Source organism: Variovorax raffinosi, from assembly GCF_051216615.1.
GTDB lineage: Bacteria > Pseudomonadota > Gammaproteobacteria > Burkholderiales > Burkholderiaceae_C > Variovorax.
This window is the reverse complement of sequence record NZ_JBPJZR010000006.1, coordinates 1-55905: the sequence shown is the minus strand read 5'-3', so window position 1 is coordinate 55905 and position 55905 is coordinate 1. Positions and strand designations below refer to the sequence as shown.

Annotated in this window: 50 protein-coding genes and 1 pseudogene (1 of these 51 only partly in view); 21 read left to right on the top strand and 30 right to left on the bottom strand. The window is 66.8% G+C overall.

The window, feature by feature from the left end:
* The 3 genes from ACSFB7_RS18895 to ACSFB7_RS18885 form a co-directional block, all read left to right on the top strand.
* Positions 1-185: the 3' portion of a DUF2946 family protein gene (locus ACSFB7_RS18895; RefSeq protein ID WP_435472805.1), read on the top strand. It extends 172 nt beyond the left edge of the window; 185 of the gene's 357 nt are visible here — the last part of the coding sequence; the start codon falls outside the window, past its left edge; the stop codon is at positions 183-185.
* Between the two features lie 115 nt (positions 186-300).
* Positions 301-2469 carry a TonB-dependent receptor gene (locus ACSFB7_RS18890; RefSeq protein ID WP_435472803.1) on the top strand — a complete coding sequence of 723 codons (2169 nt, stop codon included), beginning with the start codon at positions 301-303 and terminating at the stop codon, positions 2467-2469.
* 16 nt (positions 2470-2485) lie between these two features.
* Positions 2486-4060, top strand: a complete 1575-nt coding sequence (locus tag ACSFB7_RS18885) for a PepSY domain-containing protein (RefSeq protein ID WP_435472801.1) — start codon at positions 2486-2488, stop codon at positions 4058-4060.
* On the opposite strand, the gene ACSFB7_RS18880 is transcribed toward ACSFB7_RS18885, so the two are convergent.
* Complete coding sequence (locus ACSFB7_RS18880; protein ID WP_435472799.1) at positions 3993-5219, bottom strand: D-amino acid dehydrogenase; 1227 nt, start codon at positions 5217-5219, stop codon at positions 3993-3995. The genes ACSFB7_RS18885 and ACSFB7_RS18880 overlap by 68 nt on opposite strands.
* A 229-nt stretch (positions 5220-5448) precedes the next feature.
* Here ACSFB7_RS18880 and ACSFB7_RS18875 point away from each other — a divergent pair, with 229 nt between their 5' ends.
* From ACSFB7_RS18875 to ACSFB7_RS18855, 5 genes are all read left to right on the top strand, one after another.
* A complete protein-coding gene (locus tag ACSFB7_RS18875) occupies positions 5449-6339 on the top strand; it encodes a transporter substrate-binding domain-containing protein (protein ID WP_435472797.1) in 891 nt (296 codons plus the stop codon).
* A 26-nt stretch (positions 6340-6365) separates the two neighbouring features.
* Positions 6366-7121 carry an aspartate/glutamate racemase family protein gene (locus ACSFB7_RS18870; RefSeq protein ID WP_435472795.1) on the top strand — a complete coding sequence of 252 codons (756 nt, stop codon included), beginning with the start codon at positions 6366-6368 and terminating at the stop codon, positions 7119-7121.
* 100 nt (positions 7122-7221) lie between these two features.
* Entirely contained in the window at positions 7222-8121 is a 900-nt protein-coding gene (locus ACSFB7_RS18865; RefSeq protein WP_435472793.1) for a dienelactone hydrolase family protein, read from the top strand.
* 119 nt (positions 8122-8240) lie between these two features.
* Positions 8241-9143 (top strand): ZIP family metal transporter, encoded by a 903-nt coding sequence (locus ACSFB7_RS18860; protein ID WP_435472791.1) that lies wholly within the window; start codon positions 8241-8243, stop codon positions 9141-9143.
* A gap of 125 nt (positions 9144-9268) precedes the next feature.
* Positions 9269-9481, top strand: a complete 213-nt coding sequence (locus tag ACSFB7_RS18855) for a hypothetical protein (protein WP_435472789.1) — start codon at positions 9269-9271, stop codon at positions 9479-9481.
* A gap of 45 nt (positions 9482-9526) precedes the next feature.
* Here the strand turns inward: ACSFB7_RS18855 and ACSFB7_RS18850 are convergent, their stop codons facing one another.
* The 9 genes from ACSFB7_RS18850 to ACSFB7_RS18810 form a co-directional block, all read right to left on the bottom strand.
* The gene (locus ACSFB7_RS18850) at positions 9527-10828 is read right to left on the bottom strand and encodes an ArgE/DapE family deacylase (protein ID WP_435472787.1); all 1302 of its coding nucleotides are present in this window, start codon (positions 10826-10828) and stop codon (positions 9527-9529) included.
* Positions 10829-10894: 66 nt separating this feature from the next.
* On the bottom strand, positions 10895-12346 hold the full coding sequence (locus ACSFB7_RS18845) for an N-acyl-D-amino-acid deacylase family protein (RefSeq protein WP_435472785.1): 1452 nt from the start codon (positions 12344-12346) through the stop codon (positions 10895-10897).
* Between the two features lie 356 nt (positions 12347-12702).
* Positions 12703-13692 carry an ABC transporter ATP-binding protein gene (locus tag ACSFB7_RS18840; protein WP_435472783.1) on the bottom strand — a complete coding sequence of 330 codons (990 nt, stop codon included), beginning with the start codon at positions 13690-13692 and terminating at the stop codon, positions 12703-12705.
* Positions 13689-14720: an ABC transporter ATP-binding protein gene (locus ACSFB7_RS18835; RefSeq protein ID WP_435473397.1), complete on the bottom strand. Its 1032-nt coding sequence runs from the start codon at positions 14718-14720 to the stop codon at positions 13689-13691. Before ACSFB7_RS18835 ends, ACSFB7_RS18840 begins: the two co-directional genes overlap by 4 nt.
* 13 nt (positions 14721-14733) lie before the next feature.
* The gene (locus tag ACSFB7_RS18830) at positions 14734-15636 is read right to left on the bottom strand and encodes an ABC transporter permease (protein ID WP_435473395.1); all 903 of its coding nucleotides are present in this window, start codon (positions 15634-15636) and stop codon (positions 14734-14736) included.
* A gap of 30 nt (positions 15637-15666) precedes the next feature.
* Entirely contained in the window at positions 15667-16602 is a 936-nt protein-coding gene (locus tag ACSFB7_RS18825; protein ID WP_435472781.1) for an ABC transporter permease, read from the bottom strand.
* A gap of 72 nt (positions 16603-16674) precedes the next feature.
* Entirely contained in the window at positions 16675-18261 is a 1587-nt protein-coding gene (locus ACSFB7_RS18820; RefSeq protein ID WP_435472779.1) for an ABC transporter substrate-binding protein, read from the bottom strand.
* A 44-nt stretch (positions 18262-18305) separates the two neighbouring features.
* Positions 18306-19757 carry a M81 family metallopeptidase gene (locus ACSFB7_RS18815; protein ID WP_435472777.1) on the bottom strand — a complete coding sequence of 484 codons (1452 nt, stop codon included), beginning with the start codon at positions 19755-19757 and terminating at the stop codon, positions 18306-18308.
* 33 nt (positions 19758-19790) lie between these two features.
* Positions 19791-20963 (bottom strand): NAD(P)/FAD-dependent oxidoreductase, encoded by a 1173-nt coding sequence (locus ACSFB7_RS18810; RefSeq protein WP_435472775.1) that lies wholly within the window; start codon positions 20961-20963, stop codon positions 19791-19793.
* 204 nt (positions 20964-21167) lie between these two features.
* Here ACSFB7_RS18810 and ACSFB7_RS18805 point away from each other — a divergent pair, with 204 nt between their 5' ends.
* A complete protein-coding gene (locus ACSFB7_RS18805; RefSeq protein ID WP_435472773.1) occupies positions 21168-21905 on the top strand; it encodes a helix-turn-helix domain-containing protein in 738 nt (245 codons plus the stop codon).
* A gap of 4 nt (positions 21906-21909) precedes the next feature.
* Here the strand turns inward: ACSFB7_RS18805 and gstA are convergent, their stop codons facing one another.
* Positions 21910-22539 (bottom strand): glutathione transferase GstA, encoded by a 630-nt coding sequence (gene gstA, locus ACSFB7_RS18800; protein ID WP_435472771.1) that lies wholly within the window; start codon positions 22537-22539, stop codon positions 21910-21912.
* 144 nt (positions 22540-22683) lie between these two features.
* Here gstA and ACSFB7_RS18795 point away from each other — a divergent pair, with 144 nt between their 5' ends.
* The 3 genes from ACSFB7_RS18795 to ACSFB7_RS18785 all read left to right on the top strand — a co-directional run bounded on the left by ACSFB7_RS18795 (position 22684) and on the right by ACSFB7_RS18785 (position 25612).
* On the top strand, positions 22684-23007 hold the full coding sequence (locus ACSFB7_RS18795) for a winged helix-turn-helix transcriptional regulator (RefSeq protein WP_435472769.1): 324 nt from the start codon (positions 22684-22686) through the stop codon (positions 23005-23007).
* Between the two features lie 113 nt (positions 23008-23120).
* Positions 23121-24389: a M20/M25/M40 family metallo-hydrolase gene (locus ACSFB7_RS18790; protein WP_435472767.1), complete on the top strand. Its 1269-nt coding sequence runs from the start codon at positions 23121-23123 to the stop codon at positions 24387-24389.
* A gap of 278 nt (positions 24390-24667) precedes the next feature.
* A complete protein-coding gene (locus ACSFB7_RS18785) occupies positions 24668-25612 on the top strand; it encodes an NAD(P)H-binding protein (protein WP_435472765.1) in 945 nt (314 codons plus the stop codon).
* Between the two features lie 30 nt (positions 25613-25642).
* Here the strand turns inward: ACSFB7_RS18785 and ACSFB7_RS18780 are convergent, their stop codons facing one another.
* From ACSFB7_RS18780 to ACSFB7_RS18745, 8 genes are all read right to left on the bottom strand, one after another.
* Positions 25643-27595 (bottom strand): DUF3300 domain-containing protein, encoded by a 1953-nt coding sequence (locus ACSFB7_RS18780; RefSeq protein ID WP_435472763.1) that lies wholly within the window; start codon positions 27593-27595, stop codon positions 25643-25645.
* A gap of 154 nt (positions 27596-27749) precedes the next feature.
* On the bottom strand, positions 27750-28388 hold the full coding sequence (locus ACSFB7_RS18775) for a DUF3299 domain-containing protein (RefSeq protein ID WP_435472761.1): 639 nt from the start codon (positions 28386-28388) through the stop codon (positions 27750-27752).
* A 3-nt stretch (positions 28389-28391) separates the two neighbouring features.
* Complete coding sequence (locus ACSFB7_RS18770; protein WP_435472759.1) at positions 28392-29654, bottom strand: ABC transporter permease; 1263 nt, start codon at positions 29652-29654, stop codon at positions 28392-28394.
* Positions 29651-30397 (bottom strand): ABC transporter ATP-binding protein, encoded by a 747-nt coding sequence (locus tag ACSFB7_RS18765; protein WP_435472756.1) that lies wholly within the window; start codon positions 30395-30397, stop codon positions 29651-29653. The genes ACSFB7_RS18770 and ACSFB7_RS18765 overlap by 4 nt, the downstream gene beginning before the upstream one ends.
* Before the next feature lie 4 nt (positions 30398-30401).
* On the bottom strand, positions 30402-30989 hold the full coding sequence (locus ACSFB7_RS18760; RefSeq protein ID WP_435472754.1) for a DUF2796 domain-containing protein: 588 nt from the start codon (positions 30987-30989) through the stop codon (positions 30402-30404).
* Positions 30986-31894, bottom strand: a complete 909-nt coding sequence (locus ACSFB7_RS18755; RefSeq protein WP_435472752.1) for a sulfurtransferase — start codon at positions 31892-31894, stop codon at positions 30986-30988. Before ACSFB7_RS18755 ends, ACSFB7_RS18760 begins: the two co-directional genes overlap by 4 nt.
* A 49-nt stretch (positions 31895-31943) precedes the next feature.
* Complete coding sequence (locus ACSFB7_RS18750) at positions 31944-32876, bottom strand: DMT family transporter (protein ID WP_435472750.1); 933 nt, start codon at positions 32874-32876, stop codon at positions 31944-31946.
* A 132-nt stretch (positions 32877-33008) separates the two neighbouring features.
* The gene (locus ACSFB7_RS18745; protein ID WP_435472748.1) at positions 33009-34142 is read right to left on the bottom strand and encodes an aromatic ring-hydroxylating oxygenase subunit alpha; all 1134 of its coding nucleotides are present in this window, start codon (positions 34140-34142) and stop codon (positions 33009-33011) included.
* 181 nt (positions 34143-34323) lie between these two features.
* Here ACSFB7_RS18745 and xseB point away from each other — a divergent pair, with 181 nt between their 5' ends.
* Genes xseB through dxs form a run of 3 tightly spaced genes read left to right on the top strand, consistent with a single transcriptional unit; the run spans position 34324 to position 37389 of the window.
* Positions 34324-34590: an exodeoxyribonuclease VII small subunit gene (gene xseB, locus ACSFB7_RS18740; RefSeq protein WP_435472746.1), complete on the top strand. Its 267-nt coding sequence runs from the start codon at positions 34324-34326 to the stop codon at positions 34588-34590.
* Entirely contained in the window at positions 34587-35516 is a 930-nt protein-coding gene (locus tag ACSFB7_RS18735; RefSeq protein WP_435472744.1) for a polyprenyl synthetase family protein, read from the top strand. Before xseB ends, ACSFB7_RS18735 begins: the two co-directional genes overlap by 4 nt.
* A 22-nt stretch (positions 35517-35538) precedes the next feature.
* A complete protein-coding gene (gene dxs / locus ACSFB7_RS18730) occupies positions 35539-37389 on the top strand; it encodes a 1-deoxy-D-xylulose-5-phosphate synthase (protein WP_435472742.1) in 1851 nt (616 codons plus the stop codon).
* A gap of 449 nt (positions 37390-37838) precedes the next feature.
* Here the strand turns inward: dxs and ACSFB7_RS18725 are convergent, their stop codons facing one another.
* From ACSFB7_RS18725 to ACSFB7_RS18705, 5 genes are all read right to left on the bottom strand, one after another.
* Positions 37839-38573, bottom strand: a complete 735-nt coding sequence (locus ACSFB7_RS18725) for an ABC transporter ATP-binding protein (protein WP_435472740.1) — start codon at positions 38571-38573, stop codon at positions 37839-37841.
* Positions 38570-39373, bottom strand: a complete 804-nt coding sequence (locus ACSFB7_RS18720) for an ABC transporter ATP-binding protein (RefSeq protein WP_435472738.1) — start codon at positions 39371-39373, stop codon at positions 38570-38572. Before ACSFB7_RS18720 ends, ACSFB7_RS18725 begins: the two co-directional genes overlap by 4 nt.
* Positions 39370-40233 carry a branched-chain amino acid ABC transporter permease gene (locus ACSFB7_RS18715; protein ID WP_435472736.1) on the bottom strand — a complete coding sequence of 288 codons (864 nt, stop codon included), beginning with the start codon at positions 40231-40233 and terminating at the stop codon, positions 39370-39372. Before ACSFB7_RS18715 ends, ACSFB7_RS18720 begins: the two co-directional genes overlap by 4 nt.
* Positions 40234-41115 (bottom strand): branched-chain amino acid ABC transporter permease, encoded by an 882-nt coding sequence (locus tag ACSFB7_RS18710; RefSeq protein ID WP_187108513.1) that lies wholly within the window; start codon positions 41113-41115, stop codon positions 40234-40236. It abuts the gene before it with no gap.
* Between the two features lie 127 nt (positions 41116-41242).
* Positions 41243-42403 (bottom strand): ABC transporter substrate-binding protein, encoded by a 1161-nt coding sequence (locus tag ACSFB7_RS18705; protein WP_435472733.1) that lies wholly within the window; start codon positions 42401-42403, stop codon positions 41243-41245.
* 224 nt (positions 42404-42627) lie between these two features.
* Here ACSFB7_RS18705 and ACSFB7_RS18700 point away from each other — a divergent pair, with 224 nt between their 5' ends.
* Entirely contained in the window at positions 42628-43707 is a 1080-nt protein-coding gene (locus tag ACSFB7_RS18700; protein ID WP_435472731.1) for a TRAP transporter substrate-binding protein, read from the top strand.
* 104 nt (positions 43708-43811) lie between these two features.
* Here the strand turns inward: ACSFB7_RS18700 and ACSFB7_RS18695 are convergent, their stop codons facing one another.
* Positions 43812-45248, bottom strand: coding sequence for a hypothetical protein (locus ACSFB7_RS18695; protein WP_435472729.1), 1437 nt, complete (start codon positions 45246-45248; stop codon positions 43812-43814).
* Between the two features lie 200 nt (positions 45249-45448).
* On the opposite strand from ACSFB7_RS18695, the gene ACSFB7_RS18690 reads away from it, so the two are divergent.
* Complete coding sequence (locus ACSFB7_RS18690) at positions 45449-46501, top strand: RNA methyltransferase (RefSeq protein ID WP_435472727.1); 1053 nt, start codon at positions 45449-45451, stop codon at positions 46499-46501.
* Here ACSFB7_RS18690 and ACSFB7_RS18685 read toward each other — a convergent pair.
* The 4 genes from ACSFB7_RS18685 to ACSFB7_RS18670 form a co-directional block, all read right to left on the bottom strand.
* Positions 46483-47766, bottom strand: a complete 1284-nt coding sequence (locus ACSFB7_RS18685; protein ID WP_435472725.1) for a hypothetical protein — start codon at positions 47764-47766, stop codon at positions 46483-46485. The two genes, ACSFB7_RS18690 and ACSFB7_RS18685, sit on opposite strands and share 19 nt — an antisense overlap.
* Before the next feature lie 88 nt (positions 47767-47854).
* On the bottom strand, positions 47855-48361 hold the full coding sequence (locus ACSFB7_RS18680) for a hypothetical protein (protein ID WP_435472723.1): 507 nt from the start codon (positions 48359-48361) through the stop codon (positions 47855-47857).
* Positions 48358-49905 (bottom strand): TRAP transporter large permease, encoded by a 1548-nt coding sequence (locus tag ACSFB7_RS18675; protein ID WP_435472721.1) that lies wholly within the window; start codon positions 49903-49905, stop codon positions 48358-48360. The genes ACSFB7_RS18680 and ACSFB7_RS18675 overlap by 4 nt, the downstream gene beginning before the upstream one ends.
* Positions 49906-49975: 70 nt before the next feature.
* Positions 49976-50515 carry a TRAP transporter small permease subunit gene (locus ACSFB7_RS18670; RefSeq protein WP_187108524.1) on the bottom strand — a complete coding sequence of 180 codons (540 nt, stop codon included), beginning with the start codon at positions 50513-50515 and terminating at the stop codon, positions 49976-49978.
* 193 nt (positions 50516-50708) lie between these two features.
* Here ACSFB7_RS18670 and ACSFB7_RS18665 point away from each other — a divergent pair, with 193 nt between their 5' ends.
* On the top strand, positions 50709-51986 hold the full coding sequence (locus ACSFB7_RS18665; RefSeq protein WP_435472718.1) for an SUMF1/EgtB/PvdO family nonheme iron enzyme: 1278 nt from the start codon (positions 50709-50711) through the stop codon (positions 51984-51986).
* Positions 51987-51989: 3 nt separating this feature from the next.
* Here the strand turns inward: ACSFB7_RS18665 and ACSFB7_RS18660 are convergent, their stop codons facing one another.
* A complete protein-coding gene (locus ACSFB7_RS18660) occupies positions 51990-52883 on the bottom strand; it encodes a LysR substrate-binding domain-containing protein (protein WP_435472716.1) in 894 nt (297 codons plus the stop codon).
* A gap of 246 nt (positions 52884-53129) precedes the next feature.
* Between ACSFB7_RS18660 and psrA the strand changes: the two genes are divergently transcribed.
* The 3 genes and pseudogenes from psrA to ACSFB7_RS18645 all read left to right on the top strand — a co-directional run.
* A complete protein-coding gene (gene psrA, locus ACSFB7_RS18655; protein WP_435472714.1) occupies positions 53130-54233 on the top strand; it encodes an iron-containing alcohol dehydrogenase PsrA in 1104 nt (367 codons plus the stop codon).
* A 115-nt stretch (positions 54234-54348) separates the two neighbouring features.
* Positions 54349-55656, top strand: coding sequence for an MFS transporter (locus ACSFB7_RS18650; RefSeq protein WP_435472712.1), 1308 nt, complete (start codon positions 54349-54351; stop codon positions 55654-55656).
* Between the two features lie 57 nt (positions 55657-55713).
* A pseudogene (locus tag ACSFB7_RS18645) lies at positions 55714-55905 on the top strand (phosphonoacetate hydrolase); the annotation flags it as partial.

The following is a 55905-nucleotide window of genomic DNA, read 5'->3' as shown; positions in this document are numbered from 1 at the left end:
AGATGAGCGCTGTCGCGATGGACTGTCCGCTGTGCATGCTCTCCGGCCCCCCGCCCTCGGCCGCGCAGGTGACGCTGCCCACGCCGCTGCCGCTGGGCCGCGCGCTGCAATCGATTCCGGCTGCCCGCATCGCGGCAGCCACGGCCTCGCCGCTGCCGGCGCGCGGGCCACCCACGCTCTCCTGAACTCCGTTCTTCTTCCACCTCACGCGGCCTGACACGGCTGCACGGTGGGTTTTCGGTCGTTCCACGGCCGGCGCTGCCTTTTCTTTTTCGCACGCGCCGCTGCAAGAGAGATTCCATGTCCCGTATTTCTTCCACCCCCACGCTGGGGCTCTTCGCCTTGCTCGGCGCCGCCTGCGCGCCTGCCCATGCGCAATCCGCCGGCGCGCACTCGCTGCCGCAGATCGAGGTGGCCGACGACGCGCCCGTCGCCAACGGCCGGCTCGACCTCGACACGCCCTCGGACACGGCCAGCCGCCTGGGCCTCACGCCGCGCGAGACGCCGGCATCCGTCACGGTGGTGAACCGCTCGGTGATCGACGCGCGCGGCGCGCAGAACACGCAAGAAATATTGCGCGCCATTCCGGGCGTGACCGCCCATGACGCGCCGGGCAACATCGGCGTGAGCTACCGGGGCTTCGGCAGCGGCTCGATCAGCCAGTTGTTCAACGGCATCAACGTGCAGTACGCGATTGCGGCGCGGCCGGTGGACAGCTGGATCTACGACCGCGTCGAGGCCATCGGCGGGCCGTCGAGCTTCCTGTTCGGCTCGGGCGCGCTGGGCGGCTCGATCAACTACATCACCAAGACGGCCGAGCGCAGCGACTTCGCGGAAGCGCAATTGCGGCTGGGCACGCAGAACCTCAAAGAGGCTTCGTTCGGGCTGAACCGCCGCATCGCGGGCGACGGCGGCGCGGGCAGCCACTATGTGCGCATCGACGTGAACCACCGCGATGCCAACGGCTGGACCGATGGGACGAGGTCGAAATCCACGCAACTGGCGACCTCGCTGCTCTCCGACCTGGGCGGCGGACTGAAGCACACGCTGGCCTACGAGTACCAGGACGAGAACGTCGACCGGCCCTACTGGGGCACGCCGGTGCTCAACCCGGTGGCCGGCACGATGCGGATCGATCGAGGTATCCGCTTCAAGAACTACAACAGCAGCGATGGCCTCTACGCGCAGCGCGTGCAATGGCTGCGCTCGGTCACCGAATGGCAGGTGAGCGACGCGCTGCAGTTCAAGAACACCTTCTATGCCTACGACGCGCTGCGCGACTATCGCAACGTCGAGAGCTATCGCTACAACCCGGCCAACACGGCGGTCATCCGCTCCAGTGCTCTGCTGCAGCGGCACGACCAGGACGTGTGGGGCAACCGCATCGAGGGCATCTACAAGGGGCAACTCGCGGGCCTGAAGAGCGACTGGTCTTTCGGCCTCGACTACAGCGTGAACCGGCAGACGCGCTTTCCCAACAGCCTTTCCGGCACGGTGAGCACCGTCAATCCTTATGTGTTTGCCACGGAGCAGTTCTTCGCGGTGCCGGGCATGACGCCGGGCTTTCGGCCCGACAGGAACAACAAGGTCACGACCACTGCGCTCTATCTTGAAAACCGCACGGCGCTGATGCCGGCGCTGCACCTCGTGTCGGCGCTGCGGCACGAGCGCATCGACCTCGATCTCGTCAACCGGCGCACGGTGGATGCCTCGAACCCGGCGACCTTCCATCGCGGCTACAAGCCGACGACCGGACGCATCGGCCTGGTGTGGGACTTCGCGCCCGGCGCCAATCTGTATGCGCAGTACGCGACGGCGGCCGATCCGCCTTCGGGCGTGCTGTCCACCGCCTCGTTCGCCGACGTGCGCAACAACAGCGAGCTGACCACCGGCCGGCAGGTGGAGGTCGGCAGCAAGCTCGACTTCTGGCAGGGCAAGGGCACGGCCACGCTGGCGGCCTACAGCATCCGCCGCAAGAACATCGCGACGCAAGACCCGAACAACAGCGCGCTCACGGTGCTGGTGGGCGAGCAGTCGTCGAAAGGCGTGGAACTGGCGCTCGGGCTGCAGCCCACGCCGCAGTGGTCGCTGCAGGGCAACCTCACGTACGTGGATGCGCGCTATGAGCGCTTCACGCAGGGGGGCGTGTCGCTCGCGGGCCGCACGCCGACCAACACGCCGGCTGTGGTGGCCAACCTCTGGACGTCGTATGCCTTCACGCCGAGCCTGCAGGCCACGGTGGGCGTGCGCCATGTCGGCAAGGTGTATGCCGATGCGGCCAACACCATCAACTGGCCGGGCTACACGCTGCTCGACCTGGGGCTGAGCTGGAAGGTGAACCGCTCCGTCACCGTGGTGGGCCGCATCCGCAATGCCACCAACCGCGTGTACGCGGCGAACGTCGGCAGCACCTTCGCCTACCTCGGCGCGCCGCGCACGGCCGATGTGTCGCTGCGCGTGAGCTTCTAACCCCGGGAGAGTTGCCGTGCATGCCAAACGCTGGTTGTTCCTGATCCATCGCTGGCTGGGCGTGCTCGTCTGCGCCTTCTTCGCGATGTGGTTCGTCTCGGGCGTGGTGATGATGTACGTGGGCTACCCCAAGCTCACCGAGGCCGAGCGGCTGCAGCACCTGCCACGGCTCGACGCCTCGGCGCCACTTCTGGGGCCGAGGCAGGCCCTCGATGCGGCCGGCATCGCAGGGCCGCTGCAGGAGCTGCGGCTGGCTGCCGCCAGCGGTGGGCGCGCGGTGTACCTTGCGACGCCGGTGCGTGAAGCCCAGACCGGCAAGCGGCGGCCACCGCCGGGCAGTGGCGCGATCGTTGTCGATGCCGTCACAGGCGCCGTGCTGAGCGAGGTCGATCGCGCCCGCGTGCTCGCGAGCGCGCAGGCCTATGCCGGCGCAGGCGTGCCGCTCGACTACCGCGGCACCATCGGCGAAGACGCATTCACCCATTCACGCGGGCTCGACGCGCACCGTCCGCTGCATGTGGTCGAGCTGGCGGATGCCGACGCCACGCGGCTCTACATATCGGGCAAGACCGGCGAGGTCGTGCGTGACGCACCGCGCGCCGAACGCCTCTGGAACTACGCCGGCGCCTGGATCCACTGGCTGTATCCACTGCGCGGCGGCGGCCTCGACCGCTACTGGGCCGACATCGTCAACTGGCTCTCGATCATCGGCATCGCCGTCACGCTGACCGGCACTGTGGTCGGCGTGATGCGCTGGCGCTTCGGGCGCACCTACAAGAGCGGCTCGCATTCGCCGTACCAGGGTTTCATGATGCGCTGGCATCACATCACCGGGCTGCTGTTCGCGCTGATCACGCTGACGTGGATCTTCAGCGGCCTGATGTCGATGAACCCCTGGCGCGTGTTCGACAGCGGCGCGCCGGCCCTGCGCATCGAGGCGATGAATGGCGGGCCGCTCACCGTCTCCGCGCAGGATGCGTCGCCCGCGACCTTGCTCGCCTCGACAAACGGCGACGTGCGCGAGCTGCGCTGGGTGCGCGCAGCGGGCCAGACGCTGGTGCTCGCCAGCACCGCCAGCGGCCGGCCGCAAGTGCGCGATGCCGTCAGCGCGCAGCCGTACCAGTTCGACCCCGACGCATTGCGAGCGGCCGTCGCGCGCCTGCTGCCCGACGCGGTGCAGCGCATCGACGTACTGACTGCCTACGACAGCCACTACTACACGCGCGAGCCGCACACCATGACCGGCGGCACCGACAAGCCCCTGCCCATCTGGCGCGTGGTGTTCGGCGATGCCCATGCGACCTGGGTGCACGTCGATCCGCAGACCGGTGCCGTGCTCGGCCGCTCCGACAGCATGCGCCGCCTGAGCCGCTGGCTGTTCGCGATGCTGCACAGCTGGGACTGGCTGCCGCTGCTCGACCACCGCCCGCTGTGGGACGTGCTGCTCGTCGCGACGAGCCTCGGCGGCGCGGCGTTGAGCCTGACCGGCGTGGTGATCGGCTGGCGGCGCCTGGGCCGCAAGCTCAGGACGTCGATGCGGAAGACGCCAGCGTCAGAGCGATCTGCCGCGCCGAACCGAAGGCCAGCGTGAAACCGAGTGCGCCGTGCCCGGTGTTGAACAGCATGTTCGACGGCGCGCTCGGCAGCCGCCCGATGATCGGCAGGCCCTTCGGCGTGGCCGGCCGCATGCCGGTCCACGGATGCAGTTCTTCCAGCCGGCTCGCATGCGGGAAGAGGGCGCGCGTGGCGGCTGCCAGCGTCTCGATGCGCGTGGCCGGAATGCTGGCGTCATGCCCCACGAGTTCGGCCATGCCCGCCACGCGAAGTCGCGAGCCGATACGCGCGAACACCACCTTGCGCGCGCTGTCCGTCACGTTCACGCAGGGTGCGGCGCCCGGCGTGGGGTCAACCTCCACCGTGATGCTGTAGCCCTTGAGGGGATACACCGGCAGGTAGGCGCCGAGCGCGCGCCCCAGCTTGTGCGAGGCCGAGCCCAGCGCCATCACGAAGGCGTCGGCCTGCACGTCGCCATCGCTGGTCTGCACGGCGGCGATGCGGCCTTCGCTGCGCGCAAAGCCGTGCACGTCGGTGCCGAGCATGAAGCGCACGCCGCGCGCGCTCAGCGCCCGCATCAGTTCGGCGCACACCTTCAGGCAGTCGGCCGCGCATTCGCTTGGCGTGTGGACCGCGCCCGCCATCTGGCCGCGGTGACCCGCGAGCGCGGGCTCGATGGCAATGCATTCATCGGGTGTGACGACGCGCTGCTCGCTGCCCATGGTGCGCTGCAGTTCGACCTGGGCGCGCGCGCCTTCGAGCGAGGCGGCACTCGAATACAGCACCAGCTTGCCCGTGGCCGAGAAATCGCAGTCGGGCGCGATGTCGGCCTGCATCGCCTCGAACTCGGTGCGGCTCGATGCGGCCAGCGCCAGCAACCGCGCCGTGGTGTCGCGCGAAGTCTGCGCATTGCAGGCCGCCAGAAAAGCCAGCCCCCAGCGCCACTGCAACGGATCGAGCTGCGGCCGCAGCTTCAGCGGCGAGGTGGGCGACAGCAGCAGCCTGGGCAACTGCTTCCAGATCGACGGGTCGGCCAGCGGCTGCACGTACGAATAGCTGAGCTGCGCGCCGTTGCCGCCGCTGGCACCCGCGCCGGGCGTCGCGCGGTCGATCACGGTGACCTGATGGCCCTGGCGTTCGAGTTGCCAGGCGGTGGCCAGGCCCACGATGCCGGCACCGAGCACACACACATGCATGGGGCAACTTTCCGGGAGTGATAAGAGCAAACCCTGACTTTAGGTGCGCCCCGCACCGGCCGGAAATGCCAAAAGCGCCGTGGCCCATAGCCAAAGCGCATGCCCTGCGGTGCCGAAGGGGTTCACCCATAACCTTTGGGTATGGCACAGGGTGCTATTGGAATTTGTAGCAATGAGTCACTCCTTCCTACACTCGCCTTCTGTTCAATCCAACCGAATGAAGGCTCGAATGAAACTCTCCGTCTTGATGGCATCCATGGCTGCCGCGGTGCTCTTCACCGCCACTGGCGCGCAAGCCGCCGACACGCTGGCCAAGATCGCCGAGTCCGGCAAGATCTCGCTCGCCTACCGTGAGTCGTCGGTGCCCTTCAGCTACCTGGACGGCCCCAACAAGCCGGTCGGGTTCTCGGTGGAACTGTCCAACGCGGTGGTCGAGGCGGTGAAGAAGAAGCTGAACAAGCCCAACCTGCAGGTCTCGCTGATGGCGGTCACTTCGCAGAACCGCATTCCGCTGATCACCAACGGCACCATCGACCTGGAGTGCGGCTCCACCACCAACAACTCCGCGCGCGGCAAGGACGTGGCCTTTGCCGTCAATCACTTCTACACGGGCACGCGCCTGCTGGTGAAGAAGTCTTCCAAGATCAAGGACTACGCCGACCTGGCGAAGAAGACCGTGGCCAGCACCACAGGCACCACCAACGCGCTGGTCATGCGCAAGTACAACACCGAGAAGAACCTCGACATGAACATCGTGCTCGGCAAGGACCACGCCGACGCGTTCCTGCTGGTCGAGAGCGACCGTGCCGTGGCCTTCGCCATGGACGACATCCTGCTGTTCGGCCTGATCGCCAACGCCAAGACGCCGGCCGACTACGAAGTGGTGGGCGAGTCGCTGCAGGTCGAGCCCTATGCCTGCATGCTGCCCAAGGACGACCCGGCCTTCAAGAAGCTGGTGGACGACACCTTCATCGACATGATGAAGAGCGGCGAGTTCGAGAAGCTCTACACCAAGTGGTTCATGCAGCCGATCCCGCCGAAGGGCGTGCCGCTGAACCTGCCGATGAGCCCCCAACTGAAGGACAACCTGAAAGCCTTCAGCGACAAGCCAGCGACCTGATCCGGGCCGCAAGGAAGAGAAAAGACATGGTCGCAGCCACACAGGTCGTCGGCATCCTCGGGGGCATGGGCCCCGCGGCGGGCGCCGACTTCGTCCGGCTCTTCGTGCAGGCCTGCGCGCAGCAGATGCGTGCACGCGGCGAGCCGGTGCGCGACCAGTCTTTTCCCGAGCACTGGCTCGCGCAGGTGCCGGTGCCCGATCGCACCGGCGCGCTGGCCTCCACCGACAGCGGCGCGCACCAGCCGCTGGAGCCGATGCTGCAGGCGCTGGGCCGGCTGGCCGCGCTCGGCAGCCGGGCCGTGGCCATCGCCTGCAACACCGCGCATGCCTGGCACGGCAGCCTGCAGGAACGCTTTCCGCAGGTCGAGCTGCTGCACATGGCGCGCGAAACGGCGCGGCAACTGGCCGAACAGGGCGCGACGGGCGTGGCGCTGATGGCCACCGAAGGCACTTATCGGGTGCGGCTCTACGAACAGGCGCTGGCTGAAGCCGGGCTCGGCTGCCACGTGCCGCTGGCCGATGAGCGCCAGACCATCATGCGCGGCATCTTCGACGGCGTGAAGGCCGGCAACATGCCGCTGGCCGAGCGGTGCTTTTCCGAAGTGGCACTGCGGCTGGCCGAACGCCACGGCCCCGTCACCATCATCATGGGCTGCACCGAGGTGCCGCTGGGGCTGCAAGGCTCGGCCGCCGTGGCCGGGCTGGACCTGATCGACCCGGCGCAGCTGCTCGCCGACGCACTGGCACGTCGCGCCTACGGCATGCCGCGCCAACCCCACTGAATTTCCGGTCATCGAGGCGCCAGAGCGATTTCGCCTACATTGCGGCGTGCGTTTTTTCGCGCAGCGCCCCTTGTCTGACGAATCCACTGGAGCCCTTCCCATGTCCGCACTCGACGACAGCCGTTCCGACTTCGATTCGCTGCGCCCCGGCGACAGCACCGGGCAGGGCGCCACGCGCCGCACCGCCCTGAAGGCCGCCATTGGCGTGGGCTACGCGGCCGCCGTCATGCCGGTGGTGGCGCAGACCGCCATTGCGACATCTGCCGAAGGCCTGAAGGCCGGCCCCATCAAGTACACCGTCAACGGCTTCGAGGTGCCCGCCTATGCGGCGGCGCCGGCCGGCAAGACCGGCCTGCCCGTGATTTTGGTGATCCAGGAAATCTTCGGCGTGCATGAATACATCGCCGACACCTGCCGCCGCTTTGCCAGGCTCGGCTACCTGGCGATTGCGCCCGAGCTTTACGCGCGCCAGGGCGATCCGCGCGGCTACACCGACATTCCCAAGCTGCAGGCCGACATCGTCACCAAGGTGCCCGACGCGCAGGTCCTGGCCGACCTCGACGGCGCGCTGGTCTATGCCAAGGCCAACGGCGGCGACATCGGCAAGGCCGGCATCACTGGCTTCTGCTGGGGCGGGCGCATCACCTGGCTTTATGCGGCCACCGGCAAGGTCAAGGCCGGCGTGGCCTGGTACGGCCGGCTGGTCGGGCAGGCCAGCGAACTGCAGCCCAGACACGCTGTCGACATCGCCACCAGCCTGCAGGCGCCGGTGCTTGGCCTGTACGGCGAAAAAGACCAAGGCATCCCCCTTGACACGGTTGATAAGATGAAAGCTGCTCTGGCCAATGGAACCCCGGCGGCCAAGGCATCGAGCTTCGTCGTGTACCCCGAAGCAGGCCACGCATTCCACGCCGACTACCGCCCCAGCTACGTCAAGAGCGCAGCAGACGACGGATGGCAGCGCGCCACGGCCTGGTTCAAAGCCAATGGCGTCGCCTGAAGACGGCGCCCAGTAGCCACTCCCCGCCGAAGGCCGTCCCATGACGGCCTTTTCTCTTTTTATGAACGGACCACGGCCCTGAAACTGTTTCAATGGCCGTCTCTCTTGCGCAAGCAGCTATGAATTTGATAGTCATCATCTTGGCAACCCTGGTTGCCGGCATCGGAAGCGTCTGGCTGGCGGCCCTGTTGTTGCGCGTGGGCGTGCGCAACGGCTCCGGCGGCGTGAACCCCCAGCACCTGTTGAGCCTGGCGGCCGGCGCGCTGCTCGCCACCGCCTTCATGCACCTGTTGCCCGAGGCCTTTGAAAGCCGCATCGAGCCCGCGCTGCTGTTCGGCGTGCTGCTGTTCGGGCTGGTCTTCTTCTTCCTGCTCGACAAGGCCGAACTGTGGCACCACGGGCATGAGCATCACCATGGCGGCGAGGCGAGCGGGCACGAGGGCCACGACCACGGTCACGATCACGCGCACGGCCACGACCACCACGGCCACAACCACACGGCACCCCGCGCCGGCGGCTGGGCCGTGCTCACCGGCGACAGCGTGCATTGCTTCGGCGACGGCATCCTGATCGCCTCGGCCTTCATCGCCGACATGCGCCTGGGCCTCGTGGCCGCCATCGCCGTGCTCGCGCACGAGGTGCCGCACCACATCGGCGACCTCGTCGTGCTGCGCCAAAGCTCGGCCAACCAGCGCGCCGCGCTGGTGAAGGTCTCGCTCGCGGGCACCATGACCATGCTCGGCGGCATCGCGGGCTGGTGGCTGGTCGACCAGTTGCACGGCTGGCTGCCGTACTTCCTGGTGCTGGCGGGCAGCAGCTTCGTGTATGTGGCGCTGGCCGACCTGATTCCGCAACTGCAAAAACGCCTGCCCGCGCGCCAGACCGCCGCGCAGATCCTCTGGCTGGTCGCCGGCATCGTGCTGGTCACGCTGGTGAGCCGGCTGGCGCACGGCGAACACGGGCATGACCATGGCCACGACGACCCCGGCCACGGCGAACACGGCCACGTGCACAAGGACTGACGCCGGGGGCGGGAAACTTTCCGACACCGACGCTGCATGCCGGATGAGCCGCAACGGCCGAAACAGGCGCACCATAGGGGGCCGTTCAGTCATCAGCCAGCCGATCATCAGCCGAGGAACCGATCATGAACAACGTCGACGCCACCGCGCGCTCCGCTTCGCCATCCGACGACGATGAGGACAACACGCCTGCCGACGATTTCGAAGAGCCCGAAAACGAAGCCTCCGACGACCTGTCGGATGAAACGGGCATCGATCTCACCGATGCAAGCGAACTCGATGCCGACAACGTGCCGGCCGACGAAGAGTTCGACCGGGTGATGAACGCGCCCGACTGATACAGGCGCCCTGCAAGCGCCGGTTTTTTCTTTTTTCTTCTTCGCTCAGGCCCGTCGCGCGAGCCCGCACCAGCGGGCCATGAACACCGCCAGCACCGCGGCAACCTCCATCATGCTGTCGATCGACACCCACTCGTCGATGCCGTGGATGCTGCTGCCCGTCGGGCCATAGCAGATGGCCGGCGTGTTGCCATAAAGGTTGAAGAACTTCGCATCGGTGGTGCCTGTAAAGGCCTGCGGCTCCAGCGTCTTGCCGACGATATCTTGGTAGCACTTCGACAGCGTGGTCACCACCGGCTCGTTCAGGTCCACCTCGCAGCCCTCGGCCTGGAACCCCTCGTAGATGATCCTGTAGCTCAGGCTCTGGTGTGCCGGATGTGCGGCATGCGCGGCGGCCAGCACTGCTTCGACCTCGGCCTTGGCCTGCGCCACGCTCATGTCGGGATAGAAGCCGACGCGGATGTCGCTGCGGCATGCGGACGGCACCGACGAGGCCCATTCGCCCCCCTGGATCTTGCCGAGGTTGAAGTTCACCGGATGCGCGTGGTGCGCAAAGCAGCGGTAGCGCGCCGAAGGCTCGTTCCAGCGTGCTTCGAGCTTCTTGAGTTCGGCGAACAGGTAGAGCGAAAAGTCGATGGCCCCCACGCCGGTCTGCGCGACCGAGGCATGCACCGGCTTGCCCAGCACCTCGATGGCCAGCCAGATCACGCCCAACTGGCAGGTCATGATGCCGCCCAGCGGCTCGGGAATGATGGCCGCATCCGCCCGATAGCCTTCGACCAGGCAGGCCAGCGCGCCGTTGCCGGTGCACTCTTCTTCCACCACCGATTGAAAGTACACGGGCGATGCAGGCTCCAGCCCCAGTGACTGCAGCGCCTTGAAGGCCATCGTGTAGGCCACGATGCCCGCCTTCATGTCGCAGGCGCCGCGTCCGTGCAGCCGGTCACCCTCGATGAAGGGCTCGAAGGGCGGATGCGTCCAGAGCGCGGCCGCACCAGTCGGCACCACGTCGATGTGCCCGTTGAAGATCAACGACTTGCCCTTGGCCGGACCACCCGGCTTGTGGATGCCCACCACGTTGGGACGCCCCTCGTACGACACGATGGAGGGCGAGTAGCCGGGGTGCGCGCGGATCTTGCCTTCATCGATCTGGAACTCGTGCACTTGCAGGCCGAGCGCGGCGAAGGTGTCGGCCATGAAGGCCTGCGCACCTTGCTCGTCGCCCATCAGCGAGGGATGCGCCACCAGCTCGCCGAGCATGCGGACGGCGTCCGGGCGCAGGGCCTGCGCGGCAGCGACGATGGCGGCTTCGCAGGCCTGGATATCGGTATCGGCAGTGGCTTGCATGGCGGCGGCGGGTGAGGAGGGTGGAAGTGCGCCCATTGTTTCACCGCTTGCCGCGGCGCGCCGTCGTCAGGATTGCCGAACGATCACCTGCCCGTTGCGCGCCCCGCTGTGCACGCCGTTCTGCCAGGTCACCGCGCCGTTCACGATCACCGCATCGATGCCTTCGGCCGGTTGGGTCGGCGTTTCGTAGTTCGCGGTGTCGCGCACGGTCGCCGCGTTGAAGATCACCACGTCGGCGTGGTAGCCGGGCTTGAGCGCGCCGCGCTCGTGCAGGCCGAAGTTGCGTGCCGTGAGCCCCGTCATCTTCCACACCGCTGTTTCCAGCGGGAACAGGCCGACGTCGCGGCTGTAGTGGCCCAGCACGCGCGGGAAGGTGCCCCACAGCCGCGGATGGGGCTTGTCGCCCAGCGGAATGCCGTCGGAGCCGATCATGGTTTCGTCGAAGGCGAGGATGCGCTGCACGTCGTCCTCGTCCATCATGAAATAGATCGCGCTGCCCGGCTGCAGCCGCTGTGCCGCCTCTTCACCCGACACGCCCCATTCGGCCGCGATGTCCTTCAGGTCGCGGCCCGCGCATTCGGGGTGCGGCACGCTCGATGCGATGAGCACGCGGCCTTCCATCATCCCGCGGTCGGTGCGGATCATGGTGGAGCCTGCCGTGTACGGGTAGCAGTCGAGCCCGATGCACTGGTGCTGCATCGCTTCCTTGATGAAGGGCAGCGTGACCTTGGTCTTGCCGAAGTTCTGCGTGTTCTGCACCTTGTGATGCGACACCACCACCGGAATGTCGAGTGCGCGGCCGATCTGGAAGGTTTCTTCCAGCGACTCCATCACGCGATCGCTTTCGTCGCGCATGTGCGTCACGTACAGCGCCTTGCGCGAAGTGAGTGGGCGGCCGACCTCGATGATTTCCTCGGTCGTCGCTTTCACGGCGGGTGGATAGAAGGTGCCGGTCGACAGGCCGATTGCGCCGGCCTGCATCGCTTCTTCGACCAGCGCCTGCATGGCAGCGATCTCGCTGTCGTTCGCGGGGCGGTCGAGGTCGGACATGACGACGGCGCGCAGGGTCGAATGGCCCACCATCGCGGCCACGTTCACCGACGAAGGCGTGGCGCGCAATGCATCGAGGTACGCCGCGAAGGTGGTGAAGCGGCCTTCCGCCGGTGATTCAAGAAGGCTCAACGGCATCGGCAATTCCATGTCGACGCGCAGCGGTGCAGCGCTGATGCCGCAGTTGCCCGCCACCACCGTGGTCACGCCTTGCGACACCTTGAAGGGCATCTGCGCCTGCGACAGCACGGCCTGGTCGTCGTGCGTGTGCGAGTCGATGAAACCGGGCGCGACGATGCGGCCGGTGGCGTCGAGCGTCTTCTCGGCGGTGTGGCCGGCAAGCTGCCCGATGGCAACGATGCGCCCGTTCACGATGCCAACGTCGGCATTGAAGCGGGGCGCCTTGGTGCCGTCGATGACGGTGCCGCCGTGGATCAGCAGGTCGTAGTGGGTGACTGGGGTGTTCATCTCGATCCTTTCTTTATCTGTTGGGGACTTTGGGGGCTGTTGTTCAAGGCGGGTTCGGGTTCATTCGGGGCGGGTGCGAATGACACCAGGAGCTCCCCTCCGCGAATGTCCCCCGCTTCGCTCCTCCTTTATTTCGCTGCGGGGAGCACCTGGTGTCATTCGCACATGGGCACGCTGCTGGTGATCTGCAATCAACGACTGCTCTGTCCAACGCTCACGTCGATACGGGGCGCTTTTTCGCGAAATAAAGGAGGAGCGAAGCGGGGGACATTCGCGAAAAAGAGCACCGTGTCGGCGTGGGCGTCGCCCTGAACAACAGCAGCGCCCAAACACAACGCGGTGAACAAAAAAAGCCATCAGCGGAAGTGACAAGCCACCCAGTGCCCACCGCTGGAAGACGAAGGCCGCTCGCTCAACGCAGGCACCTGTTCCTTGCACACAGCCTGCGCCATCGGACAGCGCGTGTGAAAGCGGCAACCCGAAGGCGGATTGGCCGGACTGGGCGGATCGCCCTGCAACAGCATGCGGCGCGCAGGCGTGCGCGGGTTCGGTACGGGCACTGCCGACAACAGGATCTCGGTGTACGGATGCAGTGGTGCGGAGAACAGCGTGTCGCGGTCGGCAATCTCCACGATGTGGCCGAGGTACATCACCGCCACGCGATGGCTGATGTGTCGCACCACCGCCAGGTCATGTGCCACGAACAGGTAGGCGATGCCGAACTCTTCCTGCAGGTCCATCAGCAGGTTCACCACCTGCGCCTGCACCGACACGTCGAGCGCCGACACCGGCTCGTCGCACACGATCAGCTTGGGGTTGAGCGCCAGTGCGCGCGCAATGCCCAGCCGCTGGCGCTGCCCGCCCGAGAACTCGTGCGGAAATTTCTTCGCTGCCTCGGGCCGCAGCCCCACACGTGAGAACAACCACTGCACCCGCTCGCGCCGCTCGGCCGCCGCGCCCATGTTGAAGTTGCGCAGCGGCTCGGCCACGATGTCGCCGGCCGTCAGGCGCGGGTTCAGCGAGGCGTACGGGTCCTGAAAGATGATCTGCAACTGGCGCCGGCGCAGCCGCATCTCGTGGGACGACAGCGTGAGCAGCTCTTCGCCTTCGAGTTCGACCGAGCCCGAGGTCGGCTCGACCAATCGCATCACCGACTTGGCCGTCGTCGTCTTGCCGCAGCCCGACTCGCCGACCAGCGACAGCGTTTCGCCGCGCGCGACCGAGAACGACACGCCATCGACCGCCTGGATCGCCGGCTTCGCGGGACGCAGCCAGCGCTTGGGCGAGATGTAGTGCTTGCGCAGGTTGCGCACCTTGAGCAGCGGGGCTGCGGTCGTTTCCGTCATGCGGTCACCTCGGCGGCGTCTTCCCATTGTTCTTCGACCGCAAAGCAGGCCACCACATGGTCGCCGCCTTGCTGTGTGAGCTGCGGCGTCTCGACACGGCAGCGTGCACGCGCATGGCTGCAGCGGGCCGCAAAGGCGCAGCCGCGCCCCAGCTCGTGGGCGGCCGGCACCAGCCCCGGAATTTCCGTGAGCCGCGTGCTCGCGGTGTTCATCGCGGGCATCGAGGCCATCAGCGCGCGGGTGTAGGGATGCAGCGGCCGGTCGAACAGGTCGATCACGTCGGCTTCTTCCACCTTCTTGCCGGCATACATGACCACGACACGGTCGCAGCTCTCGGCCACCACGCCCAGGTCGTGCGTGATCATCACCACGCCCATGCCCAGCTCTTTCTGCAGTCGCTTGATGAGGTCGAGGATCTGCGCCTGGATCGTCACGTCGAGCGCGGTGGTGGGCTCGTCGGCGATCAGCACCTCGGGGTTGCAGGCCAGGGCCAGCGCGATCATCACGCGCTGGCGCATGCCGCCCGACAACTGGTGCGGGTACTCGTTCACACGGCGCTCGGGCTCGGGGATCTGCACCACGCGCAGCATCTCGACCGCGCGTTTCAGCGCATCGGCGCGGCTGGCCTTCTGGTGAAGCTGCACCGTCTCGGCGATCTGCCGGCCCACGGTCAGCACCGGGTTCAGCGAGGTCATCGGCTCCTGGAAGATCATCGAGATGCGGTTGCCGCGAATCTGGCGCATCTCGCGTTCGCTCAACTGCATCAGGTCGGTGCCGCGCAGCCGCACGGCACCCATGTGGCGGCCGGGCGGCGTGGGCACCAGCCGCAGGATCGACAGCGCGGTCACGCTCTTGCCGCAGCCGGATTCACCGACCACGCCGAGCGTGCGGCCCGCACGCACCGTGTACGAAACACCGTCGACCGAGCGCACCACGCCGGCCAGCGTGTGGAAGTGGGTGCGCAGGTTGTCGACTTCGAGCAGCGGCTCGCCGGGGGCGAGGGCGACGTGGGACATCGGGGTCGTCATCGTCATGGCGTCCTCACAGTTGCCGTGCCAGGCGCGGGTCGAGCGCATCGCGCAGGCCGTCGCCGAGCAGGTTGATCGCAAGCACCGTGGCCGCCAGCAGCAGGCCCGGGTACAGGATGATGTGGAACGCCACCGTCACGAAGTTGCGGCCCTCGGCCATCATGTTGCCCCAGCTCGGCGTCTGCGCGGGCACGCCCACGCCGAGGAAGGACAGCGCCGCTTCGGTCAGCACCGCCGCGGCAGCCACGAAGGTCGATTGCACGACCAGCGGCGCCACGATGTTCGGCAGCACGTGGCGCACGAGGATGGTCGGCAGCCGCGTGCCCACCGCATGCGCGGCCTCGACGAACAACTGCTCGCGCAGCGTGAGCGCCAGCGAGCGCACCAGCCGCACCACGCGCGGAATTTCCGGCACGGTGATGGCGATGATCACCGTCGTCAGGCTGGCGCGCGTCACGGCCATCAGCGCGATGGCCAGCAGGATGCCGGGAATGGCCATCAGCCCGTCCATCACCCGCATGATGAAGCCGTCGGCCCAGCGCACGAAGCCCGACACCAGCCCCAGCAGGATGCCGAAGAAGGTGGCCAGCACCGCCACAGAGGCACCCACGATCATCGACACGCGGCCGCCCCAGACGGCGCGGCTGAACACGTCGCGGCCCAGCGCGTCGGTGCCGAACCAGTGCTCGGCCGACGGCGGTTGCATGCGCGCGAGCGGGTCGATGTCTTGCGGGTCGTGCGTGGCGATCCACGGTGCGGCGATGGACAGGATGGCAATTGCGATCAGCAGCAGCGCGCCGATGATCAATGTCGGGTGCTTGCGCACCCAGCGAAAGCGCGGCGGTACGAAGGGTGCGTCTTCAGGTGCGACTGGCACCGAGGGTGCCACAGAGACTGGCGCATCGATCTCGCTCATGGGGAGGACCGTGGACATGGGTTGTGTTCTTCAGTACTGGATGCGCGGATCGAACAGGCGGTAGCTCAAATCGATCAGCAGGTTGATCAGCACATACACGCCCGCCGACAGCAGCAGCACGCTCTGGATGACGGGATAGTCGTGGCGCTGCACCGAATCGATGACGAGCCGGCCCACGCCCGGAATGGCGAACACCGTCTCGGTGACGACCACGCCGCCGATCAGCAGCGCGATGCCCGCGCCGATGGTCGTGGCGATGGGAATGGCCGCGTTGCGCAGCGCATGCCCCAGCACCGGGAGCACGCCCAGGCCCTTGGCGCGCGCGGTGCGGATGTAGTCCTCGTGCAGCACTTCGAGCACGGTGGCGCGCGTCATGCGGGTCACCAGCGCGATGTACACCAGCGCCAGGTTCACGCAGGGCAGCACCAGCGAGTGCAGCCATTCGAGCGGGCCGTCGGCAAAGCGCGCATAGCCCTGCACCGGAAACCACGGCAGTTGCACCGCGAAGCTGTAGACCAGCAGGTAGCCCACCAGGAACACCGGCACCGAGAAGGCCAGCACCGCGAACAGCATCACCAGTCGGTCGACCCAGCTGCCCGCGCGGTAGGCCGCGAGCGTGCCCAGCGGCACCGACACCACCAGAGTGATGAGCATGGTGAGCGCCGCGATCGACACCGTGGGCTCCAGCCGCTGCCCCAGCAGTTGCGTGACCGGCATCTGCGTGAAGATCGAAGTGCCGAGGTCGCCGGTGAACAGCTTGCCCAGCCACAGCCCGAACTGCTGCCACAGCGGCAGGTTCAGGCCGAGCGCAGCGCGCAGCTTGTCGATGTCTTCCGTTGTGGCGAGGTCGCCCGCGATGAGCGCGGCCGGATCGCCCGGCGACAGGTGGATCAGCAGGAACACCACCACGGCCACCACCGCCATGACCGGGAGTGTCGAGAGAAAGCGTCGAACGATGTAGCCCATGGCGGTGCCCTTGAACTGGTGTGGCTGGCGTTGTGCTGGCTGACTGGCGGGGAAGGGGCGGCGCGGGGCGGCTTACTTGTCGAGCGCCCAGACGGTCGGCATGCCGGCCCAGAGCTTGTCCAAGCCCTTGAGGTTGGCGCGCGCCGCGAACGCGGCCGAGTACTGGCCGGCGTTGATGTACGGCACGGCCTCATAGGCGCGGGCCTGGAAGGCGTCGAGCAGTTCCTTGCGTTTGGCCGGCACGGTTTCCTTCAGCCATGCGGTGCGCAGCTCGTCCAGCTTCTTGTCGCAGGGCCAGCCGGGCAGGGTGTTGCCGCAGGCGGCGCCCAGGTAGGCGTTGGCGATGGGCGAGTTGACGTCGAACTCGCCGGCCACCGTGACGTACATGTTCCAGCCGCCCGCATCGGCCGCGTCGCGCTTGGCGCGGCGAGCACCGATGGAGGCCCAGTCCATGCTCTGCGCATCGACGTTCATGCCGATGCTCTTCATGGTCTGCGCGGCCATCAGGGCTTCGGCGTTGAGGTAGGGCACGTCGCTCGGCACCATCAGCACCACTTTCTCGCCCTTGTAGCCTGCGTCGGCCAGCATCTTCTTCGCCTTCGCGACGTCGGCCTTGCGGAAGGGCTCGGCGCCGGCCGAGGTGTCGTTGGGGCTGCCGCAGATGAAGTAGGTGGCGCAGTAGGCCATGCGCATGTCCAGCGGGAAGCCCATGGCCGCGACGAAGCGTTCCTGGTTCACGGCCTGCAGCAGCGCCTGGCGCACCTTCGGGTTGTCGAAGGGCGGCTGCGTCTGGTTCATGACGAGGAAGCCCTGGTAGGCGCCGCCGGAGCCGATCTTGATGTTGGTGTCGGTGCGCAGCGGCGCGATGTAGTCGGGCGGCAGTTGCTCGATGTAGTCGACCTCGCCGCGCTTGAGCGCCGACACGGCGCTGTTGGCATCAGGCAGGTAGAGCCATTCGACGCGGTCGAAGCTGGTCTTCTTGCTGCCGGCCAGGCCGCTCGGCGGCTCGCTGCGCGCCACGTAGTTCGGGTTGCGCACGAACACCGTCTTGTTGCCCGGCACCCATTCGTCGCGCTTGAAGATGAAGGGCCCCGAGCCGATGACTTCGGTGAGCGGCGCGGTGGCCGGCAGCTTGGCGATGCGCTCGGGCAGGATCACCGGCGGAAAGCCCGAGGGCTTGGCCAGCGCGTCGAGCACCATGCCGAAGGGCTCGTTGAGCGTGAGCGTGAAGTTGCGCGCGTCGGTCGCCTTCCACTCGGCGCCGACCGCCGTCATGGCGCGGCCCAGGCTGTCGCGCGCGGCCCAGCGCTGCAGCGAAGCCACGGCGTCGGCCGAGGTCACGGCGGCGCCGTCCGAGAACTTCAATCCGGGGCGCAGCGTGAAGCTCCATTGCTTGCCGTCCTTCGAGGTCGTGTACTTCTCGACCATCTGCGGTTGCGGCTTGCCGGTGGCATCCTGCGCGAACAGGGTGTCGTACACCATGTGGCCGAAGTTGCGCGAGATGTAGGCCGTGGTGAAGGTCGGGTCAAGAATCTTCAGGTCGGCATGCGCCACCACCTTCAGGGTCTTGGGCGGTGTCTGGGCGAGCGCCGAAAGGCTCACGGCGGAAGCCGCTGAAAGGGCCAGGGCAGCGAGGGCGGCAAGCGTTCGTCGTTTCATCGTCGGTTCTCCGGTCGGTGGGGGCGAAAGAAAAAAGAAGGCGTTCAGGCTGCAACGCCGATCGGCCACTTGGGCAGGCGTGCCTTGCGGTAGGGCAAGGTCGTGAGATCGAGCGTCACGGCGCCCGGTGCGCCCGCATAGATGACGTGCTTGGCCACCTTGGAGTACGACGCATAGAAGTGCTGCGAAGACTTCACCACCACGATCTTCTTGGCGGCCAGGTCGCAGCCCAGTTGGGTGAACATGTCGGTGCCCATGGCCTGGTTGCGCCGCGTGATCAGCACGATCTCGATGCCGTTGACCTCGACCAGCGCGCAGTCGCCCATCGCCGTGGGCGTGTTCGACAGGCCCGTCATCACCAGGTCGTGCTGCAGTGCCTTCACCGTGCAGTCAAGGTCCAGCGGGTCGCCCGACAGCGGGCTGATCTTGCCGCCGATGCGCATCTGCAGCTTGGCGCCCACGCCCGCGTCGAAGGCGATGCGTACCGCGATCGGGTCCCACATCGGGCCGAGGGCCGCGTTGGTGATGCCGCGCTCCAGCATGCGGCGCAGGATGAAGGTGGAGTCGCTCGCCGCGCCGCCGCCGGGGTTGTCGGCGCCGTCGGCCAGCACGACAGGGCCGCCGTCGAAGGCCAGTGCCTCGTCGAGCGAGGCGTCGATGCTGGGGTAGTTGACGGTGAGGCCGTCGCGCATGGCGATGACTTCATCGGCGAGCTGGCGCGCCAGTGCGTTCGCCTTGGCCTGGTCGCCATCGGTGTAGACCAGCACCTTGGTGCCCATCTCGGGCACGTCGCCCCAAGAGAAGCCGTGCGTGAGCGAGACCGAGAGCACGTCGTCCTTGCCTTCGAGCGCCTGCATGCGCTCTACAAAACTGCGCGCCGGCTCGCGCGAGGTGTGCACGGTGACGATGATGTCGCAGTCGACCATCGCGTGCACCGGCTTGACCTTGCCTTCGACCGCCGCGGCGCAGATGTCCACCAGCTCCAGCCCGCGCTCGAGCACGTCGGTGTGCGGGTACTCCTTGAACGAGACCATCACGTTCGCGTTGTCGACCATCGCGGGTGTGAGGTGGTTGTGCGGATCAAGCTCCGCGCCGATGACGATGTCGGGCCCGACGATCTGCCGCACGCGCTGCAGCATGTCGCCTTCGCAGTCGTCGTAGCCGTCGGCCACCATCGCGCCGTGCAGGCCGAGCAGCACCATGTCCACCGGCAGGGCAGCGCGAAGGTCGTTCAGCATTTCGTCGCGCAGCGTCTCGTAGGCATGGCGCGTGGTGATGCCGCTGGGCTGCGCGCCCGCCACCATGCCTTCGAGCAGCGTCCAGCCTTTTTCCTTGCCACGGATGCGCGCGGCCCACAGCGGGCCCGAATAGATCGTCAACGCATCGGGATGCTGCCCGGCGGGGAAGTAGCCACGGTCCTTGAAGGACGCGATGCCGGTCGGCATCGGGCCGAAGGTGTTGGTTTCGGTGGCGAGGGAGGCACTGAAGACACGCATGGGATGGTCTCTTGTGGTTGTGGGTTGTTCTTGTCAGGCGGTAGCGACAGCGGCCGGGGCTGTGCGCAGCCGCTGCGGGCCGAGCATCTCGGCCGTGAGGCCGAAGGCCGCGATGCGCTCCGGCAGCGGCAGTCCGCGTGCCAGCGCTGCGCAGGCTTCGCCCATGGCGGCCGAGGTCTGGATGCCGTAGCCGCCTTGCGCCGCGACCCAGAAGAAGCCGGGCGCGCCGGGCTCGAAGCCGCCGACCAGGTCGCCGTCGGCCACGAAGGAGCGCAGGCCGGCCCAGGTGCGCGTGGGGCGGCGGATGGTGAGCGTGGTCGCTTCCTCGATGCGGTGGATGGCGAAGGCAATGTCCAGCTCTTCGGGCTGCACGTCCTGCGGATCGACCGGATCGGCATTGGCCGGCGAGCCGAGCAGCATGCCGGCGTCGGGCTTGATGTACCAGCCTTCGTCGGCGCCGAAGACCATGGGCCAGTGCGTGACGCTCTCGCCTTCGGGCGGCGCGAAGATGAAGGCCGAGCGCCGGCGCGGCTCGATGCCGATGGGCGTCACGCCGGCCAGTTGCGCGATGGTGTCGACCCATGCGCCGGCTGCGTTGAGCACCACGGCCGCTTCGTAGACCTTGTCGCCGGCCGTCACGCGCCAGCGCTCGCCGACACGTTCGATGGCCGTCACTTCGGCATCGCACACCAGCTTGCCGCCGGCCTGCCGCATGCCGCGCAGGTAGCCCTGGTGGATGGAATGCACGTCCATGTCGGCCGCATCGGGTTCATACACGGCGCCGGCCACCTGCTCGGGGCGCAGGGCGGGCACCATCTCGAGGGCCTGTTCGCTGCTCAGGCGCGTGGCGCCGGCGTCCATGGTGCGCAGCACTTCCCAGTGGGCTTCGAGCTCGGCCATGTGTTCTTCGCCCGCGACCATCAGTGCGCCGCGCGGCGTGAGCAGCGGGTGCTCGGCAAAGCCTTCGGGCGGATGTTCGAGGAAGGCGCGGCTGGCCATGGTGAGCGCGCGCACCTGCGGCGTGCCGTAGCTTTCCATGAAGAGGGCGGCCGAGCGGCCGGTGGAGTGATAGCCCGGCTGGGCTTCGCGTTCGAGAAGGATCACGCTGGCGTGCGGCGCGAGCCAGTGGGCTACCGAAGCCCCGGCAATGCCGCCGCCAATCACAAGGTAGTCGGCCACGATGGGCGCTGGTGTGTTGGAGGTCATCGGCGAAAAGTGTAGGAAGAAATTTGCGGATACGCAAATTAAATAGGGACAACCAAGGGGAAACCATGGTGCACCAATGCAGTGAAATTTGCGTCAATGCAATTTGCATATACGCAAATTTCGGGCCCGCGTCACGCGGGTTGGCATGGATGGCCAGGCGCCGGGCTGGCAGAATTGCAGTGCACTACAAACAGAGGGCCAAGCGTGACTCCACACACAGGGACCAGGGCAGGGGCGACGCCGAAGGAAGAGCCACCCACGCTGGACCGCACCACTTTCGGCCATCGGCTGCGCACCGCGCGCAAGCGTTTCGGCTGGACGCTCTCGCAACTGGCCGAGCGCTCGGGCGTGTCGATCACCACCATCTCGCGCGCAGAGCGCGGCCAGCTCGCACTGGGCTATGAGAACTTCGCCGCGCTGGGCCGCGCGCTGGAGATGGACATGAACGCGATGTTCGCGGGCGCCGGCGTCACGCCCGCGCAGTTCGACGGGCCGGTGATCACGCGCGCGGGCAAGGGCGTGGTCTACCGCGGGCTCTCGTTCGCCTACGAGTTCCTGGGCACCACGGCGGCCGGCAAGCAGATGAGCCCCGTGGTCGGCACGGTGCATGCGCGCCGCATCAACGGTCCGGAAGATTTCGCACGGCATCCGGGCGAAGAGTTCGCCTATGTGCTGTCGGGCGAGATCGATGTGCACTTCGACACCGGCGAAGTGGTGCACCTGGCGCGCGGCGATTCGCTGTACTACGACAGCAGCATCGGCCATGCCTATGTGAGCGTGAGCCGGCAGCTTGCGAAGATCGTCGGTGTGACCACGGGCGAGAGCGGGCACATGAAGTCGGCGCGCGAAGCGCCTGTGCTGAAGCCGGCGCGCAAGACCGCCGCCAGGAAGACGCTCGCGCCCGCGCCCGCGAAGAAATCCGTGCGCGGCGGCAGGGGCTGAAGGCCTACTTGAGCCCTTCCGTATCGAGCGCCTTGCGGACCGCCGCGCGCTCGCGCATGCGGACGTACCAGGCTTCGAGGTTGCGCAGTCCGTCGAAGTGAATGTCGGCCCTGTAGACGGACTTCAGCCACGGCGCCTGGCCCCAGCCCGTCAGCGAATACAGGTAGGCATCGGCCACCGTGAACGTGTCGCCCATGAGGTAGTCGCGGCCGGCCAGTTGCCCATCGATCCAGGCGAAGCGTTTCTCCAGCTTCGGCCTGGCGTTTTCGACGTACTTGCCGGCCAGCACCGCGTACAGCAGCGGAATGAAGCCCTTGTGGACTTCCGAGGTCAGAAAGCTCAGCCACTCCTGCAGCCGATAGCGCTCCAGGGTGCCGTTCTTCGGGGCAAGGCCCGCATCGGGCTTCAGGTCGGCCAGGTACTGCACGATGGCGGGGCCTTCGCGCAGCAACGTGCCGTCGTCGAGTTCGAGAACCGGGACATAGCCGAAGGGGCTGATCTCGTGGAAGTCCCGTCCGTCTTCGGTCGTGTGCGTCTTGTAGTCGACCTTGACCAGCGTGGCCGCAAGGCCCAGTTCGTTGAGGACGATGTGGGGCGAGAGCGAACAGGCTCCGGGTATGTAGTACAGCTTCAAGCCGATTCTCCAATGGTGCTTTGGCGCTGCGAGTGCGAGCGCCTTGCAGTCATGCTAGGGGGCCGGCCTAAAATTGGAAGAAGGCAATAAAACCGCACGTAGGTTAAAAAACTATACCGACGGCCCCTTTCAAGAAGACGTGCTATGAAATCGAACGTGACGGGCTGTTCAGTGGAAGAGGCGATGCGCCTGCTGGGCGGCAGGTGGCGGCTTCTTCTGGTGTCCTATCTCGTCGATGGGCCCAAGCGATTCAGCGAATTGCGCCGGGACGTTCCCGGCATTTCCCAGCGTTCCCTCACCCTCGACCTTCGCGCGCTGGAGGAGGCCGGGCTCGTGAAGCGCACCGTGCATCCCACGGCGCCTGTCAAGGTCGAATACGAACTCACGATCGACGGTGAGCGCCTGAAGCCGGTCGTCAAGGTGATGATGGATTTCGGGCTGTGGCTGAAGCAGAAGGCGCAGGCCTGACTACGCACCGGCGCTGGGTTCAGATGACGCGCAGCGCTGTCGCCGATTTGCTCTGCATTGCGCATCGGCTCGCTATGCTGTTGCCCGCCCTTCACTCAGAGACAAAAACCATCATGACAATGCGCTCCTCTTTCTTCACCCTTCGCTCCGTCGCCCTGGCTTGCGGCCTTGCGCTCGGTGCCGCTTGCGCCGTGCAGGCAGCGCCCGACGCGAAACTGCTCGCCGCCGCCGAGAAGGCGCAGCCCGCGGTGATCGACAACCTCAAGGAGATGGTGCTCATCGAGTCGGGCAGCCTGAACGTCGACGGCCTGCTCAAGATGGCCGATGTGGTCGAAGGGCGGCTGAAGGCCGCGGGCTTCAAGACCGAGCGCCGCAAAGCCACGGCCGGCGCGGGCGCCGACATCGTGATCGGCACGCTCAAGGGCACCGGCAAGCGCAAGATCATGCTGCAGGGCCACATGGACACGGTGTACCCGGCGGGCATTCTCAGCGGCCAGCCGTACAAGGTCGACGGCAACCGCATCTACGGCCCCGGCATCGCCGACGACAAGGGCGGCCTGGCCGTGATGATGGCGTCGCTCAAGATCCTGGCCGATGCCGGCTGGCGCGACTACGACACGCTCACCGTGCTCATGAACCCCGACGAGGAAGTGGGCTCGGTCGGCTCCGGCGAACTCATCGCCACCATGGCCGACCAGCATGACACGGTGCTCTCGTTCGAGCCCACGGCGGCCAAGTCGGTGGTCAAGGGCGAATCGCTGCTGCTCGGCGCGGCCGGCATCGCCACCGCCACGCTCGAAGTGAAGGGCCGCGCGGCGCATGCGGGCGCGGCACCCGAACTGGGCCGCAATGCGTTGTACGAGCTGTCCTACCAGATGCTGCAGACGAAGGACATCGCGAAGGACATCCCCGGCGTGACGCTCAACTGGACCGTGGCGCGCGCCACCGGCCCGCTCAACCAGATCACCGAGAAGGCGCAGGCGCTGGGCGATGTGCGCATCACCCAGCCCGGCGCCGAGAAGAAGCTCGATGCGGCGCTGCAGGCCAAGATCGGCGCCGGCAAGCTGATTCCCGACACCGAGACCACGGTGAAGGTGGAAGTGGGCCGCCCGGCCTTCATCGCAGGCGAGAAGGGCCGCGCGCTGGGCGAGAGGGCACAGGCCATCTACAAGGAAATCGACCGCGACCTGGCGCTGACGCCCATGACCGGCGGTGGCACCGATGCGGGCTATGCGGGCCGCTCCGGCAAGGCCACGGTGGTCGAGAGCTTCGGCCTCGCGGGCTTCGGCTATCACGCACGCGACGAGTACATCGAAGTCGATTCGATCGTGCCGCGCATCTATCTCGTCACGCGCCTGCTGACCGAGATCGGCAAGAACTGATCTTCTTCATGATCGTTTGCACGGGGCGCTTGACGCGCCCTGTGGCGCTGGTCAACATCGGCCCCATGCGCATTGTCTTTCGCTGATTCCCCGGAGCGCGTGCCCGAGCCTTGAGGCTTGGGGTGCGACTTCCGGCTTCACCGTTTTCCCTCCTTCTGGTTCGACACCGCACGTGCCTCGTGCATGCGGTGCGTACCTGCTCGCCTGCATGCCTTTCGGCATGCGGCTGAAAGCCGAAGGGGCGCGAGACGCGCCCCGGAACACGAAAGACTTTTCTCATGAACTCCATTCATTCCATTCCCGCGGGCGGTGCGCTGCTTGTGAGCGGGGCCTCGGGTGCGCTGGCACGCCAGGCCGTCGAGCTGCTGTTGCTGCATCGGCCTGAAGTGCCACTGATCGCCACCACGCGCCATCCGGATCGACTGGCCGACCTTGCCGCGCGCGGTGTCTCGGTGCGCTTCGCGGATTTCGATGAACCTGCTTCGCTCGATGCCGCCTTCGAGGGGGCGTCGCGCATGCTGCTGGTGAGCACCAACACGGTCGATGCGCCACCGCGCCGCGTCACGCAGCATCGCAACGCCATCGAGGCGGCGCAGCGCTGCGGTGTGCTGCATGTGGTCTATACCTCGTTCGCCACGGCGGGCGCGGCGCAGCCCGGCCCCATCGCCGCCGACCACGCAGCCACGGAGCAACTGCTGCACGAAGGAACTGCCGGCTTCAGCATCCTGCGCAATGCCTTCTATGCGGAGCTGTTGCTCGCGACCTTGCCGTTGGCCTGTGCGAGCCATCGGCTGCCGTGTGCACCGGGGCGCGGTCGCATGACATGCGTGGCGCGCAGCGATTGCGCGGCGGCTGCAGCGGCTGCGCTGGCAGACGGCTTTGAAGGCCGTCGCGTGCTTTCCATCGCTGGCGAAGAAGCTCTCGATGCCCATGCACTTGCTGCGCTGGCTTCGCAGGTGCTGGGCGTGCGGATCGACGCACTGGAAGTGCCGCCCGATCAACTGGAGGCAGCGTGGACGGAATGCGGTGCTTCACCGGGCATGGCCCGTCTCTTCGCGGGCATCGATCGCGGCACGGCCAAAGGGGAAATGGAAGTGCGCGACAGCGATCTGCGCACGCTGCTGCGCGCATTGCCGCAGCGCGTGCCGACAGGCATGCGTGAATTCCTGCAGGCGCATCGCGCGGCGATCATCCCATCCGCGACCACCACACCTCACCGCTGACCGGCGCTGCCGGACGTTGACGCCAGCCGCTCAGGGGTGCTGCTGCCGATCCGGTTCGCCGGGGCGGGGTGGCTGGCGACGGGCTGCGGCCGCCGCAGCGGCCACGCGTTGCTGTTGCTGCTGGGCTTGCTGCTGTTGTTGCTGCTGTCGCGCCTGGGCCTGAGCTTGAGCCTGGGCTTGGTGCGCCTGCTGTTGCTGCTGATGCGCGGCTTGCTGCTGTGCCTGTTGCTGATGACGCATCTGCTCCTGCTGGGCTTGCTGTTGCTGACGGGCCTGGTTCTGGGCTTGGGCCTGCTGTTGCTGCAGCGCCTGCTGGTGCTGGACCTGCTGTTGTTGCTGTTGGGCCTGTTGCTGGGCGCGAGCCTGTTGTTGCGCCTGCTGTTGCTGCTGCATCTGCTGGCGCCGCGACTGATCCTGTTGGGCCTGTTGTACCTGTTGCTGGTGCTGTTGTTGCTGCCGTTGCTGTTCCTGCATCGCCTGCTGCTGTGCGTGGGCTTGCTGCTGTTGCAAGGCCTGTTGCTGGGCCTGCGGGGTGGCGCCTGGGTGTTGTTGCTGAGCCAGCAGGCCTTGTTGCTGTGCCTGTTGCCTGTGCTGCGGGTCTTGTTGCTGCTGGAACCGGGCCTGCCGCGCCTGTTGTTGCTGCTCTCGTGTCTGCTGCTGTTGTTGCGCCTGCAACTGCTGAGCCTGTTGCTGCGAGCGTTGCTGGGCCTGCTGCTGCATCAACGCCTGTTGTTGATGGGCTTGTTGTTGCTGCTGTTGCTGAGCGAGCACCGCCTGTTGCTGCTGACGCTGTTGCTGTTGCTGCTGCGCTTGTTGCTGGGCCAGCAAGGCCTGTTGCTGTTGCTGCTGTTGCGCAAAGGCCGGTCCCGCCGCGAAGTTGGGCGCCGCTCCGGGCGGCAAGATGCCGCGCGGCCCGCCATTGCCGTTGTTGTAGACATTGCGCACGTTGACGTTGTTCACGTTATTGACCACCGTGGTCGAGCGCGAGATGTAGGTGCTGTTGTTGTAGACCACGGCCGGCCGCGCATAAGCCGGTTGCACGTCGGGCCCCCGGCCGCGCCCTTGCCAGCGCGGCGCGCCCCAGTTCATGTTCCATGAGTGCCAGCCCCAGTCGTGCCGCTCCAGCGCGGCACCGACGATCACGCCGGCTCCGAATGCCAGTGCGCCCGCTGCGGCGATCTGGCCGCCGCTGTAGCCGGGCGCCACCACGACAGGCGGTGCGTAGGCATAGCCGGGGTAGATGGGTTCAGGTGCGCCGTAGATCACCTGCGGGTCGTAGCTCGGCACGTACACCACGTCGGGCTGCACCGGCTCGATGGTGATCAGTTGCGGCGGCGGCTCGATTACGGCGGGACCCGCATACATCGGCTGCATGTCCGGCGCCGGCGCGTAGTTCTGCGGCGTCGCGGCGCTCGCCACGCGCAGCTTGTCGTTGTTCTTCAGGCGGCCCGCCTTCGAGGCCCGCTGGCGCATGACCTGGATCGCGTTCATCACGTCGGTCGGGTCGTTGTAGTAGGCCTTGCCGAGTGATTCGGTCCACGGAACGTTGCCGGCCATCTGGTCGAGCACGCTGCGAAAGGCGGTGAGCGACTTCACGCTCGGGTCCCACGGCTGCTGGTTGGCCGCATCGGCCAGCGGGCCGGCCTTGAGTGCCCGGTTCTGCCCGAGCCAGTCATGCGCGGCGGTGATCTGTTCGGGATAAGTGGCGCCCGCAAGAATCTGCGCGACCAGCTTGTCGGGGTACAGCGCGATGGGCGCGACCAGCTGATAGAGCTGTTCGGCCGAAGGTGGCGTGTAGGCCACGGGCGTTGGCGCTGCGGGTGTCTGCGGCACTGCAGGCGCGGGGATCGACAGCGCGGGGTCGGCTGCCGCAGCCGCGGGGGTGGAGTTGGTCTTGTTGTCGCAGCCTGCGATGGCGAGGGCGCCGATGCACAGCGAGATCGTCAGGAGCCGCGGGACCGTGGGGCGATGGGTTGTTGTCATCTGGAGTTCCATGAAGGCGCCGGCGTCGTGCCCGGAACTCTTTCAACGGTGCGCGGCAGCAGGCGATGACAAAGCCTGCTTCACGGATGCAACGGTCTGTGTCGGTCGTGCGCCGCCAACCCTGTCGGCGCAGAACCACAGACGGACAGAAGACCTACTTGGCGCCGCCCGAGTACTTTGTGACGCTGGTGGCGCTCACGTGGTAACCACTCACGCCCATCATCGAGTCGTTGCGCAGCGTCTGCAGCTTGCCGGTGACCCACACGGTGTCCATGGCGCGGAACTTGGCGCCCTTTTGCGGCACGACGTGCAGGATCTGGTTGGCCGGCGGCGGCGGCGTGTGGATGCAGGCGCCGAAGTAGGGCACGAGCAGGAACTCGGTGACCTCGCCCTTGGCTTCTTCGAGCGGCACGATGAAGCCCGGGATCTTCACTTCAGTGCCGTTCATCGCGGGATTGGTCGGCGCGTTGTTCGAGACTTCCTGCATCTTCATCAGCAGCTCGTTGGCGCGCGGGTCACCGTCGTCGAGCGCGCTCAGGTCCATGCCCTTGAACTCCTTGGCCGGGTCCCAGTCCTTGGGCACGAGTTCTTCCCACGTGATCTGCCTTGGCTGGCCCGGCGTGCCTTTTGCAGCAGCTGCGGGTGCGGCCTTGCCGCCGAGCGGGTTCGACGCCGTGGTGTCCTTGGGCGCGGGGTCGGCGGCCCATGTGGCCGCCGCGAGGCCGGCGCCGGCCAGCAACATTGAAAGGCGAATGAAAGCCTTGGGCGTGGAAATTTTCTTTGCGATGCGCATGGTTCAAATCCTCGGTGAGAGGCCGTCTGCCAGGGAGAGTCGATAGGCACGGATGCCAGGCAAGAGGCTTGCCAGCCAGCCCGCGACCAGCAGGCTCGCCATCAGCAGCCATTCGTTCAGTGTAGGTTCGGAAAGGCTCAGTGTCAGCCCGAACTGCGCCTGCAGCCATGGCGAGAGCAGGGCGATGCCGAGCACCGCCATGACAAGGCCGAAGAACACGCCGAGCACGGTGACCATCGCGCCTTCGAGCGCCAGCAGCGCCAGCACATGGCGCAGGCCCGCGCCCACCGCGCGCAGCACGGCAAGCTCACGCCGGCGCTCGTTGAGGCCGGCCATCACCACCGACACCAGCCCCGCGAGGCTCACGAGCGCGACCAGTGCCGACATCAGCAGCAATGCGTTTTCGCCGATGCCGATCACGCTCCACAGTTCGTCGAGCGCCACGCCGGGCAGGATGGCCATGAGCGGCTCGCCGGTGTAGGTCGAGATCCAGCGCTGCACGCCGAACACGGCGGCGCGGTTCTTCAGGCCCACCAGCGCGGCCGTCACGCTTTTGGGCGTGAGGTCGAACTTGCGCACCTGCTCGGCCGGAATGTGCACGCCGGGCATCGGTGCGCCGCCGACCCATTCGAGGTGAATGGCTTCCATGGCCGCAAGGCCGATGTGCACCGTGCGATCGACCGGCGTGCCGGTGCGCGCGAGCACGCCCACCACGGTGAAGGGCTTGTCGGCATGCTCGGCCACGTTGAGTTCGCCGCTGCCGTGTGCCAGCGTGATCTTCTGGCCCACGTGGTAGCCCAGCTTGTCGGCCACCTCGGCGCCCACCACCGCATCGAAGAGTTCGCTGAAGGGCTTGCCTTCGCGCATCTTCAGCAGTTGCTTGTCGCCGTAGCGAAAGCGCGTGAAGTACTCGGGCGACGTGGCCAGCACCGCGAAGCCGCGGTGCGAGTCGCCCAGCGACAGCGGCACCACCCAGTCGACACCGGGGTGCTCGGCCAACGCCTGCACGCTCTTCCACGAGATGTTGTTGGTGGCCGCGCCGATGCGGAACACCGAGTACAGCAGCAACTGCGTGGAGCCGGTGCGCGCGCCGACGATCAGGTCGGTGCCCGAGACGGACGACGCGAAGTTCTCGCGCAGCTCGGTGCGGATGCGCTCGACGCCGAGCAGCAGGAAGGTCGACAGCGCGATCGAGAACACGGTGAGCGCCAGCGTGAAGCGCCGGTTCCAGGCGCTGCGCCAGGCAATCGAGAAAAGCGCTCTCATGCATCCACCGCCATTGCGCTCGATGCCGCGCGATTGATCTCGGGCAGCAGCACATGCCGCGCAAAACGCTGCGCGATGCGCTGGTCATGGCTCACGAACACGAGCGCGCTCCGGTTCATCGCGCAGGCCGTCAGCAGCACGTCGAGAAAAGCTTCGCGCCGGTCTTCGTCGAGTGCGGAAGTGGGCTCGTCGGCAATCACCACTTCGGGCTGGCCGATGAGCGCGCGCGCCGCGGCCACGCGTTGTTGCTGGCCGACCGAGAGCTGCAGCGCCTGGCGCTTCCACAGGTTGCGGTCCAGGCCCATCTGGTCGAGCAGGTGCTCGGCTTCTTCGCGCGAGCTGCCGTTGCGCGCGGCCTGTGCTTCGCGCCGCGCCGAGAAGCGGCAGGGCAGCAGCACGTTGTCGAGCACGCTCAGGTAGGGCAGCAGGTTGAACTGCTGGAAGATGTAGCCCACGTGGGCCACGCGGCTGCGGTCGCGCTGTGTGCCCGAGAGCTTGGACCAGTCATGGCCCAGCAGCGTGACGCGGCCTTCGTCGGCCACCAGCACGCCAGCCAGCAGCGACAGCAGCGTGCTCTTGCCGCAGCCGCTCGGGCCATGCAGAAACACCGATTCGCCGGCGCTGATGCGAAACGCCTCGATGTCGATGCATGGGGTTTTCACGCCGGGCCACGAGAAGCGCAGCGCTTCGGCGGCGAGCACGACGCGCAATGGCGACGTCTCGGCCTGCAGGGGAGTGCTCACAGTGTCACTTGCCCCAGCTCAGGCGAGCCGGCTGGGCGGCTGCTGCGCCGCTCGGGCGCTTGAGCTGGCGCTTGAACTGGCCTTGTGCGGAAGCAATCTGCGAATCGATCTGGCGCAGTCCCTTGAACACGCTGAACAGGTTCACGTCGATGAACTTCGCAGCGGCCGCGTTGGTGCAGTTGAAGGAGAAGGTGGCGTCGAGGTCGGCGTGGCCCACGGGCTCGTTCGGATCGGGGTTGCCCAGGCCGAGCGCGCCCGAGCGCAGGTCGACCGGGCCGAGCTTGCAGTTGGCGGCCGGGTCGATGATGAAGAGCTTGTCGGCCGCGCGCAGCTGGGCCACGGCTTCCTCGACGGTCTTCTTCTCGGCATCGGTCTTGGGGGCGCGCTCGAAGCCGACGATGTTGTCGAGCGGGGATTCCATGTCGATCACCACGGTGGGGCCGTCGACGGCCACGTCGAGCTTGAGCTGGCCGTGCACGTGCGCGTGCTGTTGCTGCTGTGCCTGCGCGGTGAGGAACGGGGCCGCCGCAAGAAACGCGGTGGCGATTGCCAGACCGCCGGTGCGTCGCAGTTGTCGGGTCGTCAATGTCATGGTTCAGCGCCTTGCCGGGTCGGCAGCCCCGGCGTGTTGCTCCATTCGCTCCAGCTGCCGGCATAGAGCGCGGTCGTCCCGAAGCCGGCGATCTGCATCGCAAGCAGGTTGGGCACGGCGCTGACGCCGCTGCCGCATTGGTGGACGACGGTCGCCGGATCGCGTCCCGCGAGCAGCGACTCGAACTCGGCATGCAATTGCGATGCCGGCTTGAACTTGCCGTCGGGGCCGAGGTTGTCGGCGAAGGGCCGGTTCAGGGCCCCGGGGATGTGACCGGCAATCGGGTCCAGAGGTTCCACCTCGCCACGGTAACGGGCACCGGCGCGTGCGTCGATCAGGTTCTGGTCAGGCTGGCCGAGCCGGCGCACCACGGTGTCGGTGGTGACGAGCTTGGCGATCGGCTCGCCGGGCACGAAGTTCGATTGAAAGTGCGCGGGCTCTTCGCGGCCGGTGACTTCACCGCCCGCGGCCTGCCAGGCCTGAAGGCCGCCGTCGAGCACGGCCACCGCGTCGTGGCCCATCCACTTGAGCATCCACCACAGGCGCCCGCAGTAGTTGGCGCCGTTGCGGTCGTACACCACGGCCTGCATGTCGTTGGCAAAGCCGATGCTGGAGAGCCAGGCCGCGAACTTCTCGCGGCTGGGCAGCGGATGGCGGCCACCCGAGGCGGGCAGGCCGTCGTCCTGCGCCACCACGACCTCGCCATGGGCGCCCGGTGCGCCGTGCTTGGCGCTGAGATCGGTGTCGAGGTTGGCGTAGAGCGCGCCCGGAATGTGCGCGGCGGCATAGTGCTGCGGGCCGGCTTCGGGCTTCATGAGTTCGAAGCTGCAGTCGAACACCATGTAGGGCCTGTCGCCCTGCTGCAACTGCTGGAGTTGTTCGACGGAGATGAGGGTGGTGTACATGGCGTGTGCTCCTTCGAAATGTCGCTGTTGCGCGTGGTTTGCGCGTGGTTCAGTGTTCCTCGGCCGGCGCCTTGGGCACCGCCCGCTGCCGCAGCACGGTGGCCGCAATGCCGCTCACGATGATGAGCGTCATGCCGGCCCAGCCGGCGCCGTCGATGCGGTCATCGAACACCATCACGCTGTAGAACGCCGCGAAGATGATGCCCGAGTACTGCAGGTTGGCCACCAGCAGTGTGCCGCTTTGCGTCTTGGCCGTGGCGTAGGCGCGCGTCATGCACAGTTGTCCGAGGGCTGCCAGCAGGCCGATCGGCAGCAGCCACAGCGCATGCGCCCATGTCCACGCGCTCGCGCCCGAGAAGCCTGTGGCCGCCGTGGCAATGCCGCCGGCCACGGCCGAGCCGACCGCGAAATAGAACACCGTGCGCAGCTCGGGCTCGCCGATGCGCGACAGCGCCACCACCTGCATGTAGGCAAAGGCGGCCGTCACACCCGACAGCAGGCCGAGCAGGCCCGCGAAGCCCTGGCTCGCATCCACCGAAGGCTTGAGCATCAGCACCACGCCGGCGAAGCCCGCCAGCACGGTGAGCACCAGCGGTGCCTGCAAGGGCGGTCGGGCCACGCGGCCGTCGCGGCCGGGCACCGGCACCCAGGCCAGCAGCGCGCCGCCGACGAGGAAGGCCGCGATCCACACGCTGCTCATGTAGTTGAGCGTGACGGCCGTGGCCAGCGGCATGTGCGCGATGGCGTAGAACCACGCGCCCAGCGAGATCACGCCGATGGTGCTGCGCCAGGCGTGCATGCCGGGGTATTGGGTGGCCAGCGAAACGCCGCGGTTGCGCGCCAGCAGCCAGAGAAAGACGATGCCGATCAGGCCGCGTCCGAGCACCATTTCGCCGCTGTTGAACCAGGCCGAGGCGATCTTGACGACCACCCCCATGGTGGCGAACAGAAAAGCCCCGAGCACCATCCATAACGCCTGCATTGTTCTAAGCCATCAAGAAAGGGAAGGGTGGGACTTTTCGTGGAACACCGCGGAACCGGCTTTGCCGGGCCGCAGGTGTTGCCCCCTGGAAGGGGGTTGGCGTAGCGACACGAAGTGCGCGAAGCCTGGGGGTCATTCCATTGCTTGGCGATACCACTCGTGGAACTGCTGCATGCCATCTTCCATCGGGCTCTGGTAGGGACCGGTCTCGTTGTCGCCGCGCAGCATCAGCGCGCGGCGGCCGGCGTCCATGCGCTCGGCGATCTCGTCGTCTTCCACGCAGGTTTCCATGTAGGCGGCCTGCTGGGCCTCGACGAATTCGCGCTCGAAGGCGACGATTTCCTCGGGGTAGAAGAACTCGACCATGTTGAGCGTCCTGGTCGGGCTCACCGGATGCAGCGTCGACACGGTCAGCACGTGCGGATACCACTCGACCATCACGTGCGGGTAGTAGGTCAGCCAGATGGCGCCGTATTTGGGCGGCTTGCCGTCGCGGTACTTGAGCAGTTGCTCCTGCCACTTCTGGTAGACCGGGCTGCCCGCGCGGCCCAGGCGGTTGGCCACGCCCACCGTCTGCACCGAATAGTTCTGGTTGAACTCCCAGCGCAGGTCGTCGCAGGTGACGAAGCTGCCAAGGCCCGGGTGGAACGGGCCCACGTGGTAGTCCTCCAGGTAGACCTCGATGAAGGTCTTCCAGTTGTAGTTGCACTCGTGCAGCTCGACCCGGTCGAGCGCATAGCCGCTGAAGTCGAGGTCGGCTTGCGGGCCGAGGCCGGCCATGTCGGCGGCCACGTCGGGGCCCGAACCGTCGGCGTTCTTCTCGAACAGAAGGCCGTTCCACTCGGTGAGCGGGTAGTTGTGCAGGTTGAGGCAGGGGTCCTGGTCGAAGTGCGGGGCGCCGATCAACGTGCCCGTGCTGCGCGGGTCGCTCGCGGCGTAGGTCCAGCGGTGCAGCGGGCAGACGATGTTGCCGCCCGTCTTGCTGTCGAGCTGGCCCCGGCCCTGCAGGATCAAGGCCTGGCGGTGCCGGCAGACGTTGGAGATCAGCTCCACGCCCTTGGGCGTGTGGACCAGCGCGCGGCCCTGGTGCTCCTGTGGGAGCGTATGGAAGTTGCCCATTTCGGGCACGGCGAGGCGATGGCCGACATAGCGGGGCCCTCGCGCAAAAAGGTTTTGCATTTCGCGCGCGTAGAGCGCTTCGTCGAAATACGCTGAAACTGGAAGTTGGCTCGCGGCCTGCTGCAGTTGAAGACTTAAATCAGACATGGAGGACCTGACCAAGCTCCCCACAGGGAGAGAAAGAGGAAGAACGGAAGGCGCCGTCTGGAAGGTCGACGGCCCGAGAGGAGTGTTGGTGTGTCGCCAACGAGAGAAGTTCGCATTGTACCCGTCGGCCCCTCTTTTGGCCCCCGCCCTAAAATGCCCGGTTTCACCCACGTTTCGTTGCATGCCCAAGGTGCCTTCCCCTTCCTCGTCCAGCCCGGCGGCAACGCCCGATACCGGCCCGCTGCCCGTCAGCTACGAAGCCGGGCTCCAGGAACTGGAACAACTGGTTGCAGAGCTCGAATCGGGCCAGCTGCCCCTCGATCAACTGCTCGGCAGCTACCAACGCGGCGCCGCGCTGCTGGCTTTTTGCCGCGACAAGCTGCAGGCGGTCGAAGACCAGATCAAGGTGCTCGACGCGGGCAGCCTGAAGACCTGGACCGCCGAATGAGCGCAGTCGCCATGACCACCATCACCACCACCGATTGGGACGCCGCCCGCCTTGCCGGTTGGAGCGAGCCGCACCTGGCGAATGTCGAAGCGGCGCTGTCGCGCTGGGTAGGCGTCGATGCCCCCGTGCTGCTGGGCGACGCGATGCGCTATGCCGTGCTCGACGGCGGCAAGCGGCTGCGGCCCCTGCTGGTGCTCGCGGCCAGCGAGGCGGTCGGCGGCAATGCAGCCGCCGCGCTGCGCGCCGCCTGCGCCACCGAACTGATCCACGCCTATTCGCTGGTGCACGACGACCTGCCGTGCATGGACAACGACGTGCTGCGCCGCGGCAAGCCCACCGTGCACGTGAAGTTCGGCGAGGCCGACGCCCTGCTGGCCGGCGATGCGCTGCAGGCCCTGGCCTTCGAGCTGCTCACGCCCGAGGGCGATGAAGTGCCTTCCTCCACGCAAGCCACGCTGTGCCGCCTGCTGGCGCGCGCCGCGGGCAGCCAGGGCATGGCCGGCGGCCAGGCGATCGACCTCGCCAGCGTGGGCATTGCCCTGAACGAAGCGCAACTGCGCGAAATGCACCGCCTGAAGACCGGCGCGCTGCTGCAGGGCAGCGTCGAGATGGGCGCGGCCTGCGGCCACGTCACGCCGACGGCCCTGGCCGCCCTGCGCGACTACGGCGCGGCCATCGGCCTCGCGTTCCAGGTGGTCGATGACATCCTCGACGTCACCGCAGATTCCCAGACCCTGGGCAAGACCGCCGGCAAGGATGCCGCGGCCGACAAGCCCACCTACGTGTCGCTGCTGGGCCTCGACGGCGCGCGTGCGCAGGCCCGCCAGTTGCTGGCCGACGCGCTCGCCGCATTGGCGCGCAGCGGCCTCGCCGACACCGCCGCATTGCGCGCCTTGGCCCACATGGTGGTCGACCGCGACCGCTGAGAAAAAAGAACAAGACCTCCCCATGGCTCCGCTGCTTCCCACACTCCACGACCCCTCGCCGATCCGCAAATACGACCGGGCCCAGCTCCGGCAACTGTCCGACGAAGTGCGCGCCTGCGTGCTCGACAACGTCTCGCGCACCGGCGGCCACCTGAGCTCCAACCTCGGCACGGTCGAGCTGACGGTCGCGCTGCACCACGTGTTCAACACGCCGCACGACCGGCTGGTGTGGGACGTGGGCCACCAGACCTATCCGCACAAGATCCTCACGGGCCGGCGCGAGCGCATGCCCACGCTGCGCCAGATCGGCGGCATCTCGGGCTTTCCGCAGCGCAGCGAGAGCGAGTACGACACCTTCGGCACCGCCCATTCGTCGACCAGCATCTCGGCCGCGCTCGGCATGGCCATGGCGGCCAAGCAAAAGGGCGAAGACCGCTACACCGTGGCCATCATCGGCGACGGCGCGCTGACGGCCGGCATGGCCTTCGAGGCGTTGAACAACGCCGGCGTGTGCGACTGCAAGCTGCTGGTGATCCTGAACGACAACGACATGTCGATCAGCCCGCCCGTGGGTGCGCTCAACCGCTACCTGGCGCAACTGATGAGCGGCAATTTCTACGCCGCCGCCAAGAACGTCGGCAAGAGCGTGCTGCGCGCCGCGCCGCCGCTGTTCGAGCTGGCCAAGCGCTTCGAGCAACATGCCAAGGGCATGGTGGTGCCGGCCACGCTGTTCGAGCAGTTCGGCTTCAACTACGTCGGCCCGATCGACGGCCACGACCTCGACTCGCTGGTGCCCACGCTCGAAAACCTGAAGCACCTCGACGGCCCGCAGTTCCTGCACGTGGTCACGAAGAAGGGGCAGGGCTACAAGCTGGCCGAGGCCGATCCGGTGGCCTACCACGGCCCCGGCAAGTTCGATCCGCAAGTGGGGCTGGTCAAGTCCACCGCGGTGGCCAAGCAGACCTTCACGCAGGTGTTCGGCCACTGGCTGTGCGACACGGCCGCGCATGACGGCCGGCTCGTGGGCATCACGCCCGCGATGCGCGAAGGCTCGGGGCTCGTGGAGTTCGAGCAGCGCTTTCCCGATCGTTACTACGACGTCGGCATCGCCGAGCAGCACGCCGTGACCTTCGCGGCCGGCCTCGCCTGCGAAGGCCTGAAGCCGGTGGTGGCGATCTACTCGACCTTCCTGCAGCGCGCGTATGACCAACTGATTCACGACGTCGCGATCCAGAACCTGCCGGTGGTGTTCGCGCTCGACCGCGCGGGCCTCGTGGGTGCCGACGGCGCCACGCACGCGGGTGCGTACGACATTCCGTTCCTGCGCTGCATTCCGAACATGAGCATCGCCTGTCCGGCTGATGAGCGCGAGTGCCGGCAATTGCTGACGAGCGCCTATGAGCAGAGCCATCCGGTGGCGGTGCGCTATCCGCGCGGTGCGGGTGCCGGCGTCACGCCGAACCTGACGCTCGACGCGCTACCTTTCGGCAAGGGCGAAGTGCGCCGCGAAGGCAAGCGCATCGCAATCCTGGCGTTCGGCACCTTGCTGTACCCGGCGCTCACTGCCGCCGAGTCGCTCGACGCCACGGTGGTCAACATGCGCTGGGCCAAGCCGCTCGACGTCGAGTTGCTGCTGAAGGTTGCGCGCACGCACGACGCCATCGTCACGCTCGAAGACGGCGCCACGATGGGTGGCGCGGGCAGTGCGGTGCTCGAAGCGCTGCAGGCTGCGAACGTGTTGAAGCCGGTGCTGCAACTGGGCCTGCCCGACCAGTTCATCGAACACGGTGACCCGGCGAAGCTGATGTCCGGCATCGGGCTTGATGCACCGGGCATCGAGAAGTCCATCGCGGATCGCTTCGGCCGCGCCTGAGGTTTTGTGTATTGCTCCTTCCCCTTCCGGGGGAAGGCTGGGATGGGGGCTCTGTTTGTTCGGCGCGCTGCTGTTCTTTTTGGCGCCGCTGTTCATTCAGGGCGACGCTCACGCCGACACGGTGCTCTTTTTCGCGAATGTCCCCCGCTTCGCTCCTCCTTTATTTCGCGAAAAAGAGCCCCGTATCGACGTGAGCGCTCAGAGCAGTCGTTGATCGTGAGATCACCAGCAGCGCGTCCTGTGCGAATGGCACCAGGTGCTCCCCGCAGCGAAATAAAGGAGGAGCGAAGCGGGGGACATTCGCGGAGGGGAGTACCTGGTGTCATTCGCACTCGCCCTGAACGGCAGCGCGTCAAACACAGCAAGCGGGCTTGAAGAATGCCGCTGCGGTGCAAAGGCCGTCGTGCCCCCACCCCGGCCCTCCCCCGGGAGGGGAGGGAGAAAAACCGTCAACTGCCCAGGTACGCGTCCTGCACCTTCGGGTTGCCGAGCAACTCGCGGCCCGTGCCCGACAGCACGATCGACCCCGTCTCGATCACATACGCCCGGTCCGCGATCTTCAGCGCCTGACGCACGTTCTGCTCCACCAAAAAGATCGTCAGCCCCTGCTTGTTGATCTCGCGCAGCGTGCGGAAGATGTCCTGCACGATGATCGGCGCCAGGCCCATCGACGGCTCGTCCAGCAGCAGCACGCGCGGCTTGGCCATCAAGGCCCGGCCGATGGCCAGCATCTGCTGCTCGCCGCCCGAGAGATTGCCGGCCAGGCCATCGGCCCGGTCCTTCAGCACCGGGAACAGCGCGTAGATGCGCTCCAGGTCGGCCGCGCGCGCGGCCGCACCGTCGCGCCGCGTGTAGGCGCCCAGTTCGAGGTTCTCGCGCACCGTCAGCGTCGTCAGCGTGGCGCGGCCTTCGGCCACCTGCACCACGCCGCCGGCCACGATCTTGTGCGGCGACAGCGCGCCGATGTCCTGGCCCGCGAACATGACGCGGCCCGAGGCCTTCTTCACCAGGCCCGACAGCGCCAGCAGCGTCGTCGACTTGCCGGCGCCATTGGCACCGACCAGCGTGGTGATCTGACCTTCGTGCAGCTCGAAGTCGATGCCCTTCACCGCCTGCACGTGCCCGAAGTTCACCTTCAGGTCCTGCACCTGCAGCAAGGGGGTCGTCGTCGTACCGGCGCTCATGCCGCTGTCTCCTGGTCGTTGGTGGCTTCGTCGTCTTCGCGGCCGAGGTAGGCCTCGATCACCTGCGGGTCGTTGCGGATCTGCTCGGGCCCGCCGCGCGCGATGATGCGGCCGAAGTTCAGCACCGCGATCTGCTGGCACAGGCCCATCACGAAGCGCATGTCGTGCTCGATCATGAACACCGTGAAGCCGCGCGCGGCGATGTTCTCGATCTCCACCATCAGCTCGCTTTTCTCGGTGCTGTTCATGCCGGCAACCGGCTCGTCGAGCAGCAGCAGCTTGGGCTCGGTGGCCAGCGCGCGCGCCAGCTCCAGCTTGCGCTGGTCGCCGTACGAGAGGTTGTCGGCCACGTCGTTCGCCTTGTGGTCGAGCTTGACCCAGCTCAGCAGCTCGCGCGCACGTTCACGCGCACGCTTTTCCTCGCTGCGGAACAGGCCCGTGCCGGCCAGCAGGCCGAGGGGGCCGTAGCGCAGCTTGGAATCCATGCCCACGGTCACGTTCTCCAGCAGCGACATCTCCTTGAAGATGCGGATGTTCTGGAAGGTGCGCGCGATGCCGCCACGGGTGATCTGAAAAGGCTTGCGGCCCGCCAGGTCCTGGCCTTCGAAATGGATGGTGCCGCTGGTGGTCGGCAACAGGCCGGTGATCAGGTTGAACACCGTCGTCTTGCCGGCGCCGTTCGGGCCGATCAGCCCGAAGATGCCGCCCTTGGGAATGTCCAGGCTTACGTCCTGCAGGACCTTCAGGCCACCGAAGTGGCGCGACACGTTCTTGAGTGTCAAAAGCGTGTTGTCGCTCATGCCGCGCTCCCCTTGCGTGCAAACCACTGGCGGATGCGCGCCGGGTCCCAGATGCCCTTGGGCAGGAACAGCACGATCAGCACCAGGATGAAGCCGTTGACCACGAGGCGGAAGGCGCCCAGGCCACGCAGCATTTCAGGCAGCAGCGTGAGGATGGTGCCGCCCAGCACCGGGCCCGTGAGGCTGCCGATGCCGCCAAGAATCGCCATCGTGAGGATGTCGACCGCGCGGTTGAACCCGTACTCGGCCGGGCCGATGAAGAAGGTCAGGTGCGCATTGAGCGTGCCCGCCAGGCCGGCGATGGCGCCGCCCAGCACGAAGGCCAGCATCTTGTGGCCCGCCACGTCGATGCCCATCAGGCCGGCGGCGGTTTCGTCTTCCTTGATGGCCTCGAAGGCGCGGCCCACCTTGGAGCGGCGGATGCGCCACAGCACCAGCAGCACGAGCACCAACGCCAGCGCCACATGCCACCACTGGGTCGATTGCGGAATGCCGTTCAGGCCCAGCGCGCCGCCCGTGAGCGACTCGGCGTTGAGGATGGCGATGCGCACTACTTCGCCGAAGGCCAGCGTGGCCATCGCGAGGTACACGCCCGACAGCCGCAGCGTCGGCTTGCCGATGATGAAGGCGACCAATGCGGGCGCCGCCATGCCTACAGCAATGGCGACCGGGAACGGTGCGCCGTAGTTCAGCGTGAGGATCGACGCGGTGTACGCGCCGATGCCCATGAACGCGGCGTTGGCCAGGGCCAGCATGCCGCAGGAGAGCGTGAGCCAGATCGAGAGTGCCAGCAGGCTGTTGATGCCCAGCGAGAGCACCAGGTTGCTGTAGACCGACCAGAAATTGTCGAGGGCTTCCATTTAGACCTTGCGCTCCTTCAGCGAGCCGAACAGGCCCTTGGGGCGCACCAGCAGTACAAGGAACAGCAGGCCGAAGGCCACCGCGTCACGCATGTTGGAGCCCACATAGGCCACCGACAGCACTTCGGCAAAGCCCAGGAACAGGCCGCCGAGCAGCGCGCCGCGGATGTCGCCCATGCCGCCCAGGATGATCACTGCGATGCCCTTCTCGAGCATCGGCTGGCCCATCAGCGGGAAGAGGGCGTTGGAGTACAGGCCGATCAGCACACCCGCCACGCCGCCAAGGCCGGCGGCCACGAACGAGGTCAGGTAGAACAGGCCTTCGACGTTCACGCCCACGAGGTAGGCCGCCTTGGGCGACTCGGCAATCGCGCGCAATGCGCGGCCCAGTTGCGTGCGCTGCAGCGACAGCATCAGCACGCCCATCAGCACGAAGGACGCCAGCACGATGCCCAGTTCGAGCACGGTGACGTGGATGCCGGCGAACACCAGCGCGTCGTCGGGAATGGTGCCGGCCGGGAAGCGCAGGTTTTCCGCGCCGAAGATGCCCTGGATGCCGTTGTTCAGGATGATGGCCACGCCGATGGTGGCGATCATCGGAATCAGGTGGGGTGCGTTGCGCTTGCGCAGCGGTTTGAGCACCAGCACGTCGATCAGGAACCCCATGACGCCGCAGAACGCGAAGGCGAACGGCAGTCCGACCCACAGCGGCATGCCCGACACGCGCATGAATTCGGCCGCCGCATAGGCGCCCACCATGAACACCGCGCCGTGCGAGAGATTGATGACGCCGAGCACGCCGAAGATGAGTGTGAAGCCGAGCGCGAAGAGTGCGTAGACGCATCCAAGCGACAAGGCGTTGACAAGCTGCTGATCGAGCACGATGGGCTTCCGTCAGGCCGCAACAGGAAAGGCGTTGCGGCAAATCAAAAAAGAAAACGGCGCAGGAGGCCTGCGCCATGCGAAGGGCACCGGCGGGCCGCGCGACGCGGTCCCGCCCGGGCGGTGCTTACTTCTCGATCACGAACGCAGTGCCCTTCGTGACGCTCACGATGGCCTGCTGCTGGGCGTCGTAGCCGGCGGGCTTGCCGGCCTTGTCCTTGGCGCGTGCGAAGGTGAAGGCGCCGGTGGCACCGGTCCACTTCACGTTGGGCAGGGCGTCGCGCAGCGCGCTGCGGTCCGACGTCAGGTTGCCCGTCAGTTTCACGCCCTTGAGCGCCTGTGCCACGACATACAGGCCGTCATAGGCCTGTGCGGCGAACTGGTCCGGCGCTGCCTTGAACTTGTCGTTGTAGGCCTTCTGGAACTTGGTGTTCTCGGGCGTGGCGTTGCTGGCCGACCAGGGGCTGCCGACGTACAGGTTGTCCGAGCTGCCCTTGGCCAACTCGAAGATCTTGGTCGAGTTCATGCCGTTGCCGCCGATGATCGGCACGTTCAGGCCGAGCTGGCGGGCCTGCACCATCACCGGTGCGCCTTCGGCCAGCAGTGCGGACAGCACGATGGCGTCGGGGTTGGTGGCCTTGATCTTGGTGAGCTGGGCCTTGAAGTCCACGTCGCCCTTGGCGAAGGTCTCGGTGGTGGTCACCGGCAGCTTCAGGTCTTCCAGGGCCTTCTTGAAGTTGTCGTAGCCGCTCTTGGTGAACACGTCGTCGTTGCCGTACAGCACGGCAACCTTCTTCACGTTGGCGTGCTTGATCGCCACGCGCAGCGTTTCGGGCAGCACGTCGGCTTCGGTCACCGAGTTGCGGAAGATGTAGTCACCGATGGAGGTGATGCCGTCGGCCGTGTTCGAGGTGCCGAAGGCCACGGTCTTGGCGGCCTGGGCGATCGGATCGGCCGCCTGGGCCGAGTTCGACAGCGTGGGGCCGAAGGTCATCAGGACCTTGTCCTGGAAGATCAGCTTCTTGAAGACGTTGATGGCGTCTTCCTTCTTGCCCTGCTCGTCCTCGATGGCGAGCACGATCTTGTCGCCATTGATGCCGCCGGCGGCGTTGATCTCGTCGGCCGCGAGCTGGAAGCCGTTGCGGATGGCCGAGCCGTATTGCGCGGCACCGCCCGACAGGGCTGCGGCAACGCCGATCTTGATGTCGGCGGCCTGTGCGCTGCTACCGAATGCGGTGGCGGCAACGAGTGCGAAGAATGCGGGTTTGAATGGGATGGAACGGATCATCTGTTGGATGCCTCGGTGGTTTTGAGTGATGAAGGCGAAGTAACATTTTATGCCTCGCCTGCAACACCCTCCGGATGGCATGCTCCCCCGTGGGAATGCCGCAGGGTAAACCCCCGCCGAACACCTGTAAGCGCGTTTTTACAATCGCCCCCGACTTAAACCAAAGTCCCCAACGCGGCCACAAGCCGTGTTTCTTTTTATTCCAAGAACTCGGAGAGCTATCAATGGATCGTCGTTCCCTCATCAAAAACGCCGGCATCGCGGGCGTTCTGGCTGCCGGCATCGCACCCGCGGTTCATGCCCAGGCCACCGTTCGCTGGCGCCTGGCGTCGAGCTTTCCCAAGTCGCTGGACACCATCTTCGGCACCGCCGAGGTGTTCGCGAAGAGCGTCAGCGACATGACGAGCGGCAAGTTCCAGATTTCCGTGCATGCGGGTGGCGAACTGATGCCCGCCTTCGGCGTGGTGGACGGCGTGCAGAACGCATCGGTCGAAATGGCCCACACGGCCCCGTACTACTTCTACGGCAAGGACCCGACCTTCTGCCTGGGCTGCGCGGTGCCATTCGGCATGAACACCCGCCAGCAGAACGCATGGATGTACGAAGGCAACGGCCTGAAGCTGATGCGCGCGTTCTACGCCAAGTACAACATCATCAACCTGCCGGGCGGCAACACGGGCGCGCAGATGGGCGGCTGGTTCCGCAAGGAAATCAAGTCGGTCGCCGACCTGAAGGGCCTGAAGTTCCGCACCAACCCGTTCGCCGGCAAGGTGCTCGAACCCTTCGGCGTGATCCCGCAATCGATCCCCGGTGCCGACCTGTACCCGGCGCTCGAAAAGGGCACACTGGACGGCCTGGAATGGGTCGGCCCGTATGACGACCAGAAGCTGGGCTTCAACAAGATCGCGCCGTTCTACTACTACCCCGGCTGGTGGGAAGGCGGCCCCGAGCTGGACTTCTACATCAACACCAAGGCGTGGGAAGGCCTGTCGGGCGAGTACAAGGCCATCGTCGAAGCGGCTGCAGCGCACGCCAACATCACGATGACCGCCAAGTACGACGCCAAGAACCCGGTGGCGCTCAAGCAGCTCGTGGGCTCGGGCACCAAGCTGCGTCCGTTCTCGCAGGACGTGATGAACGCCGCCTTCAAGTCGGCCCAGCAGATCTACTCGGACCTGAACAACAGCAACCCCGAGTGGAAGAAGATCTACGGCGACTGGTCGAAATTCCTGGCCGACCAGAACGCATGGTTCCGCTACACCGAAGGCACGTTCGACCGCTTCATGCAGCAGCAGAAGCTGTAAGCGCTGCGACTGCGCTTTCCTTCATGCAAAAGCCCCGCCGGTTCCGGCGGGGCTTTTTTTCGTCGGTCGTTGAAGGGGCTCGCTGGTTGCCGAGCCAGGCCCCTTCAAAGCAGCGGCACGACCTGCAGCAACGCCCATCCTCCGCTGACCAGATACAGCACCGCCGCGAGCTTGACCGCTCGGTCCCGAACCCCGGGCTTTCGCGGCGTGATGCATAGCGAAAGCCCCACGCACACGAGCAGCAGGATCGGCAGGCCGAACAGCGCCCAGCCCAGCGCGTACACCGGCAGCGTGCGCGACGACTGGAGATGCGCGCGCAGCGACAGCGGATCGGTGCGGCGCAGCGCGCTGTCCAGGTGGATGGATTCGCCGGCGCTGTCGACCAGCCAGAAGCCACCCGTTTCGTCGGGCAGGAACACGCGGGACGCCAGGCCCTTCGGCCATTGCGCCACAGCAGTCAGTGCCGTCATCGCGTCGGTCGAAGGTTGCCGTGCGTCGGTGATGCGAACGTGGTCGCTGTCATCCGTGTCCCAGGTGAGCGTGCGGTCGCCGGCCTGCTCCGTGATGGCGCGCAGCGAGGCATCGGCCCACTGCGGCCGGCGACGCAGGCCGCCGTCGTCGATGGTGAAGCGGTTCTGCCGCACGATGCGCATGCCGCTCCAGGGCGGCGGCGCGGCCTGCGTGGGCTTGCCGTCGGCGCCGATTCCGGGCGTGTCCTTCTGTCCGAGCGAGAGCGTGTCGGGCGTGCGCAGCGTGCCCTGCGCGAGGAGATCGACCTCGCCCTCGTAGAGCGTGCGGCCGGGGAAGGCCGGCGCGACGGACTCGCCGCCTTCGGCGATCGCGCGGCCGGCGTCCTCGAACACCCAGCGCCCACCGGCGCGGTAGGGCATCTGCGGCGTGTGGCAGTCGGTGCCGCAGGCGGGGACCGCCACGCGCTCGCGCCGTTCCTTGCCTTCGAGAGCGATCACCTTCACCGCCGCCGACAAGCCGTACCTGTCTTCGGTGCTGACCGGCACCACGACGAGTTCGAGCCGGTTGCCAATCCAGGCCCCGGCCAGGTAGCGCACGCGGCCGAGACTCTCGGGCGGGCGCTCCCAGCCGCCGGCGTTGGCGATGCCGACGAAGGAGTCGCCCGCGACCGCCTGCTGGAACACGATCGCAAGCCGCCGTTCGGGGCCGGGAAGAAGCCCCTGGGTGAGCAGCGCTTCGCCGCTGTTCGGCAGCGGCCATCGCAGCGTGGCCTGCTGCGTGCGCGGATCGAGAAATGCCCAGCCGGCGCCCAGCGCTTCGTCGCGGCACGGCACGATCACGCCGCGGTTCCACACGGCCATGTCGAGGTTGATGTCGGCCAGGCTGCAGCCGCGAAATCGACGGAAACTGTCGGCGGCCACCGTCGGTGGCGAGCCATCGGCCTTGTGCCAGGCCATGGGCTGCGGGCCGGTGACGGGTGAACTGGCGAGTGCGAGGACCCAGGCCACGATGGCCAGGGCGATGGCTGCGAGAAGGGCGGCGGTGGCTGCAGTGATCTTGCGCATGGTCATTGAGGAATGATTTTTCGCCACGGGCCTGATGAAGGACCGAAAAGGGCCAAAGGAGCCCGTCGTGGCCGCATTCTGCCTGCCGCGAGCACCACGCAGGAGGGGCGCTGCAACAGGCGACAGAAGGCCGGCGGCAGATGCAGAGGCAGAACGCGGAAGAGGCCGCCGTGCACAATCCGACGCATGTCGACCCCCGCCCGCCCATGCGAATCCACGAACTGAAACGACGCCTGCGGGAAGCCGGCGCCGGCCCCAGCCACGAGCAGCGCATCCTGCGGCTGTGGTCCCACGCGCTGCCCCGCAACAGCGGCCGGCGCCTGCCGGGCACCTTCTTTCCGTCGTCGCTGCTGGAGGCCCTTCCGTCCATTGAAGCCGAGCTTGCGGGACTGGCGCGCATCCATGCCGTGCACCCCGGTGCCGATGGCTCCGAGCGGCTGCTGGTGGCCCTTGCGGACGGCCAGACCGTGGAGAGCGTGCTGCTGCCCCGGGACGGCCTGTGCGTCTCTTCGCAGGTCGGGTGCGCGGTGGGTTGCCAGTTCTGCATGACGGGCCGCGACGGCCTGCTGCGCCAGGTGGGAAGCGCCGAGATCATTGCCCAGGTCGCGCTTGCGCGCATGCGCAGGCCGGTGCGCAAGGTGGTGTTCATGGGCATGGGCGAGCCGGCCCACAACCTGGACAACGTGATGGAGGCCATCGACCTGCTCGGCACGGTGGGCAACATCGGCCACAAGAACCTGGTGTTCTCCACGGTGGGCGATCCGCGCGTGTTCGAGCGACTGATCCAGGAGCGCGTCAAGCCCGCGCTGGCCCTCTCGCTGCACACGACCCGGGCCGACCTGCGCAAGAAGCTGCTTCCGCGCGCGCCGAACATGACGCCCGAAGAGCTGGTCGCCGCGGGCGAGCGCTATGCGCGTGCCACCGGCTATCCCATCCAGTACCAGTGGACGCTGCTGGAAGGCGTGAACGACGGGCCGGAGGAAATCGAAGGCATCGTCAGGCTGCTCACCGGCAAGTACGGCGTGCTGAACATGATTCCCTTCAACGCGGTGGACGGCGTGGCATTCAGCCGACCGTCATGGGAGCGCTGCGAGCAGATGGCCCGCATGCTGCATGAGCGCGGCATCCTGACGAAGCTGCGCAATTCGGCCGGCCAGGACATCGACGGCGGCTGCGGCCAGTTGAGGGCGCGTGCCGCCGAAGTGCAGGTGATGTTCCGGCAGGCCGCGCCGGCGGGTCATCAGCAACTGAAGGGGTAGAACATCTGGGTGTTGAGGCTGCCGTCGGGCCGCAGCGAATACCAGGTCGTGCCCCGCTGCACGCGCAGCGTTCCGCAGCCCAGGTTGGTGAAGCCGTCGTAGACATCGTCCGTTAGGTTCTCGCCGGATTTGCGCGCGAGCCTGAAGCTGTCCTTGCCGCCGTCGGCGGCCACCGTGCGCAGCACCATCACGCCCGATGGCAGCCGCGCTTCGACCTTGCCCGGCACGCCCTGGAACAACGGGGAAGCCGTGCCGTCCGCAGCCACGGCATAGCCGCGCAGCAAGCCGGATGTGTCCGCGAAGATCAGCGCGCCGTCGCTGCGCCAGATGCCCGGGCAGCCGCGCCCTTCCATCGGCAGTTCATCGGGCAGCAGCGCACGCATGCCGTCGAGGTAGAGACGGCAGGTCTTGCGTTCGTCGTCGATCAGCGAGAGGTAAGCCGGCGCCGCATCGGCCGCCGCATGCGCCTCGAAGCGATGGAAGCGGGGCACGTCGATGCGCTGCCCGTTCACGTCGAAGAGTTCGAGTTCCTTGCCGGACTGCGCGAAGAGCAGCGGCTGGCGCGTGTGCGCGGGGTCCGTGTTGACGCTGCCCACGCCGTCGTATTGCGTGGGGATGATCTCGCGCAGGTCGGACATGCGCAGCAGCCCGGCCTTTCCTTCGGCCGTGACCTGTCGCAGTCCGGCAGGGCGCACCGGGTATTTGATCGCCAGTTGCGAGACGCTGTGATTGTTCTCATACCAGTGCGGCGAGCGCGTGATGAGCGTGCCGCGCTGGAATCTCAGGTAGGTGTAGTCCGCGCCATTGGTGCCCTCGCGAAAGAGCTTGAGCGTGAGGACGGGCAGCGGCCGGCCCGCGTTGTCGGAGACGTTGCCCTCGATCTCGGTTTCGCCGAAGCTGTCGGGCACCAGCGGGCGGCCTTGCGGGTCGAGCAGCTTGTTGCAGTCCTCCAGTGTGGCGATGAAGCCGCTGGCCGTGCCGCCGAGCGAAACCGTGGTGAGCGAGTCGTAGCGCATGTTGCTGCGCGACGGCTCGGCCTGCCGCAGCGCATAGCGGGTGTCGTCCGGGCCGCCGTGCGCCGGACGCACCGCGCGCACGTAGCGAAACCATACGGGGTCGCGCTCCATCGCGCCTCTCTCGCCGGTCGGCGTGTAGCCTTCATAGGGCTTGAATTCATTGGGCCAGCGCCGGCATTCCGCGGCCTGCGCAACATGAACACAGATGCAGGCGAGCGCCGCGGCCATGAGTGACAGATATCGCCGCATGCGGCCAGCCTCTCGAAGTGAAGAGCGCCCGATCATAGAGACCGCGAAACGGTGGAGCACCTGCTGCTCCCGCGACAGCCGCGTGCCTTCAGTGCGTGCTGCTGCTGCTGCTGCTGCTGTCTGTCGCCGGAGGCGTTGACGGAATCGCCCGCTGCGCCACCTGCTCGCCGAACGCGATCAGCACCTGTGGGTCGTAGGCATGGAACCAGGTGATGCCGCCGTAGCGCCGGCGCACCAGCAGCCGCGGCGCGATCACGCGTTCGAGCATGCGGATGTGCACCAGCTTGAGCTGCGCCACGTCCTGCGCGCTCACGCGCTTGTTCCACAGCCAGGTCTGCGTGAGCACGTCGCCTTCGATGCGGGTGCGGCTGTAGACGATCCAGTAGCCGACCCACACCACGCACAGGGCCGCGATGCCGAACACCACCAGGGCGCTGGTCGACCAGGTGGTGGTGCGCAGCGAAGGCAGGCTCCACAGCGCGAAGGCGAAGATGTCCACCACGAGCACTACCGCCAGCGTGCGCAGCAGGGGCGGGAAGGCGGCGCTTTCGAGCGGGGTGCGAGGGCTGCTGTCCTGCGGGCCTTGCTCGCTCACGGCTTGGTGGGCTCGTTCGAGGCCGGCGGTGTTTCAGCGGCCGGCGCGCCCGGCTCGTCCTTCTTCTCGTTGCCGAACGGGTCTTCCATGTTCACGCCGTTGCTGTCGGGCGCGGGCGGCGGCTCGGCATCGGCCGGCATGTCGAGGTTGACCTTCTCGATGTCGACGACCTTCTCTTTTTCGAGGAACACGGTCACCGTCTGCGGGAAGAAGATCACGATGGCCACCAGCAGCAGTTGCATGCCCACCCACGGGATCGCGCCCAGGTAGATGTCGCGCGACTCCACCTTTCGGGGCAACGCCCCGTTCTTGAAGAGGGTGTCCGCGATGCCCCGTAAATAGAACAGCGCAAAGCCGAAGGGCGGATGCATGAACGAGGTCTGCATGTTCACGCACAGCAGCACGCCGAACCACACCATGTCGATGCCGAGCTTGTGCGCCACGGGGCCCAGCAGCGGCAGGATGATGAACGCGATCTCGAAGAAGTCGAGGAAGAACGCGAGGAAGAAAACGAAGATGTTGACCGCGATCAGAAAGCCGACCTGGCCGCCGGGCAGGCCGGCGAGCATGTGCTCGATCCACTTGGCGCCGTCCACGCCCTGGAACACCAGCGAGAACACGCGCGAGCCGATCAGGATGAACACCACCATGGCCGTCAGGCGCATCGTGCCTTCCATCGCGTCCTTCAGCAGCGACCAGCTCAGGCGGCGATGGATGAGCGCCAGGATCAGCGAACCCACCGCGCCCATGGCACCGGCTTCGGTCGGCGTGGCGATGGCCTTGTCCATGAAGGGCAGGCCGCCCATCGAGCCGAGCACCGCGAAGATCAGGATGGCCGAGGGAATGATGCCGCGCAGGCACTTGCCCCACAGCGCCCAGCCGTTCAGCGTGCGCGCGCTGACGGGCAGGCCGGGCACGTAGTGCGGGCGCAGGCGGCCCACCAGGAAGGTGTAGATCGCGAAGATGATCACCTGCAGGATCGAAGGACCCCAGGCGCCCTTGTACATCTGGCCGACGTCGGTGCCGAGCTGGTCGGCCATGACGATCAGCACCAGCGACGGCGGCACCAGTTGCGTGATCGTGCCCGAGGCGGCGAGCACGCCGGTCGAGTAGCGCATGTCGTAGCCGTAGCGCATCATGATCGGCAGCGAGATCATCGCCATCGCGATCACCTGGCCGGCCACCGTGCCGGTGATGGCGCCGAGGATGAAGCCCACGATGATCACCGAGTAGCCCAGGCCGCCGCGCACCGGGCCGAAGAGCTGGCCCATCGAGTCGAGCATGTCCTCGGCCAATCCGCATTTCTCCAGTACGGCTCCCATGAGCGTGAAGAACGGAATGGCGAGCAGCGTCTCGTTCGACAGGATGCCGAACACATTGAGCGGCAGGTTGGCCATGAAGCCGGCCGGGAACCAGCCCATCTCGATGGCGAAGAAGCCGCAGATCAGGCCCAGGGCCGAGAGCGAAAACGCGACCGGGAACCCGATCAGCATGATCACGATGAGCCCCGCGAACATGATCGGGGCGAAGTTTTCCATGTGCATTGCTACTTACCTGCGGTGCGGGAGAGGGCGGAACCTGAAAGGGAGCGAAGGGGCGCGCAAGGTGCGCCCGTCACTGCACCGGCTTCTCGTAGTGCGTGTCCATCTGGATCAGGCCGCGCAGGTAGGCAATGCGCTTGATGATTTCCGAAACGCCCTGCAGGAACATCGCCGCAAAGCCCACGGGCATCAGCAGCGCGGCGGGCCAGCGGATCAGCCCGCCGATGTTTCCCGACATCTCGCCGGTGACCCACATGTTCCAGAAGAAGGGCCAGGTGAGGTAGGTGAAGAGCCCCATCACCGGCAGCAAGAAGAAGATGAGGCCGAACAGGTCGACATACACCGGCCCGTAGCCCTTGAGCTTGCCGTAGATGATGTCCACGCGCACATGCTCGTTGAAGCGAAGCACCACCGGTGCGCCGAGCATCACGGTGGCGGCGAACAGGTACCACTGGATTTCGAGCCAGGAGTTCTTGCTGAAATCGAGACCGTAGCGAATGAGTGCGTTGCCGGCGGAGATCAGCGAGGCGCCCAGTACGGCGTAGCCGGCGATCTTGCCGAGTTTTTCGCTGACCCAGTCCATGCCGGTCGCGAATTTGAGAAATGCAGACAAGGGGTGTCTCCCACGAAGCCCAGAGAAAACGCGAGCCCGTTGTGGGGGCTGCGCAAAGGCCGGAATGTTACCCGCGCATACCTTTGTATTGCGCCGTTTCATTGGGCGGGTTTACCCGGAAGGCAGTGCTTGTTTCGAGGCCCTCGGGCGGTCCTCATAATCGTCCATGTCCTCGCGCCCACCGCCTTCCTCGATGCCTTCCGGAGCCCAGGGCCTGCCCCATTCGATCGATTCGCCCGACATGTGCCGCGCCGGCCGCGAGCTGTTGTCGCTGGCGCTGATCGACGCGCGCAACCACACGCTGCATCTGCTGTCGCTCTACGAAGAGGCACTGGGCACTCAGGCGCTGATGGTGCCGCCCGTGCCGCAAGAAGAAGGCGTGCCGCCGCCGGTCTGGCTGGCCGGCCACATCGGCTGGTTCGCCGAGTGGTGGATTGGCCGCAACACGCAGCGCGCCTTCGGCGTGGATTGCCCGGTGCGGCCCACGCGGCTGGCGGCCATCGACCCCGGCGCCGACGATTGGTGGAACCCGGCGCACAGCGTGCCGGGGCGCCGCTGGTCCACGAACCTGCCCGACCTGGGCCAGACCAAGGCCTACCTGCTGGAAACGCTGGAGAGCACGCTCGAGCTGCTCGAGCACGCGGCCGAGACCGATGCCGGCCTGTACTTCTATCGCCTCGCGCTGTTCCATGAAGACCTGCGCGGCGAGCAGTTCGTGGTGATGGCGCAGGCGCTGGGGTTGCCCCTGGGCGTCGAGCAGGCGCCCATCGCCGTCACGCGCGAGCCATTGCTGCTGCAGGCCACGCGCTGGGAACTGGGCTCGTCCGCGAGCGGCTTCGCTTTTTCGCAGGAGCGCAGCGCGCACCGGGTCGATGTGCCCGAGTTCGAGATCGATGCGCAACCTGTCACCTGGAACCAGTACATCGAGTTCGTCGACGACGGCGGCTACGACCGCGAAGCGCTGTGGCATGCCGACGGTTGGCGCTGGCTGGCCGCGCAAGCCGAGGGGCGGCGCGGGCCGCGCTATGTCGAGCAGATCGGCGTGGCGCGCAACGGCACCGGCGGCTCGGTGCTGCAACAGCACTTCGGCGCCACGGTGCGCGCGGCCGGGCATCACAGTGCGGTGCACCTGAGCTGGTGGGAGGCCGATGCATGGGCCCGCTGGGCGGGGCGCCGCGTGGCGACCGAGGTCGAGTGGGAGATCGCGGCGCACACGGCCGCGCGGCGCGGCTTTCGCTGGGCCGATGTGCATGAATGGACGGCGGGCACGCTGCAGCCCTGGCCCGGCTATCGCGCCGATCCGTGGAGCGCCGGTGGCGAGTTCGATCCGGAGGCGGCGTTCGGCCGGGCGCGCGTGCTGCGCGGTGCGTCGTTCGCGACGCGTGCGCGCCTGCGTTCGCTCAAGCGCCGCAACTTCGCGCTGCCTGAGCGTGACGACGGTTTCTTCGGTTTTCGGACCTGCGCGCTCTGAGCTTCAGCGCCCCGACGACAGCGGCGGCGCCGGTGCGAGCGATACCGCGAACAACGCGCTGATCAACGGCCTGTCCTTGCGCACCGACAGGCAGCACAGCGAGTAGCTGATCGACAGCTCTTCGTCATCGACCATGACGGCAGCGAGTCCCGGCAATGGAATGAACTCCACCTGCGTGACGAAGCCGATGCCCATGCCGCTGGCCACCGCGTGCAGGATGGCCTCGCGGCTGTTGATTTCCATGACGCAGTTCACGCGCACGTTCTTCTGCTGGCACGCGCGCTCGACGCGCTGGCGGGTCTTCGAGCCGGGCTCACGCAGGATGACCAGCTCGCCTTCGATGTCCTGCGTGGCGATCGATGCGCGCCGCGTCCACGGATGGTCCGCCGGCACCACCGCAATGATCCGTTCCTTGCGAAAGGGAACGGTGTGCAGGCCCTCGATGGGCGGCGGCTCGGCCACGATGCCGACGTCGATGTCGAAGTCCTGCAGCCCGTGCAGGGTCGATTCCTCCGACCCGATGGAGACAGTCAGCTCCAGCGATGCATGCGCGCGCTTGAAGTTGCGGGCCAGCTCCAGCGCAATCGGTGGAGACACCGCACCGACGCGAACCAGTCCTGCTTCGAGCTTGTGCGCGTTCTGCAAGAACTGGATGGCTTCTTCCTCCTGGCCGAAGAGGCCCTGCGTGATGCCATAGAGCCGCTCGCCCGTTGCGGTCAGGCGCACGGTGCGTCCGCCGCGAAGGAACAGCTCCACGTTGAAGCGTTCTTCGAGTGCCTTGACCTGATCGGTCACCGTGGGCTGGCCGATGTGCAGATAGTGCGCGGCCGACGTGAAGCCCCCGGTCTTGGCAACGGCATGAAAGCAGCGAATCCACTTGTAGTACTGGTGAAACATGGGGCGGGTCTTGAAGGTCGGTGGCGCGCGGGCGGCTGAAGCCTCTCACATCCGGGCGCCGCCCGGCATGCGCGCTTTCCCCGTGATCGCGCAAGCGAATGCCATCCATCGGTTTTCGACCATGCCGGCGTCAGAAATGCGATTGGACGGGGCAGCGGGCGGCTTTGACACTTGCATCCATTCAAGAGCGCGCGGCACAGCGCGATGCAAGAACAAACCCACAGACAACCACGCGAGACAAAGCCGATGCCCCATGCCTTTCACAACCCTGTTTCCGTCCATTGCGGCCGAGGAAGCCTCGGGCAGTTGCCTTCGATCCTTGCCGGGCGCCGTGTCGTCGTCGTCACCTTTCCCGAAGCGCGCGCGCTGGGCCTTGTTGCGCGCCTCGAAGCGCTTCTGGGGGATGCGCTGGTCGCGGTGATCGACGACGTGCGGCCCAACCCCGATGTGGCGCACCTGTCGGGGCTCTACAACCGCTTCTGGCAATCCGATGCGCGTGGCGATGCAAGCTGCGACGCCATCGTCGCGGTCGGCGGCGGCAGCGCCGTCGACACCGCCAAGGCCTTGATGGTGGGCACCGTCAGCGGACAGTTCGATGAACTCATCGGCCTGCTCGCTACGGGCAAGCCCTTTGCGCCCGCCGCCGTCAAGTCGCTGATCGCGGTGCCGACCACCGCGGGCACGGGCAGCGAAGTCACGCCCTGGGCAACGATCTGGGACACCGCGAACCAGAAGAAATACTCGCTGCACCTGGAGGCCACATGGCCCGAAGCGGCCATCGTCGACCCCGAGCTGATGCTGTCGGTGCCTGCGGCAGTCACGGTGTCCACCGGCCTGGACGCACTCTCCCATGCGCTGGAGTCGGTGTGGAACGTGAACGCGAATCCCATCTCCGACACCTTCGCGGTGTCTGCGGTGCAGGACATCTTCGAGTGCCTGCCAGCCCTTCTGGCAGACCTCGGAAACATCGCGCTGCGCGAGCGCATGTCGCTCGCCGCGCTCAAGGCCGGCATGGCCTTCTCCAACACCAAGACCGCGCTGGCCCATTCGATCTCGTACGAGATGACGCTGCGCCACGGGCTGGCGCACGGCATCGCGTGCTCCTTCACCTTGCCGCTCGTGCTTGAGAAAGCCTGGGCCAAATCGCCCGACCGTGATCGCACGCTGCAGCAATTGTTCGGCCCGGACCTGCTTGCCGCGACGCAACGCCTGCGCGATTTTCTGCAGAGCCTCGGCGTGAAGACCGAGTTCGCCGATTACGGCGTGGCCGACGGCGAAGCGGCGGCGATGATCGCGCGCGCCATGGAAGGCGCGCGCGGCAAGAACTTCATCGGGGCGGTGCCCGCCTAGGTGATTCGCAGGGCCGCGTGCAGCGGGTATGCGCACGGCCAGGACAGCAATAACAGATGCCGGCCTTTGAGCCGGTCCCACGGGCCCCACGCCCGTCAAGAAATGGAGACAAACCATGCATGCAGCCAACCAGACCCTGCCGGCGGGCACCTACGTGCCGCCTCTCGAGAATTCGTTCAGGAAGGCGCAGTGGCGGATGCTGCTGGCCGCCATGTTCTGCTACTTCTTCTTCTACACGGGGCGGCAGACTTTCGGCTTTGCCATTCCGGGCATTCAGAAGGAATTCGGCCTCTCGAAGGAAGTCCTCGGGTGGGCCTCGACCAGCCTTCTGTGGTGCTATGCGGTGGGCCAGGCCATCAACGGCAACCTCGCAGACAAGTTCGGCGGCCGGCGCGTCATGACGGCAGGCGCCATTCTTTCGTGCGCCGCCAACTGGGTCGTCAGCTTCGCGGTCGGTTTCAAGAGCCTGGCCATTCCCTGGGGCGTGAACGGGTACTTCCAGGCCTTGGGCTGGGCGCCGGGCAGCCGGCTGTTGTCGAACTGGTGGGGCTCGCAGGAGCGCGGCAAGGTGTTCGGCTGCTACACCTTCGCGGCAGGCTGCGCGTCGGTGCTGTCCTTCGTCACGTCCATCCTGGTCGTGAACGTGTTCCACCTCGACTGGCGCTGGATCTTCCGGCTGCCCGTGCTGCTGATGCTGGTGGGCGGCATCACCTTTTATTTGATCGCCCGTGAACGCCCGGAGGACCTTGGCTTCAAGTCGCCTGAAACCGGCGTCGCCAATGCGGAGGATGCGAAGTCAGCCCATGCCGTGCACGAAGCCGAAGAGAGCTCGTGGTCGCGCTACAAGGCCGTGCTCAGCAATCCCCGGCTGATGATTGCGGCGCTGTCGATCGGATTCCAGAACGCGGCGCGCTACGGGCTGATCGTGTGGGTGCCGGTGCACTTTCTCGGCAAGGACTGGGCCAAGGCCGCCGACGGCATGATCGATCCGGCCTGGATCTCGGTCGCGCTGCCGGTCGGCATGGCCTTCGGTGCGCTCACCAACGGCTGGATCTCCGACAAGGTGTTCGGGTCGAAGCGCTACAAGGCCATCGTGCTGTACATGCTGCTCGGTGCCGTCGCCTCGATCGGCATGTACCTGCTGCCCACGAGCATCCTCGGCCTGGGGCTGCTCTTCCTTGCGGGCTTCTTCGTCTACGGACCGGCCTCGTCGTTCTGGGCCCTGTGCCCCGACCTGGTCGGCGCGAAGCGCGCGGGAACGGCCACCGGCGTCATGAACTTCTTTTCGTACCTGCTCGCGGGTCTCGGTGAGCCGCTGATCGGCCGCATGCTGGACCACTCGGGCAACACCTCGCTGGTGTTTCCCATCGTCGCGGCGAGCTGCCTGATCAGTGCGTGCATCGCGGCATTCATCCGTCGCTGAACTGCGGCATGACACACCACATCTACCCCACATCTCGATAACCAAGGAGTGCAACTCGTGAAACCCAATCTGCTCGAAGTCAATGGTCGAAGTTACCGCTGGATGACGTGCCCGGTCGTGGTCGTGTGCGTGGACGGCAGCGAGCCGGCGTACCTGGATGCGGCCATCGCAGCGGGCGTGGCCCCGTACTTCGATCGCATGCGCACCTCGGGCGCCAACCTGCTGGCCGACTGCGTGGTGCCCTCGTTC

Excerpts from the sequence above, each read along its gene's own strand:
- ACSFB7_RS18890 (WP_435472803.1), top strand. The coding sequence starts at position 301 with ATGTCCCGTATTTCTTCCACCCCCACGCTGGGGCTCTTCGCCTTGCTC.
- ACSFB7_RS18880 (WP_435472799.1), bottom strand. The coding sequence starts at position 5,219 with ATGCATGTGTGTGTGCTCGGTGCCGGCATCGTGGGCCTGGCCACCGCC.
- ACSFB7_RS18875 (WP_435472797.1), top strand. The coding sequence starts at position 5,449 with ATGAAACTCTCCGTCTTGATGGCATCCATGGCTGCCGCGGTGCTCTTC.
- ACSFB7_RS18870 (WP_435472795.1), top strand. The coding sequence starts at position 6,366 with ATGGTCGCAGCCACACAGGTCGTCGGCATCCTCGGGGGCATGGGCCCC.
- ACSFB7_RS18865 (WP_435472793.1), top strand. The coding sequence starts at position 7,222 with ATGTCCGCACTCGACGACAGCCGTTCCGACTTCGATTCGCTGCGCCCC.
- ACSFB7_RS18860 (WP_435472791.1), top strand. The coding sequence starts at position 8,241 with ATGAATTTGATAGTCATCATCTTGGCAACCCTGGTTGCCGGCATCGGA.
- ACSFB7_RS18855 (WP_435472789.1), top strand. The coding sequence starts at position 9,269 with ATGAACAACGTCGACGCCACCGCGCGCTCCGCTTCGCCATCCGACGAC.
- ACSFB7_RS18850 (WP_435472787.1), bottom strand. The coding sequence starts at position 10,828 with ATGCAAGCCACTGCCGATACCGATATCCAGGCCTGCGAAGCCGCCATC.
- ACSFB7_RS18845 (WP_435472785.1), bottom strand. The coding sequence starts at position 12,346 with ATGAACACCCCAGTCACCCACTACGACCTGCTGATCCACGGCGGCACC.
- ACSFB7_RS18840 (WP_435472783.1), bottom strand. The coding sequence starts at position 13,692 with ATGACGGAAACGACCGCAGCCCCGCTGCTCAAGGTGCGCAACCTGCGC.
- ACSFB7_RS18835 (WP_435473397.1), bottom strand. The coding sequence starts at position 14,720 with ATGACGACCCCGATGTCCCACGTCGCCCTCGCCCCCGGCGAGCCGCTG.
- ACSFB7_RS18830 (WP_435473395.1), bottom strand. The coding sequence starts at position 15,636 with ATGAGCGAGATCGATGCGCCAGTCTCTGTGGCACCCTCGGTGCCAGTC.
- ACSFB7_RS18825 (WP_435472781.1), bottom strand. The coding sequence starts at position 16,602 with ATGGGCTACATCGTTCGACGCTTTCTCTCGACACTCCCGGTCATGGCG.
- ACSFB7_RS18820 (WP_435472779.1), bottom strand. The coding sequence starts at position 18,261 with ATGAAACGACGAACGCTTGCCGCCCTCGCTGCCCTGGCCCTTTCAGCG.
- ACSFB7_RS18815 (WP_435472777.1), bottom strand. The coding sequence starts at position 19,757 with ATGCGTGTCTTCAGTGCCTCCCTCGCCACCGAAACCAACACCTTCGGC.
- ACSFB7_RS18810 (WP_435472775.1), bottom strand. The coding sequence starts at position 20,963 with ATGACCTCCAACACACCAGCGCCCATCGTGGCCGACTACCTTGTGATT.
- ACSFB7_RS18795 (WP_435472769.1), top strand. The coding sequence starts at position 22,684 with ATGAAATCGAACGTGACGGGCTGTTCAGTGGAAGAGGCGATGCGCCTG.
- ACSFB7_RS18790 (WP_435472767.1), top strand. The coding sequence starts at position 23,121 with ATGACAATGCGCTCCTCTTTCTTCACCCTTCGCTCCGTCGCCCTGGCT.
- ACSFB7_RS18785 (WP_435472765.1), top strand. The coding sequence starts at position 24,668 with ATGAACTCCATTCATTCCATTCCCGCGGGCGGTGCGCTGCTTGTGAGC.
- ACSFB7_RS18780 (WP_435472763.1), bottom strand. The coding sequence starts at position 27,595 with ATGACAACAACCCATCGCCCCACGGTCCCGCGGCTCCTGACGATCTCG.
- ACSFB7_RS18775 (WP_435472761.1), bottom strand. The coding sequence starts at position 28,388 with ATGCGCATCGCAAAGAAAATTTCCACGCCCAAGGCTTTCATTCGCCTT.
- ACSFB7_RS18770 (WP_435472759.1), bottom strand. The coding sequence starts at position 29,654 with ATGAGAGCGCTTTTCTCGATTGCCTGGCGCAGCGCCTGGAACCGGCGC.
- ACSFB7_RS18760 (WP_435472754.1), bottom strand. The coding sequence starts at position 30,989 with ATGACATTGACGACCCGACAACTGCGACGCACCGGCGGTCTGGCAATC.
- ACSFB7_RS18755 (WP_435472752.1), bottom strand. The coding sequence starts at position 31,894 with ATGTACACCACCCTCATCTCCGTCGAACAACTCCAGCAGTTGCAGCAG.
- ACSFB7_RS18750 (WP_435472750.1), bottom strand. The coding sequence starts at position 32,876 with ATGCAGGCGTTATGGATGGTGCTCGGGGCTTTTCTGTTCGCCACCATG.
- ACSFB7_RS18745 (WP_435472748.1), bottom strand. The coding sequence starts at position 34,142 with ATGTCTGATTTAAGTCTTCAACTGCAGCAGGCCGCGAGCCAACTTCCA.
- xseB (WP_435472746.1), top strand. The coding sequence starts at position 34,324 with ATGCCCAAGGTGCCTTCCCCTTCCTCGTCCAGCCCGGCGGCAACGCCC.
- ACSFB7_RS18735 (WP_435472744.1), top strand. The coding sequence starts at position 34,587 with ATGAGCGCAGTCGCCATGACCACCATCACCACCACCGATTGGGACGCC.
- dxs (WP_435472742.1), top strand. The coding sequence starts at position 35,539 with ATGGCTCCGCTGCTTCCCACACTCCACGACCCCTCGCCGATCCGCAAA.
- ACSFB7_RS18725 (WP_435472740.1), bottom strand. The coding sequence starts at position 38,573 with ATGAGCGCCGGTACGACGACGACCCCCTTGCTGCAGGTGCAGGACCTG.
- ACSFB7_RS18720 (WP_435472738.1), bottom strand. The coding sequence starts at position 39,373 with ATGAGCGACAACACGCTTTTGACACTCAAGAACGTGTCGCGCCACTTC.
- ACSFB7_RS18715 (WP_435472736.1), bottom strand. The coding sequence starts at position 40,233 with ATGGAAGCCCTCGACAATTTCTGGTCGGTCTACAGCAACCTGGTGCTC.
- ACSFB7_RS18705 (WP_435472733.1), bottom strand. The coding sequence starts at position 42,403 with ATGATCCGTTCCATCCCATTCAAACCCGCATTCTTCGCACTCGTTGCC.
- ACSFB7_RS18700 (WP_435472731.1), top strand. The coding sequence starts at position 42,628 with ATGGATCGTCGTTCCCTCATCAAAAACGCCGGCATCGCGGGCGTTCTG.
- ACSFB7_RS18695 (WP_435472729.1), bottom strand. The coding sequence starts at position 45,248 with ATGACCATGCGCAAGATCACTGCAGCCACCGCCGCCCTTCTCGCAGCC.
- ACSFB7_RS18690 (WP_435472727.1), top strand. The coding sequence starts at position 45,449 with ATGCGAATCCACGAACTGAAACGACGCCTGCGGGAAGCCGGCGCCGGC.
- ACSFB7_RS18685 (WP_435472725.1), bottom strand. The coding sequence starts at position 47,766 with ATGCGGCGATATCTGTCACTCATGGCCGCGGCGCTCGCCTGCATCTGT.
- ACSFB7_RS18675 (WP_435472721.1), bottom strand. The coding sequence starts at position 49,905 with ATGCACATGGAAAACTTCGCCCCGATCATGTTCGCGGGGCTCATCGTG.
- ACSFB7_RS18665 (WP_435472718.1), top strand. The coding sequence starts at position 50,709 with ATGCCTTCCGGAGCCCAGGGCCTGCCCCATTCGATCGATTCGCCCGAC.
- ACSFB7_RS18660 (WP_435472716.1), bottom strand. The coding sequence starts at position 52,883 with ATGTTTCACCAGTACTACAAGTGGATTCGCTGCTTTCATGCCGTTGCC.
- psrA (WP_435472714.1), top strand. The coding sequence starts at position 53,130 with ATGCCCCATGCCTTTCACAACCCTGTTTCCGTCCATTGCGGCCGAGGA.
- ACSFB7_RS18650 (WP_435472712.1), top strand. The coding sequence starts at position 54,349 with ATGCATGCAGCCAACCAGACCCTGCCGGCGGGCACCTACGTGCCGCCT.